General features: G+C 60.9%; 61 protein-coding genes and 8 pseudogenes. 39 read left to right on the top strand and 30 right to left on the bottom strand.

What is annotated here, in order from left to right:
* The first annotated feature begins 244 nt into the window (after nucleotides 1–244).
* Nucleotides 245–1192 (top strand): LysR family transcriptional regulator, encoded by a 948-nt coding sequence (locus HDG33_RS30655; RefSeq protein ID WP_184038141.1) that lies wholly within the window; start codon nucleotides 245–247, stop codon nucleotides 1190–1192.
* Nucleotides 1193–1250: 58 nt separating this feature from the next.
* Here HDG33_RS30655 and HDG33_RS37720 read toward each other — a convergent pair.
* From HDG33_RS37720 to HDG33_RS30615, 9 genes and pseudogenes are all read right to left on the bottom strand, one after another.
* Nucleotides 1251–1430, bottom strand: a pseudogene (locus tag HDG33_RS37720) (IS3 family transposase); the annotation flags it as partial.
* A gap of 198 nt (nucleotides 1431–1628) precedes the next feature.
* On the bottom strand, nucleotides 1629–2114 hold the full coding sequence (locus tag HDG33_RS30650) for a hypothetical protein (protein WP_184038138.1): 486 nt from the start codon (nucleotides 2112–2114) through the stop codon (nucleotides 1629–1631).
* A 165-nt stretch (nucleotides 2115–2279) separates the two neighbouring features.
* Nucleotides 2280–2762: pseudogene (locus HDG33_RS30645) on the bottom strand (electron transfer flavoprotein subunit alpha/FixB family protein); the annotation flags it as partial.
* Nucleotides 2759–3115 carry a nitrogenase-stabilizing/protective protein NifW gene (gene nifW, locus HDG33_RS30640; RefSeq protein ID WP_260330637.1) on the bottom strand — a complete coding sequence of 119 codons (357 nt, stop codon included), beginning with the start codon at nucleotides 3113–3115 and terminating at the stop codon, nucleotides 2759–2761. The pseudogene HDG33_RS30645 and the gene nifW (HDG33_RS30640), both read right to left, overlap by 4 nt.
* A gap of 42 nt (nucleotides 3116–3157) precedes the next feature.
* Nucleotides 3158–4294, bottom strand: coding sequence for a homocitrate synthase (gene nifV / locus HDG33_RS30635; RefSeq protein ID WP_184038134.1), 1137 nt, complete (start codon nucleotides 4292–4294; stop codon nucleotides 3158–3160).
* A gap of 142 nt (nucleotides 4295–4436) precedes the next feature.
* Nucleotides 4437–4928: a glutamine synthetase gene (locus HDG33_RS30630; RefSeq protein WP_260330636.1), complete on the bottom strand. Its 492-nt coding sequence runs from the start codon at nucleotides 4926–4928 to the stop codon at nucleotides 4437–4439.
* A 391-nt stretch (nucleotides 4929–5319) separates the two neighbouring features.
* Complete coding sequence (gene nodB / locus HDG33_RS30625) at nucleotides 5320–6012, bottom strand: chitooligosaccharide deacetylase NodB (RefSeq protein ID WP_184038128.1); 693 nt, start codon at nucleotides 6010–6012, stop codon at nucleotides 5320–5322.
* Nucleotides 6009–6641, bottom strand: coding sequence for a NodA family N-acyltransferase (locus HDG33_RS30620; RefSeq protein WP_311541613.1), 633 nt, complete (start codon nucleotides 6639–6641; stop codon nucleotides 6009–6011). The genes nodB and HDG33_RS30620 overlap by 4 nt, the downstream gene beginning before the upstream one ends.
* The gene (locus HDG33_RS30615) at nucleotides 6638–7405 is read right to left on the bottom strand and encodes a hypothetical protein (protein ID WP_184038125.1); all 768 of its coding nucleotides are present in this window, start codon (nucleotides 7403–7405) and stop codon (nucleotides 6638–6640) included. The genes HDG33_RS30620 and HDG33_RS30615 overlap by 4 nt, the downstream gene beginning before the upstream one ends.
* 377 nt (nucleotides 7406–7782) lie before the next feature.
* Between HDG33_RS30615 and HDG33_RS38480 the strand changes: the two are divergent.
* Nucleotides 7783–8079 (top strand): annotated as a pseudogene (locus HDG33_RS38480) (reverse transcriptase domain-containing protein); the annotation flags it as partial.
* Nucleotides 8080–8732: 653 nt separating this feature from the next.
* Nucleotides 8733–10571, top strand: coding sequence for a nif-specific transcriptional activator NifA (gene nifA, locus HDG33_RS30600; RefSeq protein ID WP_184038123.1), 1839 nt, complete (start codon nucleotides 8733–8735; stop codon nucleotides 10569–10571).
* Between the two features lie 365 nt (nucleotides 10572–10936).
* Here nifA and HDG33_RS30595 read toward each other — a convergent pair whose 3' ends face one another.
* From HDG33_RS30595 to HDG33_RS30545, 11 genes and pseudogenes are all read right to left on the bottom strand, one after another.
* On the bottom strand, nucleotides 10937–11089 hold the full coding sequence (locus tag HDG33_RS30595; RefSeq protein WP_184038120.1) for a hypothetical protein: 153 nt from the start codon (nucleotides 11087–11089) through the stop codon (nucleotides 10937–10939).
* Between the two features lie 36 nt (nucleotides 11090–11125).
* Nucleotides 11126–11425, bottom strand: coding sequence for a ferredoxin family protein (locus HDG33_RS30590; RefSeq protein WP_184038117.1), 300 nt, complete (start codon nucleotides 11423–11425; stop codon nucleotides 11126–11128).
* On the bottom strand, nucleotides 11422–12732 hold the full coding sequence (locus tag HDG33_RS30585) for an FAD-dependent oxidoreductase (RefSeq protein WP_184038114.1): 1311 nt from the start codon (nucleotides 12730–12732) through the stop codon (nucleotides 11422–11424). Before HDG33_RS30585 ends, HDG33_RS30590 begins: the two co-directional genes overlap by 4 nt.
* A gap of 11 nt (nucleotides 12733–12743) precedes the next feature.
* Nucleotides 12744–13847: an electron transfer flavoprotein subunit alpha/FixB family protein gene (locus HDG33_RS30580; RefSeq protein ID WP_184038111.1), complete on the bottom strand. Its 1104-nt coding sequence runs from the start codon at nucleotides 13845–13847 to the stop codon at nucleotides 12744–12746.
* Entirely contained in the window at nucleotides 13844–14692 is an 849-nt protein-coding gene (locus HDG33_RS30575; RefSeq protein ID WP_184038214.1) for an electron transfer flavoprotein subunit beta/FixA family protein, read from the bottom strand. Before HDG33_RS30575 ends, HDG33_RS30580 begins: the two co-directional genes overlap by 4 nt.
* A 34-nt stretch (nucleotides 14693–14726) precedes the next feature.
* Complete coding sequence (gene nifW, locus HDG33_RS30570) at nucleotides 14727–15065, bottom strand: nitrogenase stabilizing/protective protein NifW (RefSeq protein ID WP_184038108.1); 339 nt, start codon at nucleotides 15063–15065, stop codon at nucleotides 14727–14729.
* 5 nt (nucleotides 15066–15070) lie between these two features.
* Nucleotides 15071–15223: a hypothetical protein gene (locus tag HDG33_RS30565; protein ID WP_184038105.1), complete on the bottom strand. Its 153-nt coding sequence runs from the start codon at nucleotides 15221–15223 to the stop codon at nucleotides 15071–15073.
* A complete protein-coding gene (nifV, locus tag HDG33_RS30560; RefSeq protein ID WP_184038102.1) occupies nucleotides 15220–16356 on the bottom strand; it encodes a homocitrate synthase in 1137 nt (378 codons plus the stop codon). Before nifV (HDG33_RS30560) ends, HDG33_RS30565 begins: the two co-directional genes overlap by 4 nt.
* 381 nt (nucleotides 16357–16737) lie before the next feature.
* Nucleotides 16738–16890: pseudogene (locus HDG33_RS30555) on the bottom strand (2Fe-2S ferredoxin); the annotation flags it as partial.
* 23 nt (nucleotides 16891–16913) lie between these two features.
* Nucleotides 16914–17288, bottom strand: a complete 375-nt coding sequence (gene erpA, locus HDG33_RS30550) for an iron-sulfur cluster insertion protein ErpA (protein WP_184038099.1) — start codon at nucleotides 17286–17288, stop codon at nucleotides 16914–16916.
* Nucleotides 17289–17580: 292 nt separating this feature from the next.
* Nucleotides 17581–17835 (bottom strand): annotated as a pseudogene (locus HDG33_RS30545) (aminotransferase class V-fold PLP-dependent enzyme); the annotation flags it as partial.
* Nucleotides 17836–18166: 331 nt separating this feature from the next.
* Here HDG33_RS30545 and HDG33_RS30540 point away from each other — a divergent pair.
* From HDG33_RS30540 to HDG33_RS38475, 15 genes and pseudogenes are all read left to right on the top strand, one after another.
* Nucleotides 18167–18367 (top strand): annotated as a pseudogene (locus HDG33_RS30540) (nif-specific transcriptional activator NifA); the annotation flags it as partial.
* Between the two features lie 279 nt (nucleotides 18368–18646).
* Nucleotides 18647–20242 (top strand): nitrogenase cofactor biosynthesis protein NifB, encoded by a 1596-nt coding sequence (gene nifB, locus HDG33_RS30535; protein WP_184038096.1) that lies wholly within the window; start codon nucleotides 18647–18649, stop codon nucleotides 20240–20242.
* Between the two features lie 41 nt (nucleotides 20243–20283).
* Nucleotides 20284–20478, top strand: coding sequence for a 4Fe-4S binding protein (locus tag HDG33_RS30530; RefSeq protein WP_026226294.1), 195 nt, complete (start codon nucleotides 20284–20286; stop codon nucleotides 20476–20478).
* 50 nt (nucleotides 20479–20528) lie between these two features.
* Nucleotides 20529–20936 carry an iron-sulfur cluster assembly accessory protein gene (locus HDG33_RS30525; RefSeq protein ID WP_184038093.1) on the top strand — a complete coding sequence of 136 codons (408 nt, stop codon included), beginning with the start codon at nucleotides 20529–20531 and terminating at the stop codon, nucleotides 20934–20936.
* A gap of 15 nt (nucleotides 20937–20951) precedes the next feature.
* Nucleotides 20952–21533, top strand: coding sequence for a hypothetical protein (locus HDG33_RS30520; RefSeq protein WP_184038090.1), 582 nt, complete (start codon nucleotides 20952–20954; stop codon nucleotides 21531–21533).
* Nucleotides 21530–22201 carry a 4Fe4S-binding leucine-rich repeat protein gene (locus HDG33_RS30515; RefSeq protein WP_184038087.1) on the top strand — a complete coding sequence of 224 codons (672 nt, stop codon included), beginning with the start codon at nucleotides 21530–21532 and terminating at the stop codon, nucleotides 22199–22201. Before HDG33_RS30520 ends, HDG33_RS30515 begins: the two co-directional genes overlap by 4 nt.
* Before the next feature lie 39 nt (nucleotides 22202–22240).
* Complete coding sequence (locus HDG33_RS30510; protein WP_184038084.1) at nucleotides 22241–22621, top strand: nitrogen fixation protein NifZ; 381 nt, start codon at nucleotides 22241–22243, stop codon at nucleotides 22619–22621.
* Nucleotides 22618–22893, top strand: a complete 276-nt coding sequence (locus HDG33_RS30505) for a nitrogen fixation protein NifZ (RefSeq protein ID WP_184038081.1) — start codon at nucleotides 22618–22620, stop codon at nucleotides 22891–22893. Before HDG33_RS30510 ends, HDG33_RS30505 begins: the two co-directional genes overlap by 4 nt.
* On the top strand, nucleotides 22890–23261 hold the full coding sequence (locus tag HDG33_RS30500) for a hypothetical protein (RefSeq protein ID WP_184038078.1): 372 nt from the start codon (nucleotides 22890–22892) through the stop codon (nucleotides 23259–23261). The genes HDG33_RS30505 and HDG33_RS30500 overlap by 4 nt, the downstream gene beginning before the upstream one ends.
* A gap of 34 nt (nucleotides 23262–23295) precedes the next feature.
* Entirely contained in the window at nucleotides 23296–23433 is a 138-nt protein-coding gene (locus HDG33_RS30495) for a hypothetical protein (protein ID WP_260330635.1), read from the top strand.
* A gap of 41 nt (nucleotides 23434–23474) precedes the next feature.
* Nucleotides 23475–23693, top strand: coding sequence for a putative nitrogen fixation protein NifT (nifT, locus tag HDG33_RS30490; protein ID WP_007177241.1), 219 nt, complete (start codon nucleotides 23475–23477; stop codon nucleotides 23691–23693).
* A gap of 1 nt (nucleotide 23694) precedes the next feature.
* The gene (locus HDG33_RS30485) at nucleotides 23695–23973 is read left to right on the top strand and encodes a hypothetical protein (protein ID WP_184038076.1); all 279 of its coding nucleotides are present in this window, start codon (nucleotides 23695–23697) and stop codon (nucleotides 23971–23973) included.
* Nucleotides 23960–25123 (top strand): DegT/DnrJ/EryC1/StrS aminotransferase family protein, encoded by a 1164-nt coding sequence (locus HDG33_RS30480; RefSeq protein WP_090811322.1) that lies wholly within the window; start codon nucleotides 23960–23962, stop codon nucleotides 25121–25123. The genes HDG33_RS30485 and HDG33_RS30480 overlap by 14 nt, the downstream gene beginning before the upstream one ends.
* A 10-nt stretch (nucleotides 25124–25133) precedes the next feature.
* Nucleotides 25134–25733: pseudogene (locus tag HDG33_RS37710) on the top strand (SIR2 family protein); the annotation flags it as partial.
* The gene (locus tag HDG33_RS38475; protein ID WP_184038069.1) at nucleotides 25720–25941 is read left to right on the top strand and encodes an FAD-dependent oxidoreductase; all 222 of its coding nucleotides are present in this window, start codon (nucleotides 25720–25722) and stop codon (nucleotides 25939–25941) included. The pseudogene HDG33_RS37710 and the gene HDG33_RS38475, both read left to right, overlap by 14 nt.
* A 94-nt stretch (nucleotides 25942–26035) precedes the next feature.
* On the opposite strand, the gene HDG33_RS30465 is transcribed toward HDG33_RS38475, so the two are convergent.
* A complete protein-coding gene (locus tag HDG33_RS30465) occupies nucleotides 26036–26272 on the bottom strand; it encodes a zinc ribbon domain-containing protein (RefSeq protein ID WP_090811320.1) in 237 nt (78 codons plus the stop codon).
* An 82-nt stretch (nucleotides 26273–26354) separates the two neighbouring features.
* The gene (locus tag HDG33_RS30460) at nucleotides 26355–27029 is read right to left on the bottom strand and encodes an OmpW family protein (protein WP_184038066.1); all 675 of its coding nucleotides are present in this window, start codon (nucleotides 27027–27029) and stop codon (nucleotides 26355–26357) included.
* A 259-nt stretch (nucleotides 27030–27288) separates the two neighbouring features.
* Here HDG33_RS30460 and HDG33_RS38470 point away from each other — a divergent pair.
* From HDG33_RS38470 to HDG33_RS30435, 6 genes and pseudogenes are all read left to right on the top strand, one after another.
* Nucleotides 27289–27761: pseudogene (locus HDG33_RS38470) on the top strand (radical SAM protein); the annotation flags it as partial.
* A gap of 170 nt (nucleotides 27762–27931) precedes the next feature.
* A complete protein-coding gene (gene cyoA / locus HDG33_RS30455; RefSeq protein WP_260330634.1) occupies nucleotides 27932–28828 on the top strand; it encodes a ubiquinol oxidase subunit II in 897 nt (298 codons plus the stop codon).
* A 3-nt stretch (nucleotides 28829–28831) separates the two neighbouring features.
* Nucleotides 28832–30838: a cytochrome o ubiquinol oxidase subunit I gene (cyoB, locus tag HDG33_RS30450; RefSeq protein WP_184038064.1), complete on the top strand. Its 2007-nt coding sequence runs from the start codon at nucleotides 28832–28834 to the stop codon at nucleotides 30836–30838.
* Nucleotides 30839–30841: 3 nt separating this feature from the next.
* On the top strand, nucleotides 30842–31450 hold the full coding sequence (gene cyoC / locus HDG33_RS30445) for a cytochrome o ubiquinol oxidase subunit III (protein ID WP_184038061.1): 609 nt from the start codon (nucleotides 30842–30844) through the stop codon (nucleotides 31448–31450).
* Nucleotides 31451–31783 carry a cytochrome o ubiquinol oxidase subunit IV gene (cyoD, locus tag HDG33_RS30440; protein ID WP_184038058.1) on the top strand — a complete coding sequence of 111 codons (333 nt, stop codon included), beginning with the start codon at nucleotides 31451–31453 and terminating at the stop codon, nucleotides 31781–31783.
* 47 nt (nucleotides 31784–31830) lie between these two features.
* Complete coding sequence (locus HDG33_RS30435) at nucleotides 31831–32970, top strand: fatty acid desaturase (RefSeq protein WP_260330633.1); 1140 nt, start codon at nucleotides 31831–31833, stop codon at nucleotides 32968–32970.
* A 9-nt stretch (nucleotides 32971–32979) separates the two neighbouring features.
* On the opposite strand, the gene HDG33_RS30430 is transcribed toward HDG33_RS30435, so the two are convergent.
* From HDG33_RS30430 to HDG33_RS30420, 3 genes are all read right to left on the bottom strand, one after another.
* Nucleotides 32980–33498 carry an ankyrin repeat domain-containing protein gene (locus HDG33_RS30430; protein ID WP_184038055.1) on the bottom strand — a complete coding sequence of 173 codons (519 nt, stop codon included), beginning with the start codon at nucleotides 33496–33498 and terminating at the stop codon, nucleotides 32980–32982.
* A 70-nt stretch (nucleotides 33499–33568) separates the two neighbouring features.
* Nucleotides 33569–34177 carry a hypothetical protein gene (locus tag HDG33_RS30425; RefSeq protein WP_184038052.1) on the bottom strand — a complete coding sequence of 203 codons (609 nt, stop codon included), beginning with the start codon at nucleotides 34175–34177 and terminating at the stop codon, nucleotides 33569–33571.
* Between the two features lie 36 nt (nucleotides 34178–34213).
* On the bottom strand, nucleotides 34214–34633 hold the full coding sequence (locus HDG33_RS30420; RefSeq protein WP_026226291.1) for a group II truncated hemoglobin: 420 nt from the start codon (nucleotides 34631–34633) through the stop codon (nucleotides 34214–34216).
* A 379-nt stretch (nucleotides 34634–35012) separates the two neighbouring features.
* Between HDG33_RS30420 and nifH the strand changes: the two genes are divergently transcribed.
* From nifH to HDG33_RS30340, 15 genes are all read left to right on the top strand, one after another.
* Nucleotides 35013–35894 carry a nitrogenase iron protein gene (gene nifH, locus HDG33_RS30415; RefSeq protein ID WP_018423167.1) on the top strand — a complete coding sequence of 294 codons (882 nt, stop codon included), beginning with the start codon at nucleotides 35013–35015 and terminating at the stop codon, nucleotides 35892–35894.
* Nucleotides 35895–35997: 103 nt separating this feature from the next.
* Complete coding sequence (gene nifD / locus HDG33_RS30410; RefSeq protein ID WP_184038049.1) at nucleotides 35998–37461, top strand: nitrogenase molybdenum-iron protein alpha chain; 1464 nt, start codon at nucleotides 35998–36000, stop codon at nucleotides 37459–37461.
* A 74-nt stretch (nucleotides 37462–37535) separates the two neighbouring features.
* The gene (nifK, locus tag HDG33_RS30405) at nucleotides 37536–39095 is read left to right on the top strand and encodes a nitrogenase molybdenum-iron protein subunit beta (RefSeq protein ID WP_184038046.1); all 1560 of its coding nucleotides are present in this window, start codon (nucleotides 37536–37538) and stop codon (nucleotides 39093–39095) included.
* 480 nt (nucleotides 39096–39575) lie between these two features.
* On the top strand, nucleotides 39576–40994 hold the full coding sequence (locus HDG33_RS30395; RefSeq protein ID WP_184038044.1) for an AAA family ATPase: 1419 nt from the start codon (nucleotides 39576–39578) through the stop codon (nucleotides 40992–40994).
* A 318-nt stretch (nucleotides 40995–41312) separates the two neighbouring features.
* Nucleotides 41313–41474 (top strand): hypothetical protein, encoded by a 162-nt coding sequence (locus tag HDG33_RS30390; protein WP_184038220.1) that lies wholly within the window; start codon nucleotides 41313–41315, stop codon nucleotides 41472–41474.
* A 500-nt stretch (nucleotides 41475–41974) separates the two neighbouring features.
* A complete protein-coding gene (gene nifE, locus HDG33_RS30385; RefSeq protein ID WP_184038206.1) occupies nucleotides 41975–43432 on the top strand; it encodes a nitrogenase iron-molybdenum cofactor biosynthesis protein NifE in 1458 nt (485 codons plus the stop codon).
* Nucleotides 43433–43482: 50 nt separating this feature from the next.
* On the top strand, nucleotides 43483–44874 hold the full coding sequence (gene nifN, locus HDG33_RS30380) for a nitrogenase iron-molybdenum cofactor biosynthesis protein NifN (RefSeq protein WP_184038041.1): 1392 nt from the start codon (nucleotides 43483–43485) through the stop codon (nucleotides 44872–44874).
* Between the two features lie 22 nt (nucleotides 44875–44896).
* Entirely contained in the window at nucleotides 44897–45310 is a 414-nt protein-coding gene (gene nifX / locus HDG33_RS30375; protein WP_184038038.1) for a nitrogen fixation protein NifX, read from the top strand.
* Complete coding sequence (locus HDG33_RS30370; protein WP_184038035.1) at nucleotides 45303–45788, top strand: NifX-associated nitrogen fixation protein; 486 nt, start codon at nucleotides 45303–45305, stop codon at nucleotides 45786–45788. The genes nifX and HDG33_RS30370 overlap by 8 nt, the downstream gene beginning before the upstream one ends.
* Before the next feature lie 24 nt (nucleotides 45789–45812).
* Nucleotides 45813–46013 (top strand): CCE_0567 family metalloprotein, encoded by a 201-nt coding sequence (locus tag HDG33_RS30365; protein ID WP_184038032.1) that lies wholly within the window; start codon nucleotides 45813–45815, stop codon nucleotides 46011–46013.
* Nucleotides 46014–46038: 25 nt separating this feature from the next.
* A complete protein-coding gene (gene fdxB / locus HDG33_RS30360) occupies nucleotides 46039–46353 on the top strand; it encodes a ferredoxin III, nif-specific (protein WP_184038030.1) in 315 nt (104 codons plus the stop codon).
* Between the two features lie 11 nt (nucleotides 46354–46364).
* Nucleotides 46365–46925 (top strand): nitrogen fixation protein NifQ, encoded by a 561-nt coding sequence (locus tag HDG33_RS30355; RefSeq protein WP_184038027.1) that lies wholly within the window; start codon nucleotides 46365–46367, stop codon nucleotides 46923–46925.
* Between the two features lie 97 nt (nucleotides 46926–47022).
* Complete coding sequence (locus HDG33_RS30350; RefSeq protein ID WP_311548400.1) at nucleotides 47023–47307, top strand: hypothetical protein; 285 nt, start codon at nucleotides 47023–47025, stop codon at nucleotides 47305–47307.
* A 53-nt stretch (nucleotides 47308–47360) separates the two neighbouring features.
* Nucleotides 47361–47864, top strand: coding sequence for a DUF2325 domain-containing protein (locus tag HDG33_RS30345; RefSeq protein WP_260321323.1), 504 nt, complete (start codon nucleotides 47361–47363; stop codon nucleotides 47862–47864).
* A gap of 79 nt (nucleotides 47865–47943) precedes the next feature.
* On the top strand, nucleotides 47944–48126 hold the full coding sequence (locus HDG33_RS30340) for a hypothetical protein (RefSeq protein WP_260330632.1): 183 nt from the start codon (nucleotides 47944–47946) through the stop codon (nucleotides 48124–48126).
* A gap of 47 nt (nucleotides 48127–48173) precedes the next feature.
* Here the strand turns inward: HDG33_RS30340 and HDG33_RS30335 are convergent, their stop codons facing one another.
* The 5 genes from HDG33_RS30335 to HDG33_RS30315 form a co-directional block, all read right to left on the bottom strand.
* Nucleotides 48174–48962 (bottom strand): ABC transporter permease, encoded by a 789-nt coding sequence (locus HDG33_RS30335; protein ID WP_184038024.1) that lies wholly within the window; start codon nucleotides 48960–48962, stop codon nucleotides 48174–48176.
* Nucleotides 48963–48965: 3 nt separating this feature from the next.
* On the bottom strand, nucleotides 48966–49880 hold the full coding sequence (nodI, locus tag HDG33_RS30330) for a nodulation factor ABC transporter ATP-binding protein NodI (protein WP_184038021.1): 915 nt from the start codon (nucleotides 49878–49880) through the stop codon (nucleotides 48966–48968).
* A gap of 272 nt (nucleotides 49881–50152) precedes the next feature.
* A complete protein-coding gene (gene nodC, locus HDG33_RS30325) occupies nucleotides 50153–51511 on the bottom strand; it encodes a chitooligosaccharide synthase NodC (protein WP_184038019.1) in 1359 nt (452 codons plus the stop codon).
* 135 nt (nucleotides 51512–51646) lie between these two features.
* The gene (locus tag HDG33_RS38135; protein WP_311548399.1) at nucleotides 51647–51955 is read right to left on the bottom strand and encodes a polysaccharide deacetylase family protein; all 309 of its coding nucleotides are present in this window, start codon (nucleotides 51953–51955) and stop codon (nucleotides 51647–51649) included.
* A gap of 708 nt (nucleotides 51956–52663) precedes the next feature.
* Nucleotides 52664–53545 (bottom strand): DMT family transporter, encoded by an 882-nt coding sequence (locus HDG33_RS30315; protein WP_260330639.1) that lies wholly within the window; start codon nucleotides 53543–53545, stop codon nucleotides 52664–52666.
* Nucleotides 53546–54541 lie beyond the last annotated feature (996 nt).

The following is a 54541-nucleotide window of genomic DNA, read 5'->3' as shown; positions in this document are numbered from 1 at the left end:
ACATGCGGCGGGTTAGCGAGGAGGGCTCCCGATGCATGTGATTGATCGACAACTGCTGCAACGTCATTTCCTCGGCTTTGCTCAGTTCTACGACACACTTCATCCACTACCCCGGCACCACGAAGGTGCCAGCAGGTTTGCGAAATTCGATCGGATTTACAAGGAACACTATCCTCCATGCCGTACAATTCGTAAAATCGTTTGTCTTGATGGAACACATCCACACTATGGATAAGTTGGGATCATGCGTTTCAAGGGCCTCGATCTAAATCTCCTCGTCGCGCTCGATGCTCTGATGACCGAGCGTAACCTCACTGCGGCGGCACGCAGCATCAACCTGAGCCAGCCGGCCATGAGCGCGGCCGTCGCCCGGCTACGCGCCTATTTCTGCGACGAACTATTTACGATGAGGGGCCGGGAACTTGTCCCAACACCGCGTGCAGAAGGGCTCGCTGCTCCAGTCCGGGAGGCTCTGGTGCACATCCAGCTCTCCGTTATTTCCCAGGACGTGTTCAACCCAGCCAAATCGGATCGCCGCTTCAGGATCATTCTTTCCGATTTCATGACAGTCGTATTTTTTCGAAAGATCGTGGAGCGTATTGCACGGGAAGCTCCCGCCGTCAGTTTCGAATTGCTGCCACTTGCCGATGACCCCGATGAGGTTCTCCGGCGCGGCGAAGCCGATTTTCTTATCTTGCCGGAATTTTTCATGTCGAGCGCGCACCCTAAAGCGAAGCTGTTCGAGGAGACGCTCGTGTGCGTAGGCTGCCGCACGAACCAGCAGCTATCAGGGCAGCTCACATTCGAGAGATATATGTCGATGGGGCACGTTGTGGTCAAGTTCGGGCGGGCGCGGCAGCCCTCCATCGAGGAATGGTTTTTGCATCAGCACGGTCTCAAGAGACGGGACGAGGTCATCGTGCCGAGCTTTAGCATGATCCCGCCTATGCTATTAAACACTGACCGTATAGGGACGATGCCCTTAAGGCTGGTCAAGTATTTCGAAAAAGCGATGCCTCTGCGGATCGTCGAACTTCCGCTGCCACGTCCCGCATTCACCGAGGCCGTCCAATGGTCTGCCCTTCACAACAGTGATCCGGCAAGCAATTGGATGCTGGAGATAATATTGCAGGAGGCGTCACGCATGATTCCTCCGCCTAAGACCACGCGAAGACCAATCCAGCCAAGTTAGGAAATGGGATCTTTCAGCAAGGTTTTTGCGGCATGGATTTGTGGGGTTTCGAGGGTTTTGTGGCGATATAACGTGTATCGCCACACCAGGCCTCATTCGGCGCGGTGACGGCAAACGCCTGATCGAGCAGGTTCGGCGGGACTGGCAAGCCGTGTGTCAATCTGGTGGTTGCCTTGATTTGCGTTTCCGGTTGCAACGCAACCCCTGCTTGCGACGGTCTCTTTATCGGATGTATGCCGAATTGTCGGCACCGCTGGACTACCGGTTTCCACGGCTCGCTGAAAAAGCGTCCACGGCATGGCGTGCGCGCCCGCGCGAAGCCTGCGGTGAGCGTCGGCTTTAACTACTGAAACGATCGCCATGAACTGCAATGGAGTTCTGCCATAGCCATGCCGGGGACATATTGTCAATCTGTCAGTTGATCTTCCGGCGGCGATTATCGGGATCCGGACTGTGCGAGCAAGGCTTCCACGACGTCCAAGCCTATGCAATCGATCGGGTCCAGCCTGCGCAGCTTGGCGATCAGCTTCAGTGCAACGGCGCGCTCACCGCGCCGCACGCTGATGAACGCGAGCGCCTTCAGTGTGAAGAGCCAGAAGCGGCCCGGACCAGGAATGGTGAAGTCGGTGTCGCCCGGCTGTACCGCACACCAGTCGCTGTCGAGCGACGCTTGCCGGGCGGCGACCGCCAAGGCCTTGGTCGCGACCTCCTGCGCCTCGCCAAGTTCACCCCGGTTCGCATGGAACTTATACAGCAGATAGTAGGGTGGCAGGCAGCGCGGGTACGACAGGACCGCAGTCCACAACGCGGCGGCCACATCGTCATTGCTGCCGCCGCGGGTTCTCTCGATCAGCTGTAGCACGGGGGAGGGAACGTTGCCGCCGAAGAGAACGGTCGATTCGATACCAGTAATGAGATTCATCAATTTGCTCCGATATGATGAGGCGTCCGGCCGCTTTTGCAGCGCTCGGAAGCCGATGTGACGATGGATGTGTTTGTCTACGCGAACCTGAACTGGATGCGATGCCCGCCGCGCGGACACGCCCATTCGAGGTTGTGATGGTCCGTGCACAGAATGCGGCAACTACGGGTTAATGTTCAGCTCAGTGCAGTCGGCGGTGAGGCCGGTCAAGAGCGTCGTTGCGACAGATCCGGCGAGATCCCGGGCCATCGAGGTTGCACCGAGCAGCAGAATCTCGGAGCGGTACTTGTTGACCGGGTCGGTCAGCCCCTTCGTGAACGGTTCGTTGCGATAGCCGAGCGACACAGGGTCGTGAATCACATACGCTTTGTCCGCGCCGAAACTGAACGCCTCACTGGCAAACTGCTCAAGCGGCTCGTCGGTACCGCCGAGCACGGCCACAGCGACACGACTGCCGAGTTTGTCGGCGGGCTTGCGCGCCTCACCGAGCAGCTCCCACGACACGCTATGCACGTGGCCGCGGTCGTGCTCGAGAAAGACCCAGACGCCCTGGTAGGCTTTCAGATGTTCGGGCAGATCGAGGTTACGGCCGGCGGCCCGTTTGACCGGCGCGGCCGGCTTCTTTTCCGAGGCAGCGGGCGAGTTCATGAGGCCCTCTTCATCAACAGGTCCGCCTCCAATGTCGGATGGCGAGCGAATATCTTGTGCACGAGTTTCAGCGACACGTCGCGCAGGCTGGACGCTTTGAAGACCTTTTGCTCCGCGGGCGTGGATACAACGAAGTCGTTGTAGGCCTTCTGCAGTAAGCATCGATAGACGGCGAGCACGGCCGTCGAGTTGTTACGCGGCAGTTCTTTCTGTTGCTCGATATACTGAAAGAAGCGCTTGAGGATGTGCAGGCGGCTCACGTTCAGCACCTTCTCGTCGAATGCGATGTCGAAGAATCGCAGGAAATCCTCGGCCGACGACGGGTGAAGCAGTTGTTCGATAACTTCTTGCATGTCGTTACTTCTATTGGACAAGTTTGGCCGCCATAACCACACTCACGACACCTTCACCCGCGTGCTGTGGGCTTGGGTCAGGAAGCGGCGCAGATCGCTTGCATTCGGCGCCTGCTTGTACTGCGTGACGAAAGAGCGGATGCGCGCAAGCAGGAGCGGGATGAGCCGCTCCGACACGCTCACGCCTAGAGCGTCGTAGGCCTCACGCACACTTTGAGATCCAGAATGTTTCCCGAGTATCGTCGACCGTTGCCGGCCGAGCTCTGCCGGATCGAATCCCTCGTAGGTCGTGGGGTGCTTCGCGAGGCCGTCGGTGTGAATGCCCGACTCGTGAGTAAAGATGCTCCTACCGATGATGCTCTTGTTGAAGGAAACTGCGCGGCCTGAGGCTTGTTCGACCAGCGACGAAATGTCGGGCAGCGCTCTGGTGTCGACGCCAGTGTCTCGTCGCAGCAGGTGTCGCGCGCCCATCACGACTTCTTCCAGCGCTGCATTGCCGGCGCGCTCACCCAACCCGTTGACGGTGGTGCTCGCATGGGTCGCGCCGGCCCCAAGGGCGGCCAGTGTGTTGGCTGTGGCGAGCCCGAGGTCGTCGTGCGCATGGATTTCGATCTCCAGATCGACGGCGACGCGCAGCGCTGCAATGGCGTAGAAGGTCTTAAAGGGGTCCAGGATACCGACAGTGTCGGCAAAGCGCACGCGCTGGGCCCCGTGCTGCTGCGCGCATTGAGCCACTTCTATGAGAAACGAGGGATCCGCGCGCGAGGCGTCTTCCATGCCGAGGGAAATCTTGGGATGGTTTTTCGCTGCCTCGTCGACGACGCGTGCGATCTGCGCTAGTACCCAACTGCGCGACTGCCGCAGCTTGTGTTGCAAATGAATATCCGAAACGGGAACCGAGAGATGAACGATATCGGCATCGCAGCGCAATGCCGCGGTGAGATCCTCGTCGGTGAGGCGCCCCCAAACCGTCAGGCGGGCGTCGAGGTTCAGGTCGACGATTGCAGCGATGCACGCCATTTCGTCTTCGCCCATGGCAGGAATTCCGATTTCGAGTTCGGCCACGCCGGCTTGCGACAGTGCGGCGGCGATCGCGCATTTTTCCTCGGTGCGAAACGCGACACCGGCGGTCTGCTCGCCGTCACGAAGCGTCGTGTCATTGATGATCGGATTGAGCATGTCAGGTCTCTTGAGTTGTCGGCGATGGATCGCAAGCGTTGTGCCAAGCGAGCATCTACAGTCGGAGCACAATTTGCGGGATGTTGACCGGCACAATGTCGGGTTATGGCGGTGCATCATCCGATTGTTCGTGTCGCGAATGTTACGTTCCGGACAATGCGGCAGCGCTGGAGGTGGCTCGATCGGTTCCATCCGCTAGCGGACAGAATGTCGAACTGATGTCGGTGGCGTCCCGCAGCGTTTTCGGAATTTCCGATAGATCGGCATCCCGATAAGCGTCGCCGACAAGCGGGTCTGGCAATGCCAGCTTCTCGTCGATGCCCGCAAGCCCCGCCGCGATCAGGGCCGCAAAAGCGAGATACGGATTGAGATCCGCACCGCCAATGCGGCACTCAACGCGGACGGCGTCCGAGCCGTCGCCGTAAAGGCGGAAACCGACCGTCCGATTGTCTTGGCTCCGTGCGACCTTGGTCGGCGGAAACGTACCGATCTGGAATCGCTTGTAGGAGTTGAGGTGGGGCGCCAGAAAGAGGGTGATGTCCTTCGAATATTTCTGCAGGCCCCCAAGGTAATGGTGCATCAGATTGAGACGTTTATATGTGGATGCGGTACGAACGCTTTGCCGCGCGGGCAACGTTTCACAGGGGAATCTTCCTGTCCGTGCAAAATCTGGCGGTGGGCCAGTGCCGAGCTGATTGCGGTAAGGCTCAGAAGCTCCCAGGTTTCACGGAGTCGACGGATGCACAAATCGTTAGTCGGTAAGGGATTTTAGAAACCAACTGCTAGATTCTCAACGGAAAGCACGAGCGTCATCTAGATGCTTTGGGAGTGCGATGGACTCCAGGCATGCCGAGAGCGCGCGCGGGTCCTCGTTGAAGCAGGGAACGATGACATCCACGCCCGGCAGAGTGTCGGAGTCGACCAGGCCGTCCGACAGCGATGACACGTTTGTCGGCTGAGCATAAAGCGTCTGAGTGCTTTTATAGACAGTCGAGAGCAGCGCATAACACGAGACAGCGACAGTGCTAGTTGCGCCAAGCAGGTTCATAGGGTGTCTGGTTTGTCCGGTGAGGTTGAGGAAGCGATCGGATTGCAAACCCCCGGTCATGCAATGCTGGAATCATGAGGGAAAGCGCCATGAGGGTCTGCTCGCGCCGACTAGCGAGAGTGCATCGTCCCAACTCATCGGGAGGGCATCCGTCGTGCAAGAGCACAATTGCACCCGGCCGGACAGAGGCCAGCACTGCGCTGACAATCGCGTCCACGCCGGGACGAGACCAGTCTCGCGGGTCTACCGACCAGTGGAGGGGCGCCAGACCAGCGCTCGTTGACGTAGTGAACACTGCTTCGGTCCACATGCCATACGGGGCACGCATATACCGCAGCGAAGCATGGGGGCTCGCCATCCTGATGACCTTGCTTGCCGTTAGTATTTCCTGTTGCACTTCGGTGGGTTCGCATCTGGACAGGTCCGGATGAGTCATCGTGTGGTTTGCGACCTCGTGCCCTTCTGCGATCATCCGTCGGATCAGCTTCGGCTGGTCCGCTGCGTACGCACCGATGACGCAGAAAGTCGCTGGCACCCGGTGTTCCGCCAGCACATCGAGGACCTCCGGTGTGCAAAGTGGATTAGGGCCGTCGTCAAACGTCAAATAGACGTCGCGACGTCCGTTGGTGTCAGCGCACTCGCTGCGCGCTTCGGATAAGCAGTGCCTCACAGCTCTGGCCCGTTCCGATCAATTATCGTTCCGGTCGGCCAATCGCTCATTGACCGTCCAATCGGTAAGACGACAATGAGTACGTCCTCGATGCGCGTGGGCGGCGTGTCGAGATGCACTTCTCGAAGGGTCGACCTCACGCGAACTCCAGACACAATAGTCGCCAGACCGTGTCGGCCGAGCAGCCTTGCAATATGTTGCCGCAACGCGTGTCGAACCGTGCCGAAGCCGAATGGAACGTCAAGTTCCTGCAACACGGGATACATCACGCGCATTAAATGAGGGATTCCGAGTCCCTCGAGATCCGGACGTACCGCGTACAATCCTAGTTCGGCCACTAGTAGATCGACTGCGCCAACCTTGATGAAACGACGCAGTGCGCCGACATGAGCCGCTACGCCGCGCGCGTCGTAGCCGATTGCACGGACCTCTGGCCTCGCACCAGCCCAACTGTGATTGCCTTCGAATGGTTTTGCATTAAACGCCCCGGTCGGTCCGTAGGTCTTTTGGAAGAACTCGGACAGTTCGATGTGGTCGGCGAGTCGCAACTCATTTTCCCAAGCCAGCCTCCACCGCACCTGAGAGCGCAGGGAGAGAGGTCCTCTATCTGTGGACACGGCCAAATTCACGACTGCCTCCTATGCGCCGTCCGGCCTTTGAGGGTGGACCTGACGCACGCGAAGGACTTGCTGAGAAAGCGGTGCGATTTCAAGAAATCATCTGCACTCTGGAACAGTGCTGGGATGAAGCCCGAAGAAAAGAGTATTTCCGTCAACGCTTCACGGACCGATTGAACCTCTTCCACGATGGAGATTACATCGAGTGCGCGTGCCTTTCGCACCGGATCTACCAAAGACTTCCCCCGCATCTTCCGCACGATCTGACCGCGATTGACACGAGATCCATTTGGCCGGGTCGCTGAAGCATTTGGCACCTGCAATCGGCTGCTCCCGATTTGTCGCGAAGCCCAGCCGAAGTCGAGGGTTGCCTCAACTGTACGAAGGTAAGCGGCCGATATAGAAAGGGTTTGGAGAACTATGCGAAGTTTTGCCGGTAGTAAGCGCCTACGCGACCTGCCAGACGCTTGCCGCGTCGTGTCGGCGCGATCCAGCTTGCCCATGCCGCCGAAGACCGTGGCCGCATTGGACATGTGCCTCGGTTGATGCTCGGCGTACACCTGAGGATTTTTCTCGGAGTCAGGGCAAAGATCGACAACCATCTTGATATGCCCAAATTCTATTTCTCCGGCCCGACGTTTTGCTACAGTATTCATGAGAGCGTCCACGAGAAATTGACTTGAAATTCGGTGCCGTATCCGCCGAGAAAGTTCAGCGAGTTCGGGATCGGCGATTTCCTTCGTCCAGGTGATGAAGCGTCGCCAGTGCTGCTTCATGTGCCCACCGTTATGGCCGCCCATCGGGCCGTACACGCCGCTGTTGCGCCATGCGTGAGCCGGTCACGGACCGACTGCCCGCTCACGCCGAGTTGCCCGGCGGTGAGCTTGCGCTTGATCCTGTGTCCGCGCAACGACAGGGCCGCCGCTCGCGTGCGCGTGTCCCGATGCATGTGAGTGATCGACAACTGCTGCAACGTCATTCCTCGGTTTCGCTCAGTTCTACGACACACTTCATCCGCTACCCCGGCACGACGAAGGCGCCAGCAGGTTTGCGAAATAAATGGATTTACCAGGAACACTATCCTCCATGCCGTGCATTTCGTAAAATCGATTGTTTTGATGGAACGCATCCACACTATGGATAAGTTGGGATCATGCGTTTCAAGGGCCTCGATCTAAATCTGCTCGTCGTGCTCGATGCTCTGATGACCGAGCGTAATCTCACCGCGGCGGCACGCAGCAAGGCCGAACTCAACGTCGTTCGCTACGCCGATGACTTTATTGTGACCGGTATGTCGAAAGAAGTGCTCGAATTCGAGGTGCTTCCGGCGGTCAGGCAGTTTATGGCCGCTCAAGGTCTGGAGCGCTCGGAAGAGAAGACCCGGATCACGAACATTGCAGACGGTTTCGATTTCCTTGGCCAGAACGTGCGCAAGTACGACGGCTACCTGCCCAGCGCCTGCCCGCTCAAGGAACGATGTCACCCGGCGACTACCGTCGCATTCGACGATAAGAACATGAGCATATAGTTGAAGCCATGCAGCGTCGGCTAGAGCGCAAGCCTGACGCAATGAACATCCGCAGAAGCACATGTCGAACATGTCTTCGGCACGCTGAAGCACTGGATTTGGGGCCACACACTTCCTGACCCGAACGCTCGGACGGGTCAGCACCGATAGGCTCGGATCTGACGATCTGAAAACAGTTTCCATACGTTCTCGGCCAGTTCAAGAGGAACATTTTGTCGCCCGACACGGAAGCGCTTCTTGTGCCAAATATCCCGCTGCGCCGGGGTGGGCATGCCCGAAGAGGTCGCAAAGATAGATCATCTTCGTCCTATGCTCGGATGCGGCGAGTTATCTCACGGGCACCGAGGCAGAAATCAATGATGGACGACACCTGTAATCGGCTGCACCTGGAGTAGACAAATCGCAGTTGATTTGAGCGACATCAATGGAACTCGCGTTCCTAACGGAATCCACGCAGCGAAATCGCAAAAGCAGAAAATAAGTACATCAAGGCACTACAGTTTCACCGTCCTTCCATGAAAGGGCATTATCTTTTGAAGTCAGCCCGTGAAATTGGGCGCTAGATCGAGGATGATATGCAACACAATGCCCGCAAATCCGAACAAGGTGACGGGGAGCACGGCCCCCACAACGGGGACGTCGTCATGCTGCATATCGCTTCCGTACGCGAAAGGCCTGGCTCAAAGTCCGAGACGGACCACGCGGTCCCTATTGTGCAGTGGCACGAGAGCGTGCTTACCGGCATCTTCGAAATATCGAAGGTACTCACCGCCCCCTACCGGCTCGAAGTCACGTTGGCCAACGTCATCGATCTCCTGCAATCGTTTGTTCAGATGCGGCTCGGTATCGTCTCTCTCTTCGACGATGATGGCGTACCGGAGATTACCGTTGGCGCGGACTGGAGCGAAGGCAGCGATGAGCACTACCGGATGCGCCTGCCGCAGAAGGCAATTGACCAGATCATGGCGACGGACAGGCCGCTCGTCGCCGAGAACATAGCGGTGCATTCGGGCTTCAGTGCCGCCGACATGGGCGTGCTCGGTGCCTCCGACAACATGCGAGTATCGTTCATTGGCGTCCCTATTCACATCGACGCGAGAGTCATAGGCACGCTGACCATCGACCGCATCCTGGACTATGGGTCGAACTTCCGGCTCGATTACGACGAGCGGCTGCTTACCATGGTCGCCAACCTGGTGGGGCAGACGGTGAAGCTGCATCGCTTTTTCAAGAGCGACCGCGAGCGATTGATGGCGGGGAAGGACGGGCTGCAAAAGCCATTGTCCGAGCTCAAGCACCCTGCAGGGGAGCGTAAGAAAGTTCAGATCGAGGGGATCATTGGCGACAGCCCGGCGCTGCGCGGGCTGCTCGAGAAGATCGCGGTGGTAGCCGAATCGAACAGCACGGTTCTGTTGCGCGGCGAATCCGGTACCGGGAAGGAGCTGGTCGCCAAGGCCGTTCACGAGCTGTCGCCGCGCGCCATGCGGCCCTTCATCAAGCTCAATTGCGCGGCGCTCCCGGAGACGGTGCTGGAATCCGAATTGTTCGGTCATGAGAAGGGTGCCTTTACCAGCGCCTTCAATTCGCGCAAGGGGCGCTTCGAGCTCGCCGACAAGGGGACGCTGTTTCTGGACGAGATCGGCGAGATCTCGGCCTCGTTCCAGGCAAAGCTTCTGCGCGTCCTGCAGGAGCAAGAATTCGAGCGCGTCGGCAGCAACCAGACCATTAAGGTCGATATTCGCGTGATTGCCGCCACGAATAAAAACCTGGAAGAGGCGGTGGCAAGGAACGAGTTCCGCGCCGACCTTTATTATCGCCTCTGCGTGGTTCCCTTGCTGTTGCCGCCGTTGCGTGAAAGGCGCAGTGATATTCCGCTCCTCGCCGTTGAGTTTCTCAAGAATTTCAACAGCGAGAACGGCCGTACGCTGACGTTCGATGCGAGCGCGATTGAAGTATTGATGAACTGCGGTTTTCCCGGCAATGTCCGCGAGCTCGAGAATTGCGTGCAGCGGAGCGCGACCCTGGCGCCGGGACCAGCGATCGTGAGAAACGACTTTGCCTGCTGCCACGGCCAGTGCCTGTCCGCGATGCTGTGGAAGAGCCGATCGGACGAAATGGCGCCGCAGCCCGGGCGAATCGTACCAGTGCCCGTGAAGCCGGCTACGCCGCGGGCTGAGGCTGCTACGTCGGGCGCAGTTGCTGCGGTCCAGCCTGTCGGCAGCGAGCGGGCTCCGTTAGCGGCTGACGGCGCAGTCCTCGGAAGTGATGCGAAGATGACCAACCGCGAGCGTCTCATCGCCGCCATGGAAAGATCCGGCTGGGTGCAGGCAAAAGCGGCGCGGCTGCTTGGACTGACGCCGCGCCAGATTGGCTACGCGCTGAGAAAATACGGTGTCGAGATCAAGCGTCTCTGAAAGGACTGTCGGACTTGCGGCGTGTCGGGGCCGCGACATCGCGACTGAGGCGAATGGCTCGGAGAAGTCAAATCTGGATTTGGCGCGGACCTTGGCACGATCACGATCGGAAGCGGCCCCTGTGTCGGTGCTAATTCGGTAAGCGTCGAGAACAGCACGTCCGACCTTAGGGGGCGGTCCGTATCTCGACTAAGGTGATGCGAACGCGGCGCTGTCATCGCCGGTTCGTTGGCCATGTCGCGCTCAGCGCACGGTCGACTGCTGCCACGCCGCCGGCTGCCAGATTGTCGTCGGCCAACGATGCGATGGCGGGCCGTTTGGACATCGTGTGTCTTGTCAGACGGACCGTTGCAGCAACGCTTCCACTACGGGCCGAGGCAGCCCGAATACATGATCGCGACGGTATCGGGCGCCTGGCGTTTCTGCTGTTCCGCCCAGAAGGCCTTCAGCAGCGCGGTCCAGCCCTTGCCGCCCGGCGCCCCGCCGATGCGGCGGCGGCCGGTTCTCGGCGCAAGCAAACACATGTCGTTCTGCTCTGGCAATGACGATGTTCCTCAACCGAACTTGAACAGGATGCCGTGACCACCGCGCGGGTAGTCCCACTCGATATTCTGGTGGTCGGTACAGAGGATGCGGCAACTGCCGCATTCGAGGCAGCCGTCGGTGATCAGCGTCACCGCGCCGTTGCCTTCGGCCTTGTAGCACGAGGCCGGGCAGACGAAGGTGCAACTCTTCGCGCTGCATTCGCTCTGGCAGACGTCGGCATCCTTGATGTGGACGTGCGGCCGTCCTGCATCGACGCGATAACGGTTCTGGAACAGCTTTTCCTCTACGTTGACGGGTAGGATGCTCATCGGAAGGCCCTCAGGAGTTTGTAAGCGTCACCCACGATGCCGGAAAGCGAACGGGCTGTGCGGAAGCTCGAAAAAATCTCGCGCTCCTTGCTTTTCTTGTCCTTACCGTCGACCGTGATCATCGTGCGCGCGGCGCGTGCCATGAGGTCGGGGTAGGTCGTGAAGAACTGCGGATTCTGGTGCAGCACGGCCGGCATGTCGCGGTATTTGTGCAGGTCTTTCATCACGAAGCTCTGATCGAGCGCGGCCTTGTAGGCCTTGAGCGTGCCGGCGCGGTAGCCGTGGCCCGCGGCTTTCGCGTGGATCACCGTTTCGGCGGCGAGGCGTCCCGTGGTCATCGCAAGATTCGATCCTTCCCGGTGCGCGGCGTTCACGAAACCGCCTGAATCGCCAACGATCATCCAGCCGTTGCCGTAGACCTGCGGGATTGCGTGAAAACCGCCTTCGGGAATCAGATGCGCGCAATACTCCTTCATCTCGCCGCCCGCAATCAGCGGTGCGATCGACGGGTGCTGCTTCATCTTTTCGAGGAGCACGTAGGGGCTCGTGCGGTTGGGGTTTTTCTTGAAGTCGCTCAGCATGCAGCCCACGCCTATGGTGAGCGATTCCTTGTTGGTATAGAGGAAGCCAGTGCCCATCATGCCGTCGGTGATCCTGCCGACCATCTCGATCACGACGCCGTCGTCCTCGCCGACGTTGAAGCGCTGGCGGATCGTCTCCTCTGGCATGAAGAGAATCTCCTTGACGGCGAGCGCAACGTTACCGGCCCCGATCTCTCCATGAAAGCCCGCCTTGCGCGCGAGCGTCGAATTCACGCCGTCGGCGAGCACCACCACGTCGGCATAGACATCGCCGTGCTCGCGGTCGCACTGCACGCCGACCACCCGGTCGCCGTCCATGATCAGTTCCTTCACCGTGGTCTCGCAGAGCAGCAGTGCGCCGGCTTCGCGCACTTTCGATGAAAACCACTTGTCGAACTGCGCGCGGATGATTGTGTAGCGGTTATAGGGCGGCTTGTTGTAATCCTCGCTGCGCACATGTGTACCGACAAACGACGTATCGTCGAGCATCCACATCCGCTGCTCGATGATGTGGCGCTCCAGCGGCGCATCGTCGCGGAAGTCCGGGATGATCTCTTCGAGCGCCTTCGCGTACAGGATCGCACCCTGAACGTTTTTGCTGCCCGGATATTCGCCCCGCTCGATCTGCAGCACTTCCAGACCTGCCTTGGCCATCGTGTAAGCGGCAGCGTTGCCGGACGGACCGGCGCCGACCACAATCACATCGAACTGTGAAGGTTTTCTCATCGTGATTCTCCTCAGGCAGCCTGCTTGCGGCGCCGGGTCAAATGCTCCGCAAAAGCCTGCTTCAGCGCGGGCAACACTTGCAACGCATTGCCGACAATCCCGTAGTGTGCGAAATCGAAGATGGGTGCGTTCGGGTCGGTGTTGATCGCCACGATCACGTCTGCGCTTTCCATGCCCACGCGGTGCTGGATCGCTCCGGATATGCCGGCGGCGATGTAGAGCTTGGGCCGCACCGTCTTGCCGGTCTGTCCCACCTGGCGCTCCCCCTCGACCCAGCCGGCCTGCACGCATGGCCGGGTCGCACCCACTTCGCCGCCGAGCACGTTCGCCAGTTCGAACGCCAGCTGGAAGTTCTCAGGGCTCTTCAACCCCTTGCCGCCGCTCACGATCACATCGGCATAGGGCAGGTTGATCCGGTTGCTGCTCGCATCCGGGATAAAGTCGAGCAGCCTCGTGACGATGTCCGTCTCGATCATCCCCAGCGTTCCATAGACGATGTTGCCGGTGCGTTCGGCGTCGCGCGGCGGCATCGGCATCACGCGGGGGCGCACCGTCGCCATCTGCGGACGGTACGCGAGCGTCATGATCGTGCACAACAGGGAGCCGCCGAAGGTGGGGCGCGTCGCCGCCAGCGCCCGCGACGCGGGATCGATGTTGAGTCCGGTGCAATCGGCGGTCAGCCCGGTCAGCAGGGTCGTCGCTACGGAGCCGGCGAGGTCGCGGCCCATCGACGTCGCGCCCAGCAGCAGGATCTCGGGCTGATGCCGGTTGACGAGGTCGGTCAGCCCTTTCGTGAACGGCTCGTTGCGATAGCCTTGCAAGACCGGGTCGTGGACGATGTACGCATCGTCCGCACCGTAAGTGAAGGCTTCTGCGGCGAACTGTTCGAGCGGTTCATTCGCGCCGCCGAGCACCGCGATGCCCACTCGGCTGCCGAGCGTGTCGGCCAATTTGCGCGCTTCACCGAGTAGTTCCCACGAGACGCTGTGCACGTGTCCACGGTCGTGCTCGATAAAGACCCAGACGCCTTTGTAGGCCTTCAGGTGTTTCGGCAGTTCGAGATTGCGTCCTGCGCGGCCGGCGGGTTTCTTCGCGGGGGCGGCGGGTGCGTTCATGAACCCTCCTTCATCAGCAGGTCAGCTTCCAGGGTAGGATGGCGCGCGAAGATCTTTTGCAGCAGGTTCACCGACACGTCGCAAAGACTCGATGCGTCGAGGTCGAGCATCTCCGCTTTCTCGCTGCGCGGCGTCGGTCCAAAGACTTTACTGACCACGGTCGGCGAGCCCTTCAGGCCGATCTTGCCAAGATCTTCGATGCCGGCCTGTTCGCAGTTCCATTTGTGCACCGGATAGCCGGCCGCATGAATCATCGCGGGCAGCGTCGCAAAGCGCAGTTCGTTGGTGTTCTCCAGCATTGTGATCAGGCACGGCAGCGCAGTCCTGAGCACGTGCACGCCGCCCTCGGCGCGGCGCTCGACGGTGATCGTGCGCGCATCGAGAGCGGTCTCGACGATGCGCGACACGTAGGTCAGCAGTTGCAGCCCGAGGCGTTTGGCGATACCGGGGCCGACTTGCGCGGTGTCGCCGTCGATCGTCTGCTTGCCAGTGAACACGATGTCCACCGCCTGCTCCTTCGCGATCTGCTGGATACCCGCTGCCAGCGCGTACGACGTAGCGAGCGTATCCGCGCCAGCGAATGCACGGTCGGTGAGCAGCACGGCGTCGTCCGCGCCGAAGCTGATGCACTTGCGCAGCGCTTCCTCGGCCTGCGGCGGGCCCATGCAAAGCAACGTGACCTTGCCGCCGAAGCGGTCCTTCAGTCGCAGCGCCTCTTCGAGTGAAAACAGGTCATACGGGTTGACGATCGCCGGAACACCCTGGCGCATGATCGTGTTGGTGACCGGATGAACGCGGATCTGCGTCGAGTCCGGGACCTGCTTGATGCAGACGACAATGTGCATGGTCTTAACGATGTGCATGGTCTTGCTCCACCTGTCAGGCAAGGGTGCGCGCGGGCAGCGACGCGCGCAGACTGTCGAGTGAAACGTGCTGCCGCCCATTTGTGTCCCGGAACACCTTGAACACTTTTTCCTGCGCCGGCGTGGAGGTGACGAAGTCGCCGTAAGCCTTCAGCAGCAGTGCGTGATATGACGCGAACAGGGCGGGTTCTTCGCCTTCCGGCAGCGCGTCCTGTTGCTGGATGTACTGAAAGAAGCGCTTGAGGATGTGCAGTCGACTCACGTCGACGACCTTCTGGTCGAACGGAATGCCGAAGAACTGCAGGAAGTCCTCGGCTGAGGACAGCGCCTTGAGTTGCTGGACAAAGCTTTCCATCGCGTTTACTCCTTGCAAGCGGATGAGGATACGTATGGACAGAGCGTCGGCTCGGCGAAGTACTTGTCGCAGGCGCCGCTGGTGGCGCACGGCGTCGTCGTGCCCGACTGTTCGGGTTTCGCGACGCACCTCGTGAAGCCGACCACAACGCCGCTCATGACAATTCTCCGACGGTGTAGCGCAACTCGATCAGGAAGCGATACAGGTCGGCGGCGCTGGGCGTTTGCTTGTGCTGGGCGGCATGGTGGCGGATACGGGTCAGCAGCAGCACGAGCAGCTTTTCACTGACGGCCAGGCCGAGCGCGTCATAAGCCCGGCGCACGCTTTGCGAACCCGAATGCTTGCCGAGCACGACCGAGCGTTCGCGACCGAGTTCGGCGGGATCGAAGCTCTCGTAGGTCGATGCATTTTTCGCGAGCCCGTCTGTGTGGATGCCGGACTCGTGCGTGAATACGCTGGCGCCGACAATGCTTTTGTTAAGCGCGACCGGGCGTCCTGAAGCCCGTTCGACAAGCCGCGAGATGCTCAATAGCGCGGTCGTGTCGACGCCGGTGTTGCGACCCATGATATGGCGCACGCCCATCACGATCTCCTCCAGCGCGGCATTTCCGGCGCGTTCGCCGAGACCATTGACAGTGGTGTTGGCGTGGGTTGCGCCGGCGCGCAGTGCGGCAAGGGTGTTCGCGGTCGCGAGCCCGAGGTCGTTGTGCGCATGGATTTCGATTTCCAGATCGACCGCGTCGTGCAATCGCGCAATCGCTTCATAGGTCGAAAAAGGATCGAGGACGCCGAGCGTGTCTGCAAAGCGGATGCGTTGCGCACCGCACTGTTGCGCGTGCCGCGCCACGTCGGCAAGGAACGAGGGGTCCGCGCGCGAGGCATCCTCCGCGCCCAGCGAAACCTTGCGGCCGCTTTTGACGGCGGCGCTGATCACGCGATTCACCTGCGCGAGCACCCACGAGCGCGGCTGGCGCAATTTGTGTTGAAGTTGGATATCGGACACGGGAATCGACAGGTGAATGATGTCGGGATTGCAGCACAAGGCCGACGCCAGGTCCGCGTCGGTGAGACGGCCCCAGACCATCAGATCGGCGTCGAGATTCAGTGCGACGATGGTCTGGATGCAATCGATTTCCTCGGCACCCATCGCGGGGATACCGATCTCCAGTTCGGGTACGCCGGCGCTTGAGAGCGCCTCGGCAATCGCGCATTTTTCGGCAACCGTGAATGCGACGCCAGCGGTCTGTTCGCCGTCGCGCAGTGTGGTGTCGTTGATGATCGGATTCGACACGGGAAGTTGTCCTTTAGGCATTTGATCATACGGTTTGCAAGTACTGCGCCATGCACCGTTAGTGCGAATAGCCGCTTGCCGCGGGGGTTTCCGGTGTTCGCTGGCGCTGTGATGAAGCGGTTCCAACGAAGACCTGTCGCGAATGTCCTGTTTCGAACAGCCAGGTGTAGCGATGAACACGGCGCTGCAGAAAGCGATGCGCGATGCGATGGGCGTGGTCAGCCAGGACGTGCGGATGCGGTCGGCGCGATGCAAACGCTGTAGGGATTGGCTATCCATAGGAACGGCGATGCGGGAAGATAAACACAGGCGGCGGCTATCAGCGCGGCTATGACCGCTATGGCGCTTGAAGAGGCCGCACGGCGCTAAGGACGCATGCCCTCAACGCTCACGCGCGAGCTCGCGCGTATGTGGCGGCAGTTCGATCGTCAGGTCGGCGTTGCGCAGCTTCACGCAGCACGCGAGACGCGATTGCACGTCAAGGCCCCACGCATTGTCGAACTGGTTGTTCTCCTCGCCGTCGGGAGGCGCCAGTCAGTGAGATCTTCATGATTGCCTCACACGGAAAACGAACTGCCGCAGCCACAGGTGCTCTGCGCATTGGGGTTGTGAATGACGAAGCGCGAACCTTCCAGGCTGTCTTCGTAGTCGACGCGCGCGCCGGGCAGGTATTGCTGGCTCATCGAATCGACCAGCAGCGTGACGCCGTCCGTGATGGTCTGCATGTCGTCGTCCGCCACCTGGTCGTCGAACGCGAAGCCGTACTGCAAGCCCGAACAGCCGCCGCCGGACACGTACAGCCGCAGCTTCAGGTTGGGATTGCCTTCTTCCTCGATCAGCGAGGCCACTTTCGCAGCGGCCTGAGGCGTGAATTCGAGTAGGCCGGGCATGACGCCGGGTGTGGCGGAAGCCGGTTGGGTGAGCGTTTCCATGGAGGTTCCTCTCAGGCTTGAATGGACTCATTTCGGGTTAGACGAGCAGGTCGGTTGCTCGGCGAGTTACAGGTCGTCGGCTGCTGCGCCTCGAATCGTCTGGCGCGAGCGAAAGTCAGACACGGCCGCCTTGATCGCGTCCTCGGCGCGAGAATCGAGCAGTGGATCTCGACCGGCGGCAATGGCAGTTCCTCGACGATCTGATGCGTGCACAACGTCCCCGAGCGCATGCCGCGCTCGTGGACGCCGCCGTGCATTTGGCACGCGATCCGCATGCGCGGCCCGAGCCCCACGAGGTCCAGACAATCTCGTGCGGGTCCCCGTTGACGAGCGAGCTGACCTGCTCGCGGGCCAGTTCCACCGCTTCTTCGCCGACCCAGCCGTAGGCATGCGAACGGCTGGCGGGATTGCCGTACATCTCGGTCAGGTAAGGCAGCATGCGTCTGATCACGCGCGGATCGACCGGCGTGGTGGCGGCATGATCCAGATGCACCGGGTTGGCGCCGCGCGGATGGAGGCTGGTACTGACGCGTTGGAAATCCGACATTGCAGGCTCTTGAAAGCGGAGTAATGCGACCTTGAGGGCAACTTCCATGCCAGTGGATTTTCACGCTCTAGTGGCCTCTTTCAGCTGGGCCGCTGTTGTTTCGCTGTTGTTTTTGTGTCGATGCGCCCGACGAGTGAGGATTGCCGCCGTTCTTTTTGTCGGATTTGTCGTTACGCGCGCGGGATTGACATGCGCGATGGCTGAATCGTCAGGCGTAGAAATGCGCTTACTTCAAACGCTGTGTCTTTGCGTCGATCATGCGCCTTGCGCTGGTACATCGAAAGCGCGCAGCGCACAAAGGGGAAGTCAACGGTGAACATTCAGGCAAGCGTTGGACGGCGTCTACGAGGTGAGCAAGACGCTGGTTTCGTCGCTCGATGTGGCGAAAGCCTTCCGCGAGTCCCTGAATTATCTGGTGCAGACGATGGAGTGGCGGCGCGCCTTTGTGGTGCTGGCCGAACCGGACGGGCAATTGCGCGGCCTGAGCGCTACGGGACTTTCGCGTGACGAGCAGCAGCGGACGACCACACGTTCGCGAAATCGCAAGCCGGGGAAGCCGGAGGGTGAACGCGAACGATTGATCTGGTTTGTGCGGGTCCCTCTCGCTGGTTCAGAACATGCTGTCCGGGTCGTGTGAGATTTGTCGCAACACCGACACGACGCAACGAAATTGTAGGGATACGTCGCGCGCCGGGATCAAACAGAACTGCGAAATATATCCTAACCCATTGATTCCTGGCGTTCTTGTCGAGTGGCATGGATCTGGCTCCATGGCTTGCGCGCGGCCGCCGTTGGTTGCGAGGAGATATCCATGCAAGCGAGTTCAAATGCGAGCGACTTGCCCGCAGCGGCCTATATCAGCATCGGGCAGATTAAACCGCTCGGCGTGAAGATCGAAGACCCCACCACCGGTGGCGGCTGCGGCACGCACGGTGGCGAGGGTAGGGCCAGCTGCGGTGCGTCGGGTAGTCTCGACGACATGCCGCCGGACATCTGGGAGAAGGTCAAGAATCACCCATGCTACTCGGAAGAAGCCCATCATCACTATGCGCGCATGCATGTGGCGGTGGCGCCGGCTTGCAACGTCCAGTGCAACTACTGCAACCGCAAATACGACTGCGCGAACGAGTCGCGTCCCGGCGTGGTCTCTCAGAAGCTAACGCCGCAACAGGCAGTGAAGAAGGTCGTGGCGGTCGCAAGCGAGATTCCACAGATGACGGTGCTTGGCATCGCCGGTCCCGGTGATTCGCTGGCGAGCCCGAAGAAGACCTTCGAGACGTTCCGGATGCTGCAGGAACAGGCGCCGGACATCAAGCTGTGCCTGTCGACCAATGGCTTGGCGTTGCCCGACCTCGTGGACGAAATCTGCAAGTACAACATCGACCACGTGACAATCACCATCAACATGGTCGACCCGGCGGTGGGCGAGAAAATCTATCCGTGGATTTTCTGGAAGCACAAGCGCGTGACCGGTTACGAAGCAGCCCGAATCCTTCATGACCGGCAGATGAAGGGTCTCGAGATGCTCACCGCACGCGGCGTGCTGACCAAGATCAACTCGGTGCTGATTCCCGGCATCAACGAGGAGCACCTGATCGAGGTCAACCGCGACGTCAAGAAACGCGGCGCGTTCCTGCATAACATCATGCCGCTGATCTCGGAGCCCGAGCACGGCACTCACTTTGGCCTGAGCGGCCAGCGCGGACCGACTGCGCAGGAACTCAAGGCCGTGCAGGACGCCTGCATGGGCGGCGCCAACCTGATGCGTCATTGCCGCCAGTGCCGCGCGGATGCGGTTGGCCTGCTGGGCGAGGACCGCAGCGAGGATTTCACGCTCGACAGGATCGAGCAGATGGAAGTGGTCTACGACCTCGACCGCCGCCGTGAATACCAGCAGCGCGTCGAAGCCGAGCGTCAGGCGCAGCACGACGCGAAGCAGGAAGCGCTGGCTGTCTCTCGCGAGATCGACGTCGCCGACGACATGAAGGCGCTGGTCGCGGTCGCAACGAAGGGCGGCGGCCGGGTCAACGAGCACTTCGGCCACGTCACGGAGTTTCAGATCTTCGAGGTCTCGGCAGCCGAAGCGCTGTTCGTCGGCCATCGCCGGGTGGACCTGTATTGCCGGGGCGGTTACGGCGACGACGAGCAACTACCGTCGGTCGTGCGCGCGCTCCACGACTGCCACGCGGTGCTGGTCGCGAAGATCGGCGCCTGCCCGAAAGACGAACTGGCGCAAGCGGGCATCGAGCCGGTCGATCAGTACGTCGGCGAATTTATCGAAAAAGCGGTGCTTGCTTGGTTCAACGACTACCGCAGTCGCATCGCCAGCGGCGCCATCGTGCACCGGGACCGCGGCGATGCTTCGATCCGCCAGGGTGCTTACACCTCGTCAGCCTCAGCGGCGTGACACCCCCACACCCTTCCAGACAGGACAACAGGAGAGCCTCCATGCCTCTGAAGATTATTGCGTCCACCTGTACGGGATGCTCGGCCTGCGAACCCGAATGCCCCAATGTCGCGATCAGCGAGAAAGGCGGCGTGTTCGCGATCGACCCCAAGAAATGCACCGAATGCGAAGGCCACTTCGACGACCCGCAGTGCGTCGCCGTGTGTCCCGTGGACGGCTGCATCGTTCAGGTTTGAGTCTGGCTCGTGGCCGGGCCGGCCATTCATCCATCAGGAGACTACGCATCATGCTGTCCAACGTAACTGTTACGAGCGCCGCCGAGAAGTTCATGCGTCGTATCGTGCGCTTTTCGGGCCTGCCGGCTGGGGCCGGCTTTCGTCTGGTGGTGAGCGCCGGCGGCTGTTCCGGCTATACCGCGAAATTCACCGCCGAGCCGGCGCTGCAACCAGGCGAACAGGAACTCGACATCAACGGCCTGCGCGTATTCCTGCCGGCTGAGAGCCGGCTGATGCTCGAAGACATAACGATCGATTTCGCCGACACGCCAACCCAGTCCGGCTTGATCTTCTTCAATCCGAACCAGGCCGCTTGTGGTTGCAGCAGCAGTGCGGAATCGGCGCCGCCGGGCGTGGCGACCATCGATATCAGCGCGATTGGCCGCGGGCGGCCGCCGCTGCCGCGTCAGATCTCCTGAAGAGGAGCGATGGCGATGGAGTCCGGCGACCGTGCCCTCGACGACGTAATGACCGCGTTTGCGCAGAGCGCGATTGGCGGCGGCTTGCCGTCGGGCGTCAATGCATTGATCGCCGAGGCGGGTCGGTTGCGCGAGCGCCCCGACGAGGCGCTCGCGCTGTTGCAACGCGCCCGCGCCGCCGCGCCGCGGCATCCGGTGCCGTTGATCGCGTTGTACCGCTTTTACTTCTACGGCCATCAATTGGCGCAGGCGCGTGCGATCGGCGAAGACGCGCTGGCGGTCGCCCGCACCGCGCTGGGCTCAGATCTCGGCGACGAACCGCTTGCGGCCGCGATCGTGACCACGCGTTATGACGCGGCCGCGCGTTTTTATCTGTTCACGCTGAAGGGCCTCGCGTACCTCAACATGCGTCTCGGCGACTTTGAAGAAGCGCGCATGCTACTGCGCGAATTGCGCCGGCTCGATCCCGAAGACCGGGTGGGGGGCGCGCTGCTCTCGCAAGTCTTGGATCGTCATGAGACCGGCGTCGGGTCCGACGATGCAATGGATGCGCTGAGTGCGTATCCGACGCGCGGCTGGACGGGGACGCAACCATGAGCGTACAGAACGTGCGCGTACCAGGCGGCGACATTGCACCGCGCCACTGGCAGGGCGGCCCGCTCGACTGCGCCGGCTGCGGGTACGTGCGGTTGCGCGAATTGCCGGCGGAGCACGGTTGCGGGCCAGCGAGTCACGCCGGTGTGTTTTGTCTGCCCGCATTGCTCGGCGACCCCGACGAGATGGGCCGGCTGCAGCTCGCGTTGCGATTGCCGCAGGCGCAACTGGCGCGCCTGATCCACGATCCGCATCGCGAGGTGCGGATTCGCGTGGCGCAGCGCCTGTCGCCTGCTGCATTGATCGGCATGCGGGGCGATGCCGACTACGGCGTGCGTGAATGGGTGGCGCGGCGTCTGCCGCTCGCGCTGCTGCCGCAGATGATCGGCGACCCTGATCGCGGAGTCCGGATGCGACTGGCCGAGCGTCTTGAGATGCCCGCGCTGCTGCGTATTGCCGACGACAGCGAGGCCGAGGTACGCCGCAGCGTTGCCGAGCGTCTGCCCGCGACGCTGCTATCGCGCCTCGCGTTCGATCCCGATTGGCGAGTGCGCTGGCAAGTCGCGCGGCGCGCGGCTGGCGCAATCATGGCGTCGCTGATGGATGACGCGGACGAAGAGGTGCGCGCGCTCGCGCGGCAGCGCCGGCAGCGGGCGAGGTCGCTAACCTGATGACCACCGGACAGACGCAACGATCAGCAGGAGCGAAGCATGGCTGACATCAATCGCGACGACGACCTGATCGAGGTCGCGTTTCCCCCGCGCTTCAACTACGGCGAGCGCGTGATCGCACGCGCGGTGATCCGCAACGACGGCACCTACAACGGCAAGGACATCGGCGAAGTGCTGGTGAACAAGGGCGAGATTGGCTACGTCACCAGCATCGACACCTTCCTTCAGCAGTTCTATATCTACGCGGTGTATTTCGTTGAGAGCGGCCACCGTGTCGGCATGCGCGCGAAAGAGCTATGCACGCTCGACAACCTGCCGGACGACGTGCTGCAAGGCTTGGGCGAGCGGGCCGAAGCGCTGCACAAGATCGGCACGCGGGTCCAGCCGGAAATGTCGCAACCGCAGGAGCCGTCAGCATGAGTATCGAACCGGTTCAGCCTGCTTATCAGTGGGGCATGCGCGTGATCGCGCTGGATGACCTGTGCAACGACGGCAGCTTTCCGGAGCGCGGCCAGGACGATTGTCTCGCCGAGGCGGGTACGGTCGGCGAAATCGTCAACGTCGGCCAGGTGGTTGAGAGCGGCGAGCCAGTCTATCTGGTGGAGTTCGGCAACTGTGTCGTCGGATGCACGGAGAATGAAATTGCGCCCGCACCCGCCGGCCTGCTACCCGAAGAAGGAGCCAAGTCATGACGGTTCAGGCGAGCGCGCCAGAAGCGGCGGCGCCGCGCGACGGTTTGCGCGCGGGCCGCCCGTTCGACCTGACCCAGCGCCAGATCGAGCAAGCGTTGCGCGAGCGTACCCGCTACCGCTATGTGGTGCCGCGCGTGCTGCGCGATGGGCCGGGGTTCCGTGTCGAGAGTCCGTGCTGCTCCCGCAATGTCGACGCGAATGGCGGGCTGATCGACATAGCCTGGCTCACGCGCGATGAAGACGGTATGTGGCACCTGAGCGCGCGCGATCATGCATCGCACCGATGGATGCCCCAGCATGAGAGCACCGATCTGGCCGAGTTGCTGGACACGCTGTGCATCGATCGCGAATGCGTGTTCTGGCCGTGAAGCAAACTAACGGAGCCGGGCGACGATCTATGGTGTGCCGCGCGATGAGGCGCTGGCGGCGGTGCGGCTGTCGCTCGGCGAAATCACTACGGCGCAGGACATTGAGTACGTGCTCGCCCATCTGCCGCGGTTGCTTCGTCCACTGCTGGAGGAAGCAGCGCATCCCGCTTGAACCTGGTTTGAACCTGTCATCAACCTCCGGAGTCCGCAACCATGAAAGTCATGATCCGCAAGGACAGCAAGGGCGCGCTGAGCGCCTACGTGCCAAAGAAGGACCTGGAGGAGCCCATTGTCGCGATGGCGCAGCCCGGGATGTGGGGCGGTCTCGTCACGCTCGCGAACGGCTGGCAACTCGAATTGCCCGCGATGGCCGACGATACGCCACTGCCCATCACGGTCGAAGCGCGGCGCATTGCTGGCGTGGAGGAGTGAGATGAGCCTCGACGCCGAGCAATTGGACTTCGCGGCGGACCTGCTCCGCACGGCACCGACGCTACGCGACGCTGCCGCGCAATGGCACGAACGTTATCCCGAGGTGCGCACAATGCATGTCAGCGCAACGGTGATGTGCGACGAGACAGCAGCGCTCCGGTTCGGTGTGCGCAGTATCTATTTCGCGATATCGGCCGGGTATTACAGAACCATCACGCAGCGGCCTGAAGAGGCCGATGCGTTGATCCTGACCGAGGACAAGGCGTATGGAAATCGATGAGATCGCGCTGAGCGAACCGGCTTGCGCGGCGCGCGAGATCGATCTCGTCAACGCGGTGCTGCAATCCTCGCGTTGGAGCGACGGGCCGATGCTTGATTCGTTCGAGCGCGCGTTTGCGGGCTGGGTTGGCCGGGAGCATGCGGTCGCGGTCGCGAGCGGCACGCTCGCCACCTGGATTGCGTTGCGCGCGACGGGGATCGGCCCGGGAGACGAGGTGGTCTGCGCGTCGCACACCTGGCATCAGGTCGCGCAGGCGATCACGCTGGCGGGAGCCGTGCCGGTGTTCGCCGACATCGACTACTGGAGCGGTTGTCTGAGCGCCGAAAAAGCCGCGCAGAAGATCGGCCCTCGCACGCGCGCGATCCTCGCCGGCAATACCAACGGCCACCCGGCCGCGTGGGCGCTGCTGCGCGAACTGGCCGACGCGCAGCGCTTGCGGCTGATCGAAGACAGTACTGAGGCGTTGGGCTCGCGCTACCGGGGCCGCAACGTCGGCTGTTTCGGCGACGTATCAGTGTTCGACTTCTCCAGCCCGTCCGCGCTGTGCACAGGAGCGGGCGGCATGCTCGTCACCGACGATGACGAACTCGTCCATGAACTGCGCTATCTACGCGAGCGGCGCGTCACGGACCGCGCGTCCGTCTCGGTCGGCTCGCGGGTGCCGCTGCAGGCGGGCATCAGTGATCTGACCGCCGCGCTCGGTCTCGCGCAACTGGCCGAACTCGACACGCGCCTCGCGCAGCGAAAGCAGGTCGAGACCTGGTATCACGAAGAGATGCAAAGCTTCGAAGGGATCAAGCCGGCCTACGTGGCCGAGGACGTCGAAGAAGTGCACTGGATGCTCTATGTTGTGCATTTGGGCAAGCGTTTTACGCAGAGCGCGCGCGCCCAGATGATCGACGACATGAAATCTTGCGGCATTGAGACGGTGGCCTACAGCCATCCGCTGCATCAGCAGTTCCACTACATGAACGCGGGCGATGCGATCGGCCGCAAGAGCGGCCTGTTGCCCGACACCGAGCGCATCGGCGATCGCGCGCTGGCGCTGCCGCTGCACACGCTGCTCGACACCGACCAGGTCAAGTACATCGTCAAGACGCTGAAAGACACCGCGACCAACGTGGGCGCCGGCGCTGCCATTTATCTGTGAGGCGCACTGCATTACCGTTTCAGTCCAGACCATCGCCGAACGCCTGTGTGCGGGCGGCGTCATTCCGTACCTGGGACCGGCGCTGCTCGCGCTGTGCCCCGATACGGCCGTCCCTGCCACGCCGCTCGCGCTCGCCGAAATCATCACGGCCAAGGTCAGCGTGCTGCACAAGATCCGCACCCGGCTGACCTAGGCGGCGCAGTTCATCGAAAACTTCAAGCATCGGAAGTCGCTGGTGAGCGTCATGAATGAGGCCTTCGCCATGACGCCGACGCCGTCGGCACTGCATTGCGCGCTGGCGCAGGCGCGGCCGCAGGGCGGCTGGGCGCAGTTGCAGGGGCTGTCGCAGGCCGAGCATTTCGGCCATTGGTTCGCGGCCTATAGCGCAGACGGCGCGTTGCTGGATGACGTGCCGGCCTCGGGCGCGCTGCTCTACAAGCCGATTGGCGGCCATGCGCCGGCCTCTAACTACCTGGTCTCTGACAGCGACTTCGTCGAAGTCATGACTGAGATCGATATCCAGACGCCCATTCCGCCTGCCGTGCAGGCGTGGGGCAGCGGTCGCAGTTTTTTGTTTCTGTGCTCTGAGCGGCGAGATGACCTCGGTCGAATCGCTGGTGGTCGACGTGGCCATCGTCGGCGCGGGTCTACGCGGCCTCGCGCTGGCGCGCGTACTGCATGCGCAGGACGTTTCCGTCGTGGTCATCGAAGCGCGCGAGCGTGAGGGCGGCCGTGCTGACGCAATGTTGCGAAGCCACGCGTCGAGATACGGGCAGATGCCCTTCGCGCGTTCCAGCAGGCTGCCGGCGGTGGCCTGATCCAGCGTGCCGGCCATGAAGACGGTGAGACTGAGTGCCATCCCGTAGGCGCCCTCGAGGTTCATATACATCGACAGCGCGATTCCCCGTTGGCTCAGCGCAGCAGCTTGCGGCGCTCGGCCGGCGAATAGTTGCTGAGGTGCCCTTCGCGCGCCGCCTGACGCCGCGCGCGGGAGATGATCGCGCGGCTCTTGCCGGGCGAGGCCGGCGCGCTGACCTGCTTGTCCAGCGCGGTGCCACCGCATTGCGGGCAGACGGGCGTGTGGCCGGCGCGCACTAGCGTTTCGAATGCGTGGCCGCAGGCCGCGCAGCGGTAGTCGTACAGGGGCATAGTGATCAGATCTCCGTTTCAGGTGGATGGGGCGCAGCGGATCGCCCGTTGGTGCGAGCTGTGGTCTGTCATTGCGCGCTCGCTAGAACTTCATCCCGACGCCTATTCCCAGTACCAGTGGGTCGATGTCCAGCCGGCCCAACGAACTATCGCCGAGCGAGGCGTCCGTGTGCATCCAGATCTTCTTGATATCCGCGTTGAGAAAGACGGTCTTCGTGATCTGCACGTCGACGCCAGCCTGCACCGCCGGACCGAAGCTGCTGCGTGACACCTGGATGCCTTCGGAGCCCGCGCTCAGGCCGTCGTTGTAGAAGTACGTGTAGTTGACCCCCGCGCCGACATACGGTCGGATCACGCCAGCATGGTTGAAGTGATATTGCAGCAGCAGCGTCGGCGGCAGCACGTTCACGCCACCTAGATCGCCGAGGCCAGACGTCACGTGGTGCCGCGAGGTGGCGAGAATCAGCTCGATGCCGATCGCGTCGCGGATCATATAGGTCAGGTCCAACTCCGGCACGAGTGCGTTATTGACACCCACGCCGAGCGACGACAAGGTGCCGCTGGTGTGTACTTCGGGCTCGATCGAGATGGCACGCAGACGCACGAGCACGTCACCGGCGTGGATCCCATCCGCCGGCACCTCGCCTGCCATCGTGCTTCCGTTCGCGCTTACGTCATCCGCGTATGCCAGCACTTCGAACAAACCGGTAGTGCACAGGCTTGCCACGATCATGACGGCCTTAATCATGTGCTTCATCGCTTTCCCCTTGTTGACGTATGCGGGGAATTGTCGACGCGCAAATCAGGGCTGCCCTTGCGCAGGATCAACCGGTCCCGATCCCGAAGTCAGGATGCGACATCGGGTCACGATTAGGAATGTCGAGATAGCGGGAGCCTTGAGGCCGGACTATTTGCCTTCAACCGCATTGACTGGTACCCAAGATGTTTCTCGCACCCGGAGACACCGATTTCGCAGCCATTGCCGGACTGGCTGCAGCCGCCGAACGGCACGCAGATCACTCTGCTACTTCTGCGCATGCAACAAGGTCATTACGCACGACCATGGCTGCAGCGCTAGATATCTGAGCTACCTCGTTCGTGAGATGGACCTGGCCGCGTCACATCTCGGACCTGACCGGCGAACCGTGCAGCTGCATCTGGGAGATGGAACGCCGACCTTCTTCCCTGTTGCCGAACTCGAAGAGCTTTCCAGCAACTGCAGAACCGCTTCGCGTTCTCGATCGACGCAGAACTTGCCATCGAAATTGATCCGCGAACCGTCAGCACCAAAACGCTTTCACCACTCGCGCGCCTCGGCTTCAACCGAGCGAGCTTCGGCGTACAGGACTTTGCTACCGACGTTCAGCAGGCTGTCAATCGCATCCAGCCACTCGATGTGGTGAAACGCGCACTCAGCGGCGCACGCGATGCGGGATTTCTCTCAATTAACGTCGACCTGATCTACGGTTTGTCGCAGCAGACTGTCGCCTGATTTAGCCCGCGCACTGCGTCAGTGCACCGCACCCCGCCGCTTTGTTCGTCCTTGATCGGCATCAATCACAAAGCTGGCCGGTTGTCGGACCATGATGCTGCGAGTGTGATGCCGCATGCGTCAAGCCAGCTTCAGGTCAAAAGTGCCACAACCCGGACTTAACCACTATGACAGACAGAAAAGCCTTAAGGAAACGGTCGATAGCCATCGTCACGACATTGAGCGCCTGTCTATCGGGATGTGATCTGACTGTGCTTGATCCAAAAGGGAGCGTCGGCGCGGCCGAGAAGTCGCTGATCGCCACCGCCACGTGGGCGATGCTGATCGTCGTGATCCCGGTGATCCTGCTGACGCTGTTCTTCGCGTGGCGCTACCGTGCGTCGAACCGTCACGCGGTCTATGCACCCAAATGGGCGCACTCGACGGCGATCGAGATCGTCGTCTGGACGATCCCCGCCCTGATCATCCTGTACCTCGGTATCCTGACCTGGCGCACCACACATGAGCTCGACCCGTACCGGCCGCTGCAGTCGAGCGTGAAACCGATCGACGTCGAGGTGGTCGCGCTCGACTGGAAGTGGCTCTTCATCTACCCGGACCTCGGCATTGCGTCGGTGAACCAGCTCGCCGTGCCAGTCGATACGCCGGTGAATTTCCGGATCACGTCGGACTCGGTGATGAACTCATTCTTCATCCCGCAACTCGGTACCCAGGTGTATGCAATGGTCGGCATGCAGACCCGTCTGCACCTGATCGCGGATGCACCGGGAAATTTCGAAGGCATGTCCGCCAACTTCAGCGGCAAGGGATTCGCCGACATGAAGTTCCGCACGCTCGCGACGAGCGCCACCGACTTCGACGCATGGGTGCGGAAGGTCAAGGCTTCGCCGGACCGACTGAGCATGGACGAATACGCCGAAGTCGCGAAGCCGAGCGAGAAGCAGTCGGTACGCTACTTCTCATCGATCGACCAGTACCTGTTCCGCAACATCGTTGCCCGATACAACAACGGCAACGTCACGGCCTTCCGCGACGCCGCCTGTCGCACGCAGACCACGGAGTAAGCCATGTTTGGAAAACTCACGCCCGGTGCGATTCCGTTCGATCAGCCGGTCATCATGGGCGCGGCCGCGTTCATGGCGCTCATCGTGCTGGCGGTCATCGTCACGCTCACGAAGCTCGGCCGCTGGAAGTGGCTCTGGACCGAGTGGCTGACAAGCGTCGATCACAAGAAGATCGGCATCATGTACATCATCGTCGCGGTGCTGATGCTCGTGCGCGGTTTTGTCGACGCCGTAATGATGCGGCTTCAGCTCGCGATCGCGTTTCACGGCCCCGGTTACCTGCCGCCGCACCACTACGACCAGATATTCACCGCGCACGGTGTCATCATGATCTTCTTCATGGCGATGGCGCTGATGGTCGGCCTCTTCAATCTTGTCGTGCCGCTGCAGATCGGCGCGCGCGACGTCGCCTTCCCGTTTCTGAATTCGCTGAGTTTCTGGATGACGGCGATCAGCGCGATCCTGATCAATCTGTCGCTCGTGTTCGGCGAGTTCGCGCAGGTCGGCTGGCTCGCGTATCCACCGCTGTCGGAGCTGCAGTTCAGTCCCGGCGTCGGGGTCGACTACTACATCTGGAGTCTGCAGCTCTCCGGCGTCGGTACGCTGATTACCGCGATCAACTTCTTCGTGACGATCGTCAAGCTGCGCGCGCCCGGCATGACGCTGATGAAGATGCCGGTGTTCACGTGGACCGCGCTGTGCTCGAACGTGCTGATCATGGCAACGTTCCCGATCCTAACCGTGACGCTCGCACTGCTCGGCCTCGACCGCTACGCAGGCATGCACTTTTTCACCAATGAGCTCGGCGGCAACGCGATGCTGTACCTGAACCTGATCTGGGCGTGGGGCCACCCGGAGGTGTACATCCTCGTGCTGCCCGCGTTCGGCATCTACTCGGAAGTGATCGCGACCTTCGCGAAGAAACCGCTGTTTGGCTACAGAACGATGGTCTACGCGTCGTGCGCGATCACGGTGCTCGCATTCCTCGTGTGGGCGCACCACTTCTTCACGATGGGTTCCGGCGCGGACGTCAACGCGTTCTTCGGCATTATGACGATGGTCATCGCGATCCCCACGGGCGTGAAAATCTTCAACTGGCTGTTCACGATGTACCGCGGTCGCATCGAGTTCACCGCACCCGTGCTGTGGACGATCGGCTTCATGGTCACGTTCACGATCGGCGGCATGACGGGCGTGATGATGGCGATCCCGGGCGTGGACTTCGTGTTGCACAACAGCCTGTTCCTGATCGCGCACTTTCACAACGCGATCATAGGCGGCGTCGTGTTCGGCTATCTCGCGGGCTTCCATTACTGGTTCCCGAAGGCGTTCGGCTTCAAGCTTAACGAGAAGCTCGGCAAGCGGGCGTTCTGGTGCTGGTTCGTCGGCTTCTACGTGTCGTTCGTGCCGCTCTACGTGCTCGGCTTCATGGGCATGACCCGGCGCCTGAATCACTACGACAACCCGACCTGGCATCCCTGGTTGTTCGTCGCCGCATGCGGCGTGGTGCTGATCGCACTCGGTGTCGTGCACCAGATCGCCCAGGTCGTCGTGAGCGTGATCCATCGCAACGAGCCGGAATACGTCGACCTGACGGGCGACCCGTGGAACGGCCGCACGCTCGAATGGGCCACCTCGTCACCGCCCGCTGTCTACAACTTCGCGCGCATACCGGTCGTCCACCAGCTCGACGCGTTCGCGCACATGAAGGAAAGCGGCGCAGCAAATGCCGCACTGGCGCATTACGAGGACATCCACCTACCGTCGAATACCGCGGACGGGTTCCTGATCGGCGCATTCAGCCTCGTGCTCGGCTTCGCCGGCGTCTGGCACATCACGTGGCTCGCCGTGCTGGCCTTCCTCGCGATCGTCGCCGCGCTGATTGCGCGTAGCTTCCGCGACGACCATGGCTACGTGATTCCGGCCTCGCGCGTGCGCGAAATCGAAGCACGACGCGGCAGCGCACCCACCCCGGCCGCCCTTGAATTACCCGAATCCGCGGAGACCTGATCCATGACGCAATCTGCATTACTCGTCCATCACGGCAGGTCGAGCGCTGACCACGGCCCAACGCCCACCGTGTTCGGCTTCTGGCTGTACCTGATGACCGACTGCATGCTGTTCGCGTCGCTGTTCGCCGTGTTCGCCGTAATGGCGCACCAGTTCGCGGGTGGACCGTCCGGACGGGACCTGTTCGACATCCCCGGTGTCGCACTTCAAACCGGCGTGCTGCTGCTGAGCAGCACCACCTACGGCTTCGCGATGCTCGGCGCGCAGCGCCAGGGGCGTGGTGCCGTGATCGGCTGGCTCCTCGTGACGTTCGTGCTTGGCGCGCTGTTCCTCGCGTTAGAGCTGCGCGAGTTCTCGCACCTGGTCGCCGACGGTGCCGGGCCCAGTCGCAGCGCCTTCCTGTCGTCGTTCTTCACGCTGGTTGGCACCCACGGCCTGCACGTAACAGCCGGCCTGGTCTGGATGGCCGTGCTCGTCGTGCATGTCGTCCGCTCGCCTGAACTGTCCGGTCGCGATCTCACGAGTCTGACATGCCTGAGCCTCTTCTGGCACTTCCTCGACATCGTGTGGATCTGCGTGTTTTCGTTTGTCTATCTCGGGAGCATGCTCTAAATGGTCCATTCACACTCGACGTCCACGACCGCCTCGCGTGGTGACGTCGCCGGTTATATCACCGGTTTCGTGCTTGCCGTGGCGCTGACGGCTGGCTCATTCTCGATCGTCACGCAACGGTTGCTGCCGTCCGGCTCCGCGATTATGGCGCTCGCGTTGCTGGCGTTCGTGCAGATCGTCGTGCATCTGGTGACGTTCCTGCATCTCGACCTGTCGCGCGGCCAGCGCTGGAACGGGCTGGCGTTATGCTACACCGCGCTCGCCGCGCTGTTCCTGATCTTCGGCACGATCTGGGTAATGCACAATGTCAGCATGAACATGATGTCGCGCTGACTCGCCACCAGCGCGAAACGGTCTGGTCACATCATCGCGGACACGGCATGCAGCCGTTGGCCGCGTGCGTGGTGTTGTGCTGCACCGCTCTACCGGCCTTCTTCATGAACAGTCCGAATCACCCCGTTCCCGCCAATGAGCCATTGCCCCATCGCAAGGTCATCCGCTCGTGGCTGACACCGTTCGCCGAACGCCGCACCGCCTACGCGCTTCTGCTGCTCGTGTTCGACTACGTTTTGCTATTGTGTGCGCTCGCCGCGAGCGTGTTCGCGCACGGGTTCGTGCTGAAGACCGTATTCGGATGCATGGCGGGTTTCGTCATCGGACGGCTCTTCGTCATCGGTCACGACGCATGTCATGAGAGCCTGACCCGGCACCGCACGCTCAACCGCTGGCTGGGCCGGATCGCCTTCCTGCCGTCGCTCACGCCGTACAGCCTGTGGCAAGTGGGTCACAACGTGGTGCATCACGGCTACACGAACCTGAAAGGCGTCGATTTTGTGTGGGCACCGCTGACGATCCAGGAATATCGCGCCTTGAGTGGGCCACGGCGCGCACTGGAACGTATCTATCGCAGCGGCTGGGCGCCCGGTCTCTACTACATGATCGAAATTTGGTGGACGAAGATGTTTTTCCCGTCGCGGGCCGCAATGCCGACGCGGCGCTCCGTGTTCTTTCGTGACTGCACGCTGGTATCGGTGTTCGCACTGCTGTGGATCGGCGCGCTCGCGTGGATCGCTCGCGCGACGCAGCGGGGGGTAGTCCCGTCAATCGCATGCGGGTTCGGGGTGCCGTTCCTGTTCTGGTGCGCGATGGTGGGTTTCGTCGTGTACGCGCACCACACGCATCCGCAAATCCGCTGGTACGACGATCGCGCGAAATGGGGGCGTTCAGATCCGTTCGTATCCACGACGGTGCACTTGACCTTTCGCTGGCGTTTTGGCGCGCTGTTTCATCACATCATGGAGCACACCGCGCATCACGTCGACATGAGTCTCCCTCTATACGGGCTCGTCGGTGCTCAGCGAACCCTCGAAGCGATGCTTCCGGAACGGATCGTCGTGCAGCGGTTTTCGTGGCGTTGGTACTTCGACACCGCACGAGGCTGCAAACTATACGATTTTTCGACTGATCAGTGGACCGACTTCGCTGGTCGCGCGACGCACGTCCCTCTTAAGACTCGCTAACAAAGCCTGTCATCCGAAAGCAAGCAGCAGTTGCAGCCCGAGGTCGGCTGCCATGTCGAGCGCGCTGCGGCCATCCGGTGCGCACAGTTTTGCGTTCGCCCCATGCGCAAGCAGCATCTGCAGGACGTCGAGGCGACCGCTCGCGGCTGCCTGCAACAGGCATGTGATGTCGTCGTCGTTCACATGGTCGATCGGCGCGCCGGCGTCGATCAGCCGCAGGATGGTCGCGGGGCCGCCGTGCAGGCACGCGAACCAGAGCGCATGGTTGCCGTCGTCATCGAGCGCGTCGGCGCGTGCGCCGAGTGCGAGCAACGCTTCGACGACCGCGTCCTCGCCATGCTGCGCGGCGCGCATCAACGGGGTTTCGCCGTTCACGCAGCGCGAATGGGGAGCCGGGAAGCCGTGGTACGCCAGCCAAGTGGAAAGTGCGGCGGGCACGATCGTTTCGAGTTGTGCATCGGGGTTCCGGACAACGCGCGGGGCCAGGCGTTCGCGGACGACGAAAGCAGTGTCAGTGTGCATGATCATGGTCGCGTTCGGGTGCAAGGGAACATCGGTTGGCGCAGCAGCGCGGGCGGCAGCCGTCGGGACCCGAGCCTCAGACGGGCCGGTTCTCGTTGGGGTTGCGCACCGGCCCCATCAATTCAAGTCCTTCGCTGTAGGTGATCGTGTCGAAGGTTACGTCGAACTTGATGGCCGCGTCCGCTACCGCATCCAGCTTGCCGCCTGAGTCCTTTTTCTTCAATTCGTTCTTTTCAAGGTACAGCAGTTCGAGCATCTCGTTGTAGACGGTGGACTCGAGAATCGGCAGCACATAGAACATCGCGCCCTTGTACGGCACCTGATATCGCTTGCTCAGGTCGATGTTGTCGCAAAACAGAAAATACTTGCCACCCGCCGAGAGCGTGTCGCTGAGCACCTCGGCCACGTCCTTCAGATGCTCGAAGCTCAACAGATACCCGGCGAAGAACGGCAAGTGCTTATGGCCGATCGTCGCGCATGCCATCACCTGATCGCAGGTCAGCTCCGGCGGCCGCGCTTCGTCGGCGAGCTTCGGAGCAAACCGCAGCGCAAGTTCGCCGCGGAAGCCGACCCGGTCGAGCCTGTTCGTCAGCCCCTTGAGAACCGGGTTGAGCAGACGGCCTTCATGTTCGAGACGGGCGAACGCGGTGTCGTCGATCTCCTTGTGCGCGAGCGTTTCGGTCATCACAGATCCTTGGGTTAAACAGCGTTGAAGAGGGATTCACGTCTGCGTATTGCGCATCCGGTCGGCGATTTTGAAAAAGGCCTGCATCAGTTCATCGCGTAGCACCGGATCGACACCCGTCTCGTCGAACGCGGCGCGCATGCAAGCTAGCCACGCATCCCGTTCGGCGGTGCCGATCGCGAATGCGGCATGACGCGTGCGCAGCCGTGGTTGGCCGCGCTGTGCCGAGTACCGCTTGTCGGCGCCGAGCCATTCGCACAGATACAGCACCAGCACGGCCTTCGTCGAAGACAGGTCCGGGTGATGCATCGCGCGAATGCGCTGCGCGTCGGCCCGCGTATCCATGTGCCGATAGAACGCATCGACCAGGCGGATGACGGCGGTCTCGCCGCCTAGACGGTCGAAGTGCGTCTCGCGCGGCACGGGTCGCGAAGCTTGGGTGGCTGGTGTGTCCATGGCGCGATCAACGCAATAACCGAACCAGGCCGCAACCCGGCGATTGTCCGGCTGCACGCAGGCCAATGCGACAGAAATCGCACGACAAACGCGCCCGAATGGTTTCATTGGCGACGAAGTTCGCGTGGTTTGTCGCGAAATCGACAAGACAGAAGAGGAGTCCGCAAAAGTCCCGAACCAACCGCCGCAGCGCGGCGGGGCGGACGCGTCGCAGTACCGCTGGTGACGTGGCACAGAAGCTGCGTTTGGAGTCCGGCGCGGACACAGGTCCGGCCGATGCGTGACTCGATATAAGAAGACCCATACAGGCACGACAGGCTGACATGGTCGCGGTTACGCAACCCTGATTTCAACCCTTCTTCCTGAATGGAGAAATGCAATGTCTAAACTTCGGCAAATCGCGTTCTACGGTAAAGGCGGTATCGGCAAGTCGACCACCTCGCAGAACACCCTGGCAGCCCTGACTGAACTCGGGCAGAAAATCCTGATCGTCGGCTGCGATCCCAAGGCGGACTCTACCCGCCTGATCCTGCATGCAAAGGCGCAGGACACTATCCTGTCGCTAGCGGCCGAAGCCGGCTCGGTGGAGGACCTCGAACTCGAGGACGTGATGAAGATCGGTTACCGCAACATCCGTTGCGTGGAGTCCGGCGGTCCGGAACCGGGCGTCGGCTGCGCGGGCCGTGGCGTCATCACGTCGATTAACTTCCTCGAAGAAAACGGCGCCTATGACGGCGTGGACTACGTGTCGTACGACGTGCTCGGCGACGTGGTGTGCGGCGGTTTCGCAATGCCGATTCGTGAGAACAAGGCGCAGGAAATCTACATTGTGATGTCCGGCGAAATGATGGCCATGTATGCGGCCAACAACATTTCAAAGGGCATTCTGAAGTACGCGAACAGCGGTGGTGTGCGGATCGGCGGGCTCGTGTGCAACGAGCGTCAGACCGACAAGGAACTCGAACTCGCCGAAGCGCTGGCGAAGATGCTCGGTTCGAAGCTGATCCACTTCGTGCCGCGCGATAACATCGTGCAGCACGCCGAGCTGCGCCGCATGACGGTGATCGAGTTCGCGCCCGAATCCAAACAGGCGGAAGAGTATCGCCAGCTCGCCACCAAGGTGCACAACAACGCGGGCAACGGCACGATCCCGACGCCGATCACGATGGATCAACTGGAAGACCTGTTAATGGAGCACGGAATCATGACGTCCATCGACGAATCGCAAGTCGGCAAGCCTGCAGCGGAACTGACCGCCTAAGCGAGCGCCGCTGCGCGTGGCCCGGTGTTCTTCTTCACGCGATGAACCGGGCCATGCCGGCTACCCGCTGCCAGGCTTGATACTCACCCTATGGAGCATTCCCATGAGCGTCACTGTTGAAGAGCGCAAGGCCGCGAACAAGGCCCTGATCGATGAAGTGCTGAAGGCCTATCCGGAGAAGATGGCCAAACGGCGCGCCAAGCATTTGGGCACCTTCGAGGACGGCAAGCCCGACTGTGGCGTGAAATCAAACATCAAGTCATTGCCGGGCGTGATGACGATTCGCGGTTGCGCGTACGCCGGCTCGAAGGGCGTGGTCTGGGGGCCCATCAAGGACATGATCCACATCAGTCATGGTCCGGTCGGTTGCGGTCAGTACTCGTGGGCCGCGCGTCGCAACTACTACATCGGCACTACCGGTATCGACACCTTCGTGACGATGCAGTTCACGTCGGACTTCCAGGAAAAGGACATCGTCTTCGGCGGCGACAAGAAGCTCGACAAGATCATCGACGAGATTCAGGAACTGTTTCCGCTGAACAAGGGCATCTCGATCCAGAGTGAATGCCCGATCGGCCTGATCGGCGACGACATCGAGGCCGTCTCGAAGACGAAGAGTGCGCAGTATGAAGGGCACACCATTTTGCCGGTGCGCTGCGAAGGTTTTCGCGGCGTCAGCCAGTCGCTGGGCCACCATCTGGCTAACGATGCGATTCGGGACTGGATATTCGACAAGGCCGATCCGGACAAGCGGCCCGAATTTGTTTCGACGCCTTATGATGTTGCGATCATCGGCGATTACAACATCGCCGGCGATGCCTGGTCGAGCCGGATTCTGCTCGAAGAGATCGGCCTGCGCGTGATCGCGCAATGGTCGGGCGACGGCTCGATCGCCGAGCTCGAGAATACGCCCAAGGCCAAGCTCAATTTGCTGCATTGCTACCGCTCGATGAACTATATCAGCCGGCACATGGAAGAGAAGTACTGCATTCCGTGGGCGGAATACAACTTCTTCGGCCCGTCGATGATCGAGAAGAGCCTGCGCGAGATCGCCAGCCACTTCGACGACACCATCAAAGCCAACGCGGAGAGGGTGATCGCCCAGTATCGTCCCCTGGTCGATGCGGTGAACGCGAAGTTCAGAGCGCGCCTGCAGGATAAGACCGTGATGCTGTTCGTTGGCGGCCTGCGTCCGCGCCACGTGATCGGCGCCTACGAAGACCTCGGCATGAACGTGGTCGGCACCGGCTACGAATTCGGCCACAACGACGACTATCAGCGCACCACGCACTACGTGAAGGACGGCACACTGATTTACGACGACGTGACCGGCTACGAGTTCGAGAGGTTCGTCGAACAGGTCCAGCCCGATCTGGTCGGCTCCGGCATCAAGGAAAAGTACGTGTTCCAGAAGATGGGCGTGCCGTTTCGCCAGATGCACAGCTGGGACTATTCCGGTCCATATCACGGCTACGACGGCTACGCCATTTTCGCGCGCGACATGGACATGGCCATTTCCAGCCCGGTGTGGGGGCTCGCCAAGGCGCCCTGGAAGAAAAACCTCTAAGCGCCGGCCACCGCACCGATCACCGGACTGATCATCGGCCGGCAGGCCATTGAATTGAATATCAGGAGCATCCCGTGCCCCAATCCGCAGACCAGATTCTCGACCAGGAACTCCTGTTCCGTGAGCCCGAGTACCAGAAAATTTTCCGCGTGAAAAAGGAAAACTTCGAGTTCAATCATTCAGACGAGCAGGTCAAGCAGATCGTCGAGTGGACCAAGAGCGAAGACTACCGGCAAAAAAACTTTGCACGCGACTCGCTCACCATCAACCCGGCCAAGGCCTGCCAGCCGCTCGGCGCAGTGTACGTGGCCAACGGCTTTCACAAGACCCTCAGTTTTGTGCATGGCTCGCAGGGCTGTGTAGCGTTTTACCGCTCGCACTTCTCGCGTCACTTCAAGGAGCCGACCTCGTGCGTCAGCTCGTCGATGACCGAGGACGCGGCGGTGTTCGGCGGCATGAACAACATGATCGACGGCCTCGCAAATGCGTACAACCTGTACAAGCCCGACATGATCGCGGTCTCCACGACCTGCATGGCGGAAGTGATCGGTGACGACCTCGACGCGCTCATCAAGAACAGCAAGCAGAAGGGCAGCGTGCCGGAAGACTACGACGTGCCGTTCGCGCACACGCCGGCCTTCGTCGGCAGCCACGTGACCGGCTACGACAACGCGCTCCTCGGCATCCTCAGGCACTTCTGGGACGGCAAGGCCGGCACAGCGACGCCGCTTGAGCGTGTGCCCGACGACAGCGTCAACTTCATCGGCGGCTTCGACGGCTATGTGGTCGGCAACATGAAGGAAATTCGCCGCATCTTCGATCTGTTCGGCGTGACGGTGAACATCATCTGCGACCCATCCGAAACGTGGAATACGCCGACCGACGGCGAGTTCCGGATGTACGAAGGCGGCACGACCAAGGAGGAAGTCGAGCGCGCGTTGAACGCGAAGGCGACCTTCGTGTTCCAGGAATACTGCTGCGAAAAGACCAGCAAGTTCATTGGCGAGCATGGCCAGGAAGTGGTGGTGCTGAACTCGCCGGTTGGCGTCGCGGGCACCGATCAGTTCCTGATGGAAATCTCGCGCGTGACCGGCAAGCCGATTCCGGCGCAACTGGAGAAGGAGCGAGGCCAGCTCGTCGATGCGATGGCCGACAGCCAGGCTCACCTGCACGGCAAGCGCTTTGCACTCTACGGCGACCCGGACCAGATGCTGGGCTACACGCGGTTCCTGCTGGAACTCGGCGCCGAGCCGGCTCACGTGCTGGCGACCAACGGCAACGAAACCTGGGCAGCAAAGGTGCAGGCGCTGTTCGACGCGTCGCCCTACGGCGCCGGCTGCAAGGTGTATCCGAAACGCGATCTGTGGCACATGCGTTCACTGCTGTTTACCGAGCCGGTGGATTTCCTGATCGGCAACACCTACGGCAAATATCTGGAGCGCGATACCAAAACGCCGCTGATACGGATGGTGTTCCCGATCTTCGATCGCCACCATTACCATCGCTTCCCGACCTGGGGCTATGAAGGTGCGTTGCGGGTGCTGGTCACGCTGCTGGACGAGTTCTTCGAAGCGCTCGACGCCAACACGATCGACGTGGCGAAGACCGACTACAGCTACGACATCATTCGCTGACGAGGAGAGCGCGGCCATGGCAGACACAGCGGATGCATCGGGCGCGGCAGACGCAGTTCTGGTCAAGATGACGCAGGACGGCCATAACGTCGAGGTCATCAACGACTAGGTTTGCCTGGCCGGTGTGGGCGAGGCCGACCACCTCGTCCCGCTGCCCGAACACCGGAACCCGCAGATGATCGCCCACGTGCTGCCCGGGGGCCCGCGCATGTGGCCGGCCGGTTGCCGTTGACGCACGAGGAGATTGCGATTGCACAGGGTGCGATGTCGGCGGCTCGGCGGCAGTTCGACGCGAGCCTGGCGGGCATCGCGCCGCGGTTACCTCGCGCGGTGTGGGCGAAGATTGCGGCGGAGGGTGTCGAGTAGCGGGGCACCGCTGAAAACGAAATTGCTGCGCTGTATGTAGCTAGCTGTAGCGACTCGTTGTTGCGCGTTCGCATCGGTACTTGGCGCCGCCATCTAATATCAAAGAGTCCGTTCATGAACCAGTTCACCGATATTGATCACAAGAACCTTGACCCGGTAAGGCAGCAATTTGCATGGGAAGCGCTAGCTGCGCATTTTGATGATCGGTCCCCGGAAGAGCTCACCTCCTCGCAGCGGCAGTTTCCCCATCACACGCGCCCCGAGCTTCAACAGACGCTCTCCCGCCTGCTGACGCCGTTCGCTCCGCGCCTTCTCGGCCTCAATCAGGTTCATGAGCGGTTTCCGTTGACAATTTCCTCGCTGTTTGTGCAGAGTACCGGCCCGATGTCTACCACGGTGTCCCTTGCTCCTGTGAAATACCGGGATGTCGATGTCGGAGAAGAAACACCGGTCGCGGTACTCGACAACGGCTTGTGGCTGATCACCGATGGCGAGCTTAGAGCCGCTGTGCTGTTCGAGCAGCACATGGAAGGAATGAACACGTCTATCGCGAGCGTGGAGATTGTCAGTCTACCCAACGCGCGCGGGCTGGCCTTCGGCAGCGAGGTGTATGCGGGGCTGGAGCAGGCAATTCGCGAGTCCCGTCTGTACCGGGGCAAGGTTCTTTCCCTCGAGGTAACCGAGGATTATTCAGGCCAGCCCCGCAGCATCGTCGTGCACCGTCTGCCTGCCGTGGAGCGTCAGGACGTGATCCTGTCACCGCAAACCATGGAGCTGCTGGATCGCAATATTTTTGAATTCGCACGCACCAGAGAAGGATTAAAGATATTACGCCAGTCGTTGCAAAAGGGTGTCCTGCTGTACGGGCCGCCCGGAACGGGCAAAACCCATACGATCAAGTACCTCGCCAGCAATCTGCCAGCGCATACCACCCTTCTGATCAGCGCCAATCAAGTGGGGCAACTCGACAACTATATGCTGCTGGCCCGGTTGCTACAGCCAAGCATGGTGGTCATCGAGGACGTCGATCTGATCGGGAGACATCGCACCGAGATGCGCGGCCCGAAGGAAGAGAGTCTGCTCAACCGCTTGCTCAACGAAATGGACGGACTTCACCAGGACGCCGAGATCCTGTTCGTGCTTACCACCAACCGGCCGGAGGAAATCGAGGAGGCGCTCGCGGCCCGTCCAGGCCGGGTTGATCAGGCCATTGAAATACCGGCACCTGATGCGGATTGCCGGGCGCGCCTGCTCCGGCTCTACGGTTCGAGGATGAACATCCCGGCAGACGTCGCAGCGTTTGCAGTGGAGCGGACTGAAGGCGTCAGCGCTGCATTCATCAAGGAACTGGTGCGCCGGTTGGCCCAGCAAAGTATTGCGCGTAAGGCACAGGGCGAAGTGAGCATGGAGGATGCTGAAAACGCGTTGCAGGACATGCTGGTGCGCAGCGGATACCTGAGTCAGGCGCTCCTTGGCGGCGCACCCGCACGGGAAAAATCGCAAGTACGAATCGTGGGTGACCAGTGCTTCTGAGCGTTGCAGGGAGCGAGGGGTCCGGTCCGGAAGAATGATCGGAAAGGGCCGGCGGCCCATATGCCGCCCCTGACTCACCATTTCATCTGCTGGCTACCGGCGTGCCCGTCGAGCATTCTCACTGATTGTGGATCCTGGCCGATGTTATCCAGCCGTTCTCAGTTAACGTGACCCCGTTCTCACTTAATGTGGACCTGGACGCGCCGATATTCTCAGCCAATGTAATCCCGAAAAGGCGCTGTTATCGGGCCTTGGAGAATTATGTTATCGAGCCGCTACAGCTAGCCTGCGTGACGAACCTCAGCGAGGGAGCGGGGCATGATTTATGTAGTCGAGCAGTCTGACTCAGTGCCGCTGCGTGCGTGGTTCGCCTACGACGACTTTGAGCGCGAGGTGCCGGCGTCCGACCCGTTGAGCCTCGCGGAGATCAATGACGAGGTAACGCCGCGCGAACTGCTCGCGCTGGTCGACGACGACTGAGCCGCCCAGCGGGGCAGGCGGCGCGAATGGCGCATACACACTGGAAGAGCGTTCGGGATATGCGCGCAGGCGCGCTCGGTGCATTGCTCGAACGCGTACCGGCCGAGATCAGGCCTGAGCGCTTCGAGCGCTTGCTGGAAGTCTGTCTCTGCGACTTTGCGGCGTATCCCGGTCATGGTAGACGGACTACGCGAAAGCTCCACGGATGCGCCGCGCGCTGACTGCTTGCCTGGCGGTTCGCGAACCCTTGAGGCCGGATGCGTTGCTGGAGGCGCGCGCGAATGCGATCGCACGGGTCCTGCTCAATACTGAACGGCAAGGCAGGCAGTGAACGTGTGTTGTCGTTTTCTGTGTCGCGAACCGTCTGTCGCAAACCGTTCAAACTCGCCATGACGATGCGCGCGAGCGACTGCTTCAGCGCCAATTGGCACGTTTTCAAGGCGTTTCCCGGTGGTATGGAACTTGCCACTAGAGAAACGTCCATCCATCAGGAGCACGTCATGTCTGCTTCGCTCAATGCCCAAATCGCCGACGTTTTCGACGAGCCGGGTTGCGACAAGAATCAAGGCAAGAGCGAGAAGGAACGCAAAAGGGGCTGCACGAAGCAGCTTTTGCCGGGTTCGGCCGCAGGCGGGTGCGCGTTCGACGGCGCGAAGATCGCTTTGCAGCCGGTGGTCGACGTCGCACACCTCGTGCACGGGCCGATTGCCTGCGAAGGTAACTCCTGGGACAACCGGCACGCCGCTTCGTCCGGTTCGCAACTCTATCGCAGCGGCTTCACCACCGATATTAACGAACTCGACGTGGTGTACGGCGGCGAGAAGCGCCTGTTCAGGAGCGTGCGCGAAATCATCGAGAAATACGATCCGCCCGCAGTGTTCGTCTACCAGACCTGCGTCACTGCGCTGATCGGCGACGACATCGAGGCAGTCTGCAAGCGCGCCACCGAACAATTTGGCAAGCCGGTGATTCCGGTCATTTCCCCCGGTTTCGCCGGGCCGAAGAATCTGGGCAACAAGCTTGGCGGCGAGGCGATCCTCAACCATGTGATCGGCACGCGCGAGCCCGAGTACACGACGCCGTACGACATCAACGTCATTGGCGAATACAACCTGTCGGGCGAACTCTGGCAGACCAAGCCGCTGCTCGACGCGCTAGGCATCCGTATCCTCTCGTGCATCTCCGGTGACGGGCGCTACAACGAGATAGCAAGTTCGCATCGCGCCAAGGTCAACATGATGGTCTGCTCGAAGTCGATGATCAACATCGCGACAAAAATGCAGCGGCGCTACGGCATCCCTTACTTCGAGGGCTCGTTCTATGGGATCGGCGACATGAGCGACACGCTGCGCCATATCGCCAGCCTGCTTGTGCAGCAGGGCGCGCCGGACGATCTGCTCGAGCGGACCGAGCGCCTGATCGCCGCCGAGGAAGCGCGCGCGTGGGAGCGCATCGCGCACTACAAGGCGCGCCTTACCGGCAAGCGGGTGTTGCTCATCACCGGTGGCGTGAAGTCTTGGTCGGTGGTTTCCGCGCTGCAGGAAGCAGGGCTCGAAATCGTCGGCACCAGCGTCAAGAAGAGCACTAAGGAAGACAAGGACAAGATCAGGGAGATCATGGGCGACGACGCCCACATGATCGACGGCATGACTCCGCGGGAGATGTACGCGATGCTCAGGGACGCGCGGGCCGACATCATGCTGTCGGGTGGCCGCTCACAGTTCGTCGCACTGAAGGCCCGCATACCGTGGCTCGACATCAATCAGGAACGCCACCACCCTTATGGCGGCTACGAGGGGATCGTCGAGCTGGTGCATGAGATCGACCGCGCGATCTACAACCCGGTGTGGCAACAGGTGCGGATCCCTGCTCCGTGGGGCGACGACGGGGGAGCGCTCGGTGTGATCCAGGCGCAAGCCGCACGCCCGCTGTCGAGCGCCGCGGGGTGGGGGCGATGAGCCTCGAACCCGGTGTACCGAACTGACGCCCCCGAACTCGAGAACATGCCATGGCCGATGTCGTCGAATCTATGAAAGCCTGTGCGGTCAATCCGCTCAAGATGAGCCAGCCGCTGGGCGCGAGCCTCGCGTTCCTTGGGCTCGATGCCTGCATGCCCGTGATGCACGGCTCGCAGGGCTGCACGTCGTTCGGCCTCGTGCTGCTGGTGCGCCACTTCAGGGAGGCGATCCCGCTGCAGACGACAGCCATGGACGAAGTCACCGCGGTGCTCGGCGGCTACGAGAACATCGAGGCCGCGCTGCTCAACATCCGCAAGCGCGCTGCGCCGAAGGTCATCGCAATCTGTTCAACAGGTCTCACCGAGACCGAGGGCGACGACGTGGACGGCTATCTCGTTACCGTGCGCAAGCGCAAGCCCGAACTCAACGACACTGAGATCGTCTATGTGTCGACCCCCGACTATGTCGGCGCATTCGAAGACGGCTACCGGCATGCGATTACCGGCATCGTCAACGCGCTGGTCAAGGCGTTGCCAACGGTGGCCAATCAGGTGACGCTGCTGCCCGGCAGCCATCTGTCGCCTGGCGACATCGACGAACTGCGCGAGATCATCGAAGCGTTCGGCTTCGATGTCATCGTGCTGCCCGACATTTCCGGCTCGCTCGACGGCCATATCGCGCCGGACTGGCGCGGCACCACACTGGGCGGTACCACGCTCGCGGAGATCCGGGCCGCGGGTGCATCGGCATTTACGATCGGCGTGGGCGAGCAGACGCGCGACGGCGCCGAGGCATTGCATGCTATCGCCGGCACACCGTACGAAGTGTTCGGGCGGCTCACCGGACTGGAACCCAACGATCGTCTGCTGCAATTGCTCGCGCAGCGCTCCGGACGACCCGTTCCCGCGAAATACCGGCGTCAGCGCAGCCAATTGCTCGATGCGATGCTAGACGGCCATTTCTACACCGGAGGCATCAAGGTCGCGATCGGCGCAGAGCCCGATCTGCTGTTCGCGGTCGGCAGCATGCTGCACGAGATGGGCGCGCAGTTGCGCTGCTGCATCAGCACGACGCGATCGCGCGCGCACGCGTTGCTGCCCGCTGATCAGGTCGTGATCGGCGATCTCGAAGACATGGAGCGCGCCGCGGCGGACTGCGACCTGCTGATCACCCATTCGCACGGCAGGCAGATGGCCGAGCACCTGCAAAAGCCGCTCTTCCGGATCGGTTTTCCGGTCTTCGACCGGGTTGGAAACGCACATCGACGCTACGTCGGCTACCGCGGCACGATGAACCTGATCTTTGAGATCGCCAACCTGATGATCGAGCAGATTCCGCATCACGATCCGGGCGACTGGCCGCTGCCGCAGGCCGCTATCGATCTGGCCGCGCGCGATCCGGCGCGCGAAGCGAACATTCCTGTCGTCGCGGCCGGTGCTTGACCCACCTAAAGGAGCACACAGCATGAAGATCGCGTTCGCCACCCAGGACAGGCAGTTCGTCGATGCGCATTTTGGCTGGGCGAGGAGCATCGTCACCTACGACGTCACACCGGACGGCTACCAGTTCGTCGAGGCGTTCGATTTTGGTGACAAGCTCGAAGAGGACGGCGACGAGGACAAGCTCGCGCCCAAGCTCGAAGCCGTCAAGGATTGCGCGATCCTGTACGTCGCCGCAATCGGCGGCTCGGCCGCGGCTCGAGTGGTTGCGCTGAAGATTCACCCGATCAAGGTGCCGCGGCCCGAGTCCATCGAGGAGACTCTCGGCAAGTTGCAACGGGTGCTGAAGGGCACGCCGCCGCCGTGGCTGCGCAAGGCGCTGGCGAAGGATGGCGAACGTGTATACGACTTTGAAGACGATGAGGTATCCCATGGCTGAAACATCCGCAATTCCGTCCAAGGCCAGCGACGAAATGCTGCTGGTCGCACCGTTTGTGCAGCAGCTGGTCAGGCAGTTGCGCGCGCAGGACACCCACGGCGTGTGGGACGGAAAGACCGACCTGCAACTGCTCAAGCCGTACATCCACACGCCGGAGGAACGCCGCGCGATCCCGGTCATGGGCGACCCCGACCCCGACACGCTGTGGCGGCTCGAGCTTTTCTATAGCGCGATTGCGGTGGCGATCGAGCGTGAGACCGGCCAAATGGTTTCGCCGATGATGAAGATGAGCCACGAGGGCTTCGGCCGCATGGTGTTGATCGCGGGGCGGCTCGTTGTCGTCAACAAGCAGTTGCGCGACGTACACCGGTTCGGCTTCGCTTCGCTGGAGAAGCTCGCCCAGGCGGGCGCAAAGCTTCTCGACGAAGCGGTCGAGGTGATCCGGATGTACCCCGCCGTCGCACAGTACGGCGCCTGAAGGAATCGTGTGGGGACCGAGACGATGAGCACCGATGCCGATGAACTCAAGGCGCACCTGAAGAAACTCAACGCGCAAGCGACCCGGGCGAAGTTGGACCTGCACGACCTCTCAGAGGAACTCCCGATCAACTGGGAGAACATTCTCGCTGTCGCCCAGCGCTGCCATGACGCCCACGCCGCGCTGATGGCAGCCCGCAAGGCTGCCGCTGCGGCAGCGGCCTGAACCAGCGAAGCCATGGAGCCACATCATGAGCGACACCTTCAGCGTTACGCTGCCAAGCGGCGCCACCTGGACGCCGACGTTCGTCAACAGGCTCGACGAAGAAAAATGCATTGGTTGCGGACGTTGTTTCCGCGTCTGTCCGCGTGGCGTGTTGCAACTCGTCGGGCTTAACGAGGACGGCGCGCACGTCGCACTGGACGGCGACGACGAAGACGAAGACGACGACGAGTACGAGAAGAAGGTGATGATTATCGTGCATCGGGAACTGTGCGTCGGCTGCACCGCGTGCGCGAAGATCTGCCCGAAAAAGTGCTACACGCACGCGGCGGCCGTTCTCTGAGCGATGCCGCGATGGACGCCTATGCAACCCTGATGGCGTGTGCGGTGGATGCGGGCGATCCCACCGTGCTGGCACTGGCCGGCGTGCTATCGAGCGGGTTCGAGCACCACGGCGTCGATGTGCTGCCGATGCCCGGACTGGACGCCGACCAGACGCGCCGAATGCTCGCGCGCTGGTTCCCGGGTGCCGGCTCGGCGCTCGGTCTCACGTGCGTCTTGTCGCCCGCCACGATGCCGCGTGGCGACGAACTGGAAGACCTGGTGGCGTTGCTCAATCACCATGCCGATCCGCGCGCCGGCCCGGCAGACGAGGCGAACTGCGTGGCTCATGCATTGGCCTGCGCGAGCCTCGGGCAAAACCACCTTTGGCAAGACCTGCTTCTGCCGTCGCGGCGCGAGTTGTCCGCATTGATCAGCCACTGGTTTCCGCGGCTGGCCGCGAAGAATACGCATGACATGAAGTGGAAGAAGTTCTTCTACAAGCAACTGTGCGAGCGCGAGGGCCTGTTCATCTGCAAGGCGCCGAGTTGTGGCGTCTGTTCTGACCATGCGCTTTGCTTTAGAGCGGAGTAGGCAGCACGCGTCGGTCACCGCTTCGATTGTGTCGCGTCGCGGGTGGCCGACTTCGTGGTCGAGTCCTGCGGCGGGCTGCTGTATTACGGCGAGCGGCATGCGCATGTGCAGGCGGGCTTTCGGGCCGCCGTTGCTGTTTGACGAAGAGGGCCGCGAACCTTGGCTGATTCAACTTTGGCACGCGTTCGACGGCGTCGGTTTTCCGCCCGCGCTGCGCGCCGACTTCTGGGGCTGGGCGAAGCCGCTGTCCGAGCATCGGCTGGCGCCGCACGCGCGTCATGCCGGCCGGACGCGCTACACGAACGACGCGGTGCGTAGCTGGTTTCTCACCCCGGCAGCAGGCGAACGGTTTGCGGGCCATGTCACGAGGTGCTCTCCATGAGACCCATGCCACCTGCCGTTGCCGTAACGGTGCGATCCGAAGCGCAGCCCGTCATGAATCAGAACCGCGGCACATGCCTTCCCGACAGCAGTGCGAGCCTGTCGCTGGAGCGCGCGCGGGCACATGTCGCGAGCCTGCAGCACGAGTTGTTCGCGGTTGAGCAGGCGCTGCTCGACGACCGCGCATTGACGCGCGCATTGAGCGGGCGTCGATGGGTTTATGTGGGCGGGCGGCCAAGCATCAACGCCGTGCTGCGTGCGCTGGTGGAGGCGGCCGGAGGCGAGTTCGTTCATCACACCGGGACCATCGACGACGATAGCCGTGCCGAAGGCTTCGAGGCTTTGCTGTCAGGCGCCTACCGGGTGCTGTGCCCATTGGATCTGATCGACCCGGACTCGCTGGTCGCGCTGCGGCGATTGTGCGCGCGTCACCGCGCGCCGTGGTCCGCTTTGCGTTCGTCGAGCGTGACGAGCTTCATCGCGGGCGTGTTGCGGGCTCGGCCTGCCCAGCCGCACGGCGTGGTCGCAGCGTCGCGCTTCTGCCTGAGACATGGCTGACGTCGTCATGACTTTACGTACCGCGAGAGGTGGGCGAAAAACTTGCCTTTGACGTGGTCTTTCCACGAGAGGGCCTGCCATGTCGGACTCCGCACAACGCTACGGCCTTTTCCTCAACGTCGAGAACCCCGACGGCGACGCGCGCGATGCGCTGACTCTGCTGTTTGCCCACATCGCGACTCGTTTCCGGTGCTATCTCGGGCTGTGGGGATACCGTCGGCGGATGAGGCGCGTGCGCGAATGCACGAAGCGTTCGCGTTGATACGACATGGTGTTTTTCCTGGTCACTCGTACTGGCCATAGCTGGCATTAAGACATGAGGCGTCGACGTAACAGCGCCACCGACAGGAAGAACGGCAACACCGTGCAAATGCAGAGAGCGCCAATATGCAGGGCAACACTGCCCGCCGGGCGTCCGAGCATCGCGGGACGGATAAGGTCGACGGAATGTGCCAGCGGCAAGAAGCGCGCTACGTCGAAAAAAACGGCAGGTAGCTTACTGATCGGGAAGATCACGCCGCTCAGGAGCACCATGGGCGTAAGAACGAGCGTTTGATAGAACACGAAGTAATCGTGACTGGGTGCAAGCGCCGTGAGGATCATCGCCAGACTCGCGAAGGCGAGGCCAGTCAGGGCGATGGCAGGCAATGCATAGAGAATGGATGACCACGCTGCATAACCCAGCACGGTGGCTACCACCATGACGGCGATGCCGGCAAAAAAGGCCCTAGTGGCGGCCCATGCCAGTTCACCGAGAACGATATCGCCGAGCGTGAGCCGTGTACACAGGATCGCTTCCCACATGCGCTGAACATGCATGCGAGAGAAAGCTGCGTAAATCGTTTCGAAGGTCGCGGAGGTCATCGCGCTTGTGGCGACCATACCCGCCGCGAGAAACGCGATATAAGATGCGCCATCGACGCGACCTACCATTATCCCGAAACCAAAGCCGAGGCCGAACAGATAAATCATAGGATCGGCAAGGTTACCGAGAACCGAGACAAACGCGACTTTTTTCCATGCCAGATAGTTGTGGCGCCACACTGCAACCCAGTTCCACACGTTCGCGGGCAGGGCCGCTGCATAAAACTCTTTCATCGTTCACTCCTTCATCCCGCGCCCGGTTAACTGCAAAAAGACATCCTCGAGATTTGCTGGACGCTGTAAAAGGCGCAGCGCCGCGCGCCCGCGCAACTGTACACACACCCGTTCCGGATCGGACACATAGCAGAAGAGGGTCCCACCACTGACCTCGATACGCTGCGCGTGCGGCGCGATCAACGTGCGCAGCTCATGCGGATTGCCGCCGTGGATCTCGACCACGTGGCTCCCGATCTGTTCTTCGATCAGCACGCGAGGCCCGCCTTCGGCGATCTTTCGCCCCTCCTCCAGCACACACAGTCGGTCGCACAACCGCTCGGCCTCTTCCATGAAATGGGTGGTCAAGAGGATCGTCTTGCCGCGCGCCAACAATGAACGCAGGCTTTCCCAGATCAGGTGGCGCGCATGCGGGTCGAGACCCGTTGTAGGCTCGTCCATGACCAACAACTGCGGATCGTTGATCAGCGCGCGTGCCAACATCAGCCGCCGCTTCATGCCGCCGGATAGTTCGGTGACGCGCGCATCGACCTTGCTTTCGAGGCAAGCGAATTCGAGCAGCGACGGCACGACTGCTTCAATTTCACGTGTGCTCATGCCGAAGTAGCGCCCAAACACCAGAAGGTTCTCGCGCACGGTGAACCCGGGCTCGAGGTTGTCGAATTGCGGCACCACGCCAATGCTCATACGTGCCGAGCGAGCGCGCGCCGGCACTGGCTCCCCGAGCACGATGATCTTGCCTGCGTCGGGCGGCACCATGCCGAGAACCATACGCACCGTCGTGCTCTTGCCCGCGCCATTTGGCCCTAGCAGACCGAAGCACTCTCCAGGCGCGACGCTAAACGACAATCCGTCGACTACGATCTTGTCGCCATATGACTTCCTTACGCCGGTGAAGCTGATTGCTGCTTTGGACATGGAGATAAGAAGGGAAATTACGCACTTGTCTTAGAGAAAAAGAAGCCGTTCTGCTGCCGCGACCCCATTGAAAAAGCCTTGGTCGACAAAAGATCGTTGCTTGCCACGCAGGAGAGTTACCGACAATGGACTACCAGGATTTCGGTGAATGCACTCGCGTTGGGAAGGCGACAATCGAGCCTTTGCGTGAGACGATCGCACTCAAGCTGACCACTGCCGATGGTGGGCGGTGCTGGTTTGGCGCAATATTCGAGATCTATATCTAGGATTAACTAATTGTCATCGAATGCTTCGTCAGACGTCGCTAATGTTGAAGACTCACACGCGTGATCCTGCCGACCGTGCGGAGTCGCAGTTCTTGACGCTGAAGTCGCGTTCGGCTTTGTAGACGGATTCGGAGTATCGACCTGTTTTTCACGAACGTTCGATACGTTGCCTGCAGAGCCACGGGACAGCCAATCGCTATTGCTCAATGTACACAGCGCATAGACTTTCAGGGGGAGCAAGAGAAAGAGGTTGATGGGTGTGTGAAGAGAAAAGGCAAGAAATCGAATCTGGCGAGCGCGAACCGATGCCACGCTACAGCGGATCATGGTCCATGATGCGATTATCAGGGCAGTCCACCACGGCACTGTCGCTGTCAATGCGAGCTGCGCGAGTCCCGCTAGAACCGATAAGGCGAGAAATAGCGAGCCCAGATTCAGTCCGATCACGTCCAGCGTAAGGTAGCGATTGAGGTTAGGCAGCAGGCGCAGCGAAAGCAACGTGTCCCGATACGTACTGCGCGCCCAGCGCAGTTGTTGGCGCAGATACGCCCCCAGTCTGTCCGGAACGACTGTCGCCGCAATGGCGTCCGGAACGTACTCGGTCCGATAACCTGCCGTCAGCATGAGAATCGTTAGATGACGGTCCTCGCCGAAGTCGCTCGGTTTCCCGCGAAAAAGTTGCGTCTCGTACTGATCTAGCAGCAAAAGGAGCGCGGACCGGCGGTACATAGCACATGGACCGCAGCAGCACGTAACGGCACCGAAGCGAGCCTGTGCCGCGCGCTCTTCGTTGCAAGCCAGCCAGTACTCCATATCGATCAACCCGGTCAACCAGGTGTCGCTCCGGTTGCTGGCGGTCAACTGACCCATGGCAGCGCCGACCGCTGGATTTTGCATTTTCAATGCAAGCTTCGTGACCACGTCTGAGCCGATTATCGTGTCCGAGTCGACGTTAAGCACCAAATCTCCAAACGAGCGGCGTATCGCGGCGATCTGTGCCTTGCGCTTTCCCATATTTTGGGGAAGCGTAATGAAGTTGAATCTGGGGTCGCACGTGTACGCATCGCATACCGACCTCACGGCGTCGAGATTTGCAGAACCATCATCAACCACATACACGCGCAGTTTTCCGGCGTAGTCCTGGTTTGCAATGGACTCCAGGCATGCCGAGAGCGTGCGCGGGTCCTCGTTGAAGCAGGGAACGATGACATCCACGCCCGGCAGAGTGTCGGAGTCGACCAGGCCGTCCGACAGCGACGACACGTTTGTCGACTCAGCATAAAGCGTTTGCGTGCTTTTATAGACAGTCGAGAGCAGCGCATAAAACGAGACAACGACAGTGCTAGTTGCGGCAAGCATGTTCATAAGGTGTCCGGTTCGTCCGGTGAGGTTGAGGAAGCGATCGGATTGCAAACCCCCGGTCATGCAAATGCTGGAATCATGAGGGAAAGCGCCGTGAGGGTCTGCTCGCGCCGACCAGCGTGAGTGCATCGTCCCAACTCATCGGGAGGGCATCCGTCGTGCAAAAGCACAATTGCTGCCGGCCGGACAGAGGCCAGCACTGCGCTGACAATCGCGTCCATGCCGGGACGAGACCAGTCTCGCCCGTCGGATCAGCTTCGGCTGGTCCGCTGCGTACGCGCCGATGACGCAGAATGTTGCTGGAAACCGGAATGGCCCGAGTAAATCGAGAATATTCGGTATGAAAAAGGAATTGGTACTGTCGTCAAAGGTTAAGTAGACGTCGCTACATCCGGCGCGATCGTGGCACTCGTCACGCGCCTCGGATACGCAATTGAGGACCTTCACAGCTCTGGCCCGTTTCGTTCAATTATCGAGCCAGTTGGCCGCTCCACGGTCGATAGTCCCATCCGAAAGGCTGGGACGGGCACGGTTCTGGTAAGCTTAGGTGGCGAGTCGGGAGATACATCTAAAAATATGGTCATCATGGAGACAAGCCTAAACATTGTCGTACTACTTATAAATTTGAAGTATTCGATCAAACAACTTCGATTTCCATTTCCGCAACGATAGGCTTCAATGTGCAACACAAAAATTGATTTGTAAAATCGATTGTGTTGATGCCTTGCATCTATAGCATGGATATGTTGAGAAATGAGTTTTAAGGGTTTCGATCTATATCTGCTCGTTGCGCTCGAGCGCATAGACCAATCCGCTGGCGTTAAGGTAGCTCCGTTTTTGGAGCGACCGACGATGCCGGCTCATCGGACAACCATGCGCAAAATCAAGGAAGTACTCCGCCTGAAGTGGCCATGCGATCTCACGCACCGCCAGCGTGCAGGGCGCCCTCAGCGTCGGTCTGGGGACGATCACGCAGTATCTTCAGCTTGCCGCAGCGACAGGACTGGGCTGGGCGTCGGTCGAACATCTGGAAGAAGACGAGCTTGAGCGGCGCGTCCTGTCGCTCGCGTCGTCACCTTTGCGGTACTCGACTGCGAAGGTCATATCAGTATCTGGCCATGGTCATGCGCAGATTGCTCTGTCACAAAGGATCATTTAGACGCGACACGACAGGTAGAGCACACTTGCAATAATTATGACCGTTCCGAGTGCTACCTGGAGAGACATGACCTCCCCCCAAATCAAATAGTCGAAAATGATTGCCCATACAATGCTGAGGTAACCAAATGAGGCGACGATTGGGGTGGCGACAGTCGCGACTGCGATCGTTAGCATAAGTTGCGCTACACCTGCAGTCAGCCCAAATAGAACCATGTACCCGAAATCCCTTGGATCTGGCGTTACCCAAGCGACGGGAAGTGACACTCCGCTAACAATCGTCGCTATGATTGTGTAATAGAAGACGATTGTCGCTGGCTCGTCAGTTCGCGAGAGTCTCTTGACCTGGATGACTGAACCGGCGCTAAACATAGCACTCAGCAGAATTAGAATCATTGCGCGCAGCGACGCACCATTGGCGCTAAATGGTGAGGAGGCCACCGCGACTCCAACGAATCCGGACATCGACGCTATCGCCGTAGGTAGACGAAAACGCTCACCCAAGAACACGATGCCGAAAAAGCAGACGAAGATTGCTTCTGTCTCCTTCAGCGTTACAGCAGTTGATAAAGGCAGATATGGCACACCGGCAATGAAAAATCCTACTGCGGCAAGCCCCGTGACGGCTCTGATGAAATGACCGCCTAAGCGATAAATCGTGAGTTCCTTCCATTGAATGCGACGAGTCCCGAACACGAACGCGACGGGAATTAATCCGGATAGCATCCGAAAGAACATCATTTCGTTCGCCGGATATCTTGCCGGAATGAGCCTCGCAATCGCATTGCTTATTGCGAAGAGAAGAATCGCGTAGAACATGAACGAAATCCCGCGCAGCTTTCTAAAGCGTGTGCGAAAAAGCCGATTTTCGGCTGCCAACTTGTAGCGAGACTGCTCCGATGTCTCAAACAAATCGTGACTTATATGAGGATTCCCTAACGTAACACAATTCAAACCGACATACCGCAGAAGGCAGAATTTCGTTGTGCGCGTCATCACGAAAAGTTTTCTCATGTTGCGAAGGTCCCGCGAAAAAGGAGTGCCAGCGCGATCGCGTGTGGTAACGAAGCCCACACGGCGCATACTCGCTAACTGTCGGGGCCATTTCAGCGTGGACGGAATTGAGCCGCGTTACGGGGCGTCGCGGTTTGTCGAAATATCCCAGGTCGGATAGCTGTCTGTATGCAGCTTTCGCACCATGTCGGCCTGAGAGCTCGAAATCCCCGGTGAACGAACTTTTGGCGCATTTCGCGAAATTGCCTCGGCTGACATTGCCGACGTCGGATTCCCGACAAACGGCGCGCGGTTTGTCGCAAGCGGTGCCTTCGTGTCCCGTCCTGGCGCGCGATTGGGTCTGTCACACTTCACGACGGATGACCCAGTCGCGCAGCGTCGGCTACTACGCGACGACAATGAACGTCCCTACGTACAGCGTGGGAGGCTCTATTGGAGGTGTCCGCGGGCCTACGGCACTAGGGCGCCAAATTGAAGATCATTGAGATGTATCCGTCAGCGGAACCCGTGTTGTAAGAAGCTCGCACCAACATACCTGCGCGATCCGAGTGCCAAAACACCGTTTTGGCCTTATAACCTTTCCGCACAAATGATTGTTCAGCGGTGGTTAATACGCGTTGCCTTACAAACACGTCGAGATTCGGACATATCTAACTCAAGATGCTGGATTTGTAACGTTCGCGACATGATCTGCACTGGACGAGGAATCGCGTCTTGTTCTGCTCACCACATTAACCGGTATATGAGCCGTTTAAAGAGGTGGCCTGGCAGTCTCAAGAGTCAAGTGCAACGTTTAGCTAATCCGGCCTTCTCTAACTCTTTAGCCATTGCTTCCTCGGGGGAGTCCCAGCCGAGCGTCTG

This window comes from Paraburkholderia sp. Cpub6, assembly GCF_014201065.1.
Taxonomy (GTDB): Bacteria; Pseudomonadota; Gammaproteobacteria; order Burkholderiales; family Burkholderiaceae; genus Paraburkholderia; species Paraburkholderia tuberum.
The sequence above is the reverse complement of the archived record's forward strand: the minus strand, read 5'-3'. Positions and strand labels throughout refer to the sequence as shown.

Excerpts from the sequence above, each read along its gene's own strand:
- HDG33_RS30565 (WP_184038105.1), bottom strand. The coding sequence starts at position 15,223 with ATGAGCGGCGTTGTGGTCGGCTTCACGAGGTGCGTCGCGAAACCCGAA.
- HDG33_RS30365 (WP_184038032.1), top strand. The coding sequence starts at position 45,813 with ATGAGCACCGATGCCGATGAACTCAAGGCGCACCTGAAGAAACTCAAC.
- HDG33_RS30590 (WP_184038117.1), bottom strand. The coding sequence starts at position 11,425 with ATGAGCATCCTACCCGTCAACGTAGAGGAAAAGCTGTTCCAGAACCGT.
- HDG33_RS30370 (WP_184038035.1), top strand. The coding sequence starts at position 45,303 with ATGGCTGAAACATCCGCAATTCCGTCCAAGGCCAGCGACGAAATGCTG.
- HDG33_RS30585 (WP_184038114.1), bottom strand. The coding sequence starts at position 12,732 with ATGAGAAAACCTTCACAGTTCGATGTGATTGTGGTCGGCGCCGGTCCG.
- nifE (WP_184038206.1), top strand. The coding sequence starts at position 41,975 with ATGTCTGCTTCGCTCAATGCCCAAATCGCCGACGTTTTCGACGAGCCG.
- nifD (WP_184038049.1), top strand. The coding sequence starts at position 35,998 with ATGAGCGTCACTGTTGAAGAGCGCAAGGCCGCGAACAAGGCCCTGATC.
- HDG33_RS30580 (WP_184038111.1), bottom strand. The coding sequence starts at position 13,847 with ATGAACGCACCCGCCGCCCCCGCGAAGAAACCCGCCGGCCGCGCAGGA.
- HDG33_RS30525 (WP_184038093.1), top strand. The coding sequence starts at position 20,529 with ATGCTGTCCAACGTAACTGTTACGAGCGCCGCCGAGAAGTTCATGCGT.
- HDG33_RS30390 (WP_184038220.1), top strand. The coding sequence starts at position 41,313 with ATGATTTATGTAGTCGAGCAGTCTGACTCAGTGCCGCTGCGTGCGTGG.
- HDG33_RS30430 (WP_184038055.1), bottom strand. The coding sequence starts at position 33,498 with ATGATCATGCACACTGACACTGCTTTCGTCGTCCGCGAACGCCTGGCC.
- nifX (WP_184038038.1), top strand. The coding sequence starts at position 44,897 with ATGAAGATCGCGTTCGCCACCCAGGACAGGCAGTTCGTCGATGCGCAT.
- nifN (WP_184038041.1), top strand. The coding sequence starts at position 43,483 with ATGGCCGATGTCGTCGAATCTATGAAAGCCTGTGCGGTCAATCCGCTC.
- HDG33_RS30465 (WP_090811320.1), bottom strand. The coding sequence starts at position 26,272 with ATGCCCCTGTACGACTACCGCTGCGCGGCCTGCGGCCACGCATTCGAA.
- nodC (WP_184038019.1), bottom strand. The coding sequence starts at position 51,511 with ATGAACATGCTTGCCGCAACTAGCACTGTCGTTGTCTCGTTTTATGCG.
- nifA (WP_184038123.1), top strand. The coding sequence starts at position 8,733 with ATGCAACACAATGCCCGCAAATCCGAACAAGGTGACGGGGAGCACGGC.
- cyoD (WP_184038058.1), top strand. The coding sequence starts at position 31,451 with ATGGTCCATTCACACTCGACGTCCACGACCGCCTCGCGTGGTGACGTC.
- HDG33_RS30340 (WP_260330632.1), top strand. The coding sequence starts at position 47,944 with ATGTCGGACTCCGCACAACGCTACGGCCTTTTCCTCAACGTCGAGAAC.
- nifH (WP_018423167.1), top strand. The coding sequence starts at position 35,013 with ATGTCTAAACTTCGGCAAATCGCGTTCTACGGTAAAGGCGGTATCGGC.
- nifW (WP_184038108.1), bottom strand. The coding sequence starts at position 15,065 with ATGGAAAGCTTTGTCCAGCAACTCAAGGCGCTGTCCTCAGCCGAGGAC.
- HDG33_RS30345 (WP_260321323.1), top strand. The coding sequence starts at position 47,361 with ATGAATCAGAACCGCGGCACATGCCTTCCCGACAGCAGTGCGAGCCTG.
- HDG33_RS30650 (WP_184038138.1), bottom strand. The coding sequence starts at position 2,114 with ATGAATCTCATTACTGGTATCGAATCGACCGTTCTCTTCGGCGGCAAC.
- nifW (WP_260330637.1), bottom strand. The coding sequence starts at position 3,115 with ATGCAAGAAGTTATCGAACAACTGCTTCACCCGTCGTCGGCCGAGGAT.
- cyoB (WP_184038064.1), top strand. The coding sequence starts at position 28,832 with ATGTTTGGAAAACTCACGCCCGGTGCGATTCCGTTCGATCAGCCGGTC.
- HDG33_RS30515 (WP_184038087.1), top strand. The coding sequence starts at position 21,530 with ATGAGCGTACAGAACGTGCGCGTACCAGGCGGCGACATTGCACCGCGC.
- nifT (WP_007177241.1), top strand. The coding sequence starts at position 23,475 with ATGAAAGTCATGATCCGCAAGGACAGCAAGGGCGCGCTGAGCGCCTAC.
- HDG33_RS30520 (WP_184038090.1), top strand. The coding sequence starts at position 20,952 with ATGGAGTCCGGCGACCGTGCCCTCGACGACGTAATGACCGCGTTTGCG.
- HDG33_RS30480 (WP_090811322.1), top strand. The coding sequence starts at position 23,960 with ATGGAAATCGATGAGATCGCGCTGAGCGAACCGGCTTGCGCGGCGCGC.
- HDG33_RS30435 (WP_260330633.1), top strand. The coding sequence starts at position 31,831 with ATGCAGCCGTTGGCCGCGTGCGTGGTGTTGTGCTGCACCGCTCTACCG.
- HDG33_RS30485 (WP_184038076.1), top strand. The coding sequence starts at position 23,695 with ATGAGCCTCGACGCCGAGCAATTGGACTTCGCGGCGGACCTGCTCCGC.
- HDG33_RS30355 (WP_184038027.1), top strand. The coding sequence starts at position 46,365 with ATGGACGCCTATGCAACCCTGATGGCGTGTGCGGTGGATGCGGGCGAT.
- nifV (WP_184038134.1), bottom strand. The coding sequence starts at position 4,294 with ATGCTCAATCCGATCATCAATGACACGACGCTTCGTGACGGCGAGCAG.
- HDG33_RS30395 (WP_184038044.1), top strand. The coding sequence starts at position 39,576 with ATGAACCAGTTCACCGATATTGATCACAAGAACCTTGACCCGGTAAGG.
- HDG33_RS30460 (WP_184038066.1), bottom strand. The coding sequence starts at position 27,029 with ATGAAGCACATGATTAAGGCCGTCATGATCGTGGCAAGCCTGTGCACT.
- erpA (WP_184038099.1), bottom strand. The coding sequence starts at position 17,288 with ATGGAAACGCTCACCCAACCGGCTTCCGCCACACCCGGCGTCATGCCC.
- cyoA (WP_260330634.1), top strand. The coding sequence starts at position 27,932 with ATGACAGACAGAAAAGCCTTAAGGAAACGGTCGATAGCCATCGTCACG.
- HDG33_RS38475 (WP_184038069.1), top strand. The coding sequence starts at position 25,720 with ATGACCTCGGTCGAATCGCTGGTGGTCGACGTGGCCATCGTCGGCGCG.
- HDG33_RS30615 (WP_184038125.1), bottom strand. The coding sequence starts at position 7,405 with ATGAAGCAGCACTGGCGACGCTTCATCACCTGGACGAAGGAAATCGCC.
- fdxB (WP_184038030.1), top strand. The coding sequence starts at position 46,039 with ATGAGCGACACCTTCAGCGTTACGCTGCCAAGCGGCGCCACCTGGACG.
- HDG33_RS30420 (WP_026226291.1), bottom strand. The coding sequence starts at position 34,633 with ATGGACACACCAGCCACCCAAGCTTCGCGACCCGTGCCGCGCGAGACG.
- nodI (WP_184038021.1), bottom strand. The coding sequence starts at position 49,880 with ATGTCCAAAGCAGCAATCAGCTTCACCGGCGTAAGGAAGTCATATGGC.
- HDG33_RS30505 (WP_184038081.1), top strand. The coding sequence starts at position 22,618 with ATGAGTATCGAACCGGTTCAGCCTGCTTATCAGTGGGGCATGCGCGTG.
- HDG33_RS30575 (WP_184038214.1), bottom strand. The coding sequence starts at position 14,692 with ATGCACATTGTCGTCTGCATCAAGCAGGTCCCGGACTCGACGCAGATC.
- HDG33_RS30530 (WP_026226294.1), top strand. The coding sequence starts at position 20,284 with ATGCCTCTGAAGATTATTGCGTCCACCTGTACGGGATGCTCGGCCTGC.
- HDG33_RS30425 (WP_184038052.1), bottom strand. The coding sequence starts at position 34,177 with ATGACCGAAACGCTCGCGCACAAGGAGATCGACGACACCGCGTTCGCC.
- cyoC (WP_184038061.1), top strand. The coding sequence starts at position 30,842 with ATGACGCAATCTGCATTACTCGTCCATCACGGCAGGTCGAGCGCTGAC.
- HDG33_RS30500 (WP_184038078.1), top strand. The coding sequence starts at position 22,890 with ATGACGGTTCAGGCGAGCGCGCCAGAAGCGGCGGCGCCGCGCGACGGT.
- HDG33_RS30350 (WP_311548400.1), top strand. The coding sequence starts at position 47,023 with ATGCGCATGTGCAGGCGGGCTTTCGGGCCGCCGTTGCTGTTTGACGAA.
- HDG33_RS30335 (WP_184038024.1), bottom strand. The coding sequence starts at position 48,962 with ATGAAAGAGTTTTATGCAGCGGCCCTGCCCGCGAACGTGTGGAACTGG.
- HDG33_RS30510 (WP_184038084.1), top strand. The coding sequence starts at position 22,241 with ATGGCTGACATCAATCGCGACGACGACCTGATCGAGGTCGCGTTTCCC.
- HDG33_RS30655 (WP_184038141.1), top strand. The coding sequence starts at position 245 with ATGCGTTTCAAGGGCCTCGATCTAAATCTCCTCGTCGCGCTCGATGCT.
- nifB (WP_184038096.1), top strand. The coding sequence starts at position 18,647 with ATGCAAGCGAGTTCAAATGCGAGCGACTTGCCCGCAGCGGCCTATATC.